Source organism: Sinorhizobium sp. BJ1 (assembly GCF_002531555.1).
In the GTDB taxonomy this organism is placed as follows: Bacteria; Pseudomonadota; Alphaproteobacteria; order Rhizobiales; family Rhizobiaceae; genus Sinorhizobium; species Sinorhizobium fredii_B.
This window is the reverse complement of the sequence record NZ_NWTH01000011.1, coordinates 1-55,818: the sequence shown is the minus strand read 5'-3', so window position 1 is coordinate 55,818 and position 55,818 is coordinate 1. Positions and strand designations below refer to the sequence as shown.

Below are 55,818 nucleotides of genomic sequence, written 5' to 3'. Positions count from 1 at the left end.
AGCCGATCACCGGATGAAACAGGAAGCAGATTGCGACATAGAAGGGGAGCCATGGCAGGTCGAACAGCGCCGCCGGCCCGGCACTCGAAAGGAACGAGCGAACCTGATCGAAGTCGCGCAGCGCCTGGAGCCCGTCGCCCTGCATCCGAAGCTTCAAGGGCGCCTTCACCACCGCCCGATAGATGCGGCCGCTCAGGCTTTCGTCGAGCGCTCCGGCGATCCGGACCAGCATGCGCCCCCGGATCAGCTCAAAAGCGCCCTGGAAGGCATAGAGCAGCAGGGCCAGCAGACAGAGCGCAATCAGCGAGGGAATGCTGCGGCTCGGCAGAACCCGGTCATAGACCTCGAGCATGAAGAACGAGCCGGTGAGATAGAGGATATTAACGAGCGCACTGGCGACGCCAACGCCGACAAAGGCGGATCGGCAATCCCGCAAGGCGGAGGCGGGATCGACGTTCCTGCCGTTCGATACTGCTAAAGGTTCAGGCACTGGCCAAGATCTCCAGGTACGGCATGTCCGGCCGCGGGGCGGCCTTGTTGATGATGTTCCGGCGCGGGCGCGCCGGAGAAGCAGGATGCTCATTCAAGCTCTTGTTCGGCAGCTTAAATCACACCGGCCTAATTTTTTCAAAGCGTGCACGGAACAGTTGTTCCCGGGGAAACAGGAGTTTAATCCAAAGGTTGCCGGTTGACCATCGCCGGGTGTCGCCGGGACGCGGGTTTAAGACCGTCGCGGCACCTCTGAGGCATAATTGTAAAGGGCATCGCCACTGCTTTTCTTCCCCGGAAACTAGGAACTACATTGATGTCGGCAGACGAATGGTGAGCGACAAGCTCTCTGCTAGGCCGCTTCCTCCGGGGTATCCTCAGCGAAGCGCTAAGTCTGCCGAGGCGTGAGAGTCTGGGGTCGCTTTCGCCGTCAGTTTAAACAACTTTGCGAGGCGCCTCTCCGATCGTGGTAGGAGGCGCCAAGGCGGCCGGATACCAAGCGATCTTCTCAGGCGCGGATTGGAGGATTTGGAGAATGGAAACCTCGAACGCTATTCTGATGGCGTGGGAGGAAACGAGGTTCGCCGCTCCGATCCGCATCACCAAGCCACCATACACGGCTCTCGCAGCCGCGTAACCATCGGTGAATATGAAGGTTGTTTCACTCCCCTGTTCAATTGTGTACTCGTAGTACCCTGCAAGCCGCAGGCGCATTTGCTCGACGAAGCAGTGCGGGTTTGACAGGAAAACGTGGCACGCGAAGACGTGCTCATGCATACATCCCTCCTTCGAATTAGCGTCTCGCCTTTTAAGTACGTCTGTGTGAGTGCCTATCGAACCGGTGCACCGCCAATCTCTCCACGAACATCATGGAGCACGCTCCCCAAAGCCCGGATTTCGTCCTCCGAGTGGCCGGCGGTCGGGCACAGTCGCAGCCCTGCCCTTCCCCTTGCAACCGTGGGAAAGAAAATGGCCGACGTGTAGAAACCGCGGTCCAGCAAAACTCTTGCCGCTGCGATTGCCTTGAGTTCGTCACCCACTTCCACGGTGCGGATCGGCAAGGGGGAGCCTCGCTGCTCCGTTGGGACGAGGCTGTCGAACAGGGCGACGCGCTCCCGGAGCGTCTGTTGTAGCTTTGCAAGTTCTTTCGTCCTATGCAATTTCTGCGATGCCAGCGCGGCACCAATGGCTGCGACGTTCAGCGAAGCTGAAAACGCGTGTGCCACCGCAAACCTTCGAAACAGCTCTTCTTGTCGAGCCGTGCCAAGCAGGAGCATACCGCCCGAGGCGCCGAAGCCCTTTCCGAGCGAGGCCGCGATTATGGTTCGCTCGCCCAAGCGGCCGGCGATTTGCGATCTGGCAAAGCCTTCACCATGCTGACCGAACAGTGACACCCCGTGTGCGTCATCAACATAGAGGAAAAGACCGTAGCGGTCCTGGAGGCGGAGCAGACGTTCGATATCGGCGCTTCCGCCCATCGAATAAACGCCATCACAAACAAAGGCGACGGAATCGTTGGTTTGGCAGAGAGTTTCAAGGGCTTCAAGGTCGTTGTGCGCGACTGTCTCAACCCTGGTTTCGGTGGCAATAGTTCCCTTGTGAAAGGCGAGTGTCGCGTGGGCGAGGCGGTCAAATACCATCACGGGTTTGATACCACCGGTCAGATACCCAGACGCGATCAGCGGTAATGCGCTCATATTCGCCGCCAGCACCGTGCTGTAGGTGATCACCCTTGCGCCAAACAACTCCGATAAGGCCGCTTCTAAATCCCCAAGGATTGAGAAATTGAGGCGCGTTCTTGCACACGACCAATGGAGCGCGCCGTATTGGCTCAGCGCTTCGATCGCGCCTGCGACGATGTGCGGATGATTGTCGAGACCAAGATAAGAGCACCGTACGAAGTCAACGACATGGCGGCCATTTTCCTGGCGCAGCGCCACAACGCGTCCCGCCAGTGGGCGTCCATAGATCGCCATCAATCCCTGGAAATGCGCCGCCTCGAAGTGACTTTGAGCATACTGAATGAGGCTGCTGGTGTTTCTGTAGGCGCTGTTGCCTGCAACGCTTTCCTGCCCTGGTAATTCGGCTTTCATTTCTTCCTCCCAATGGGTCATTAAATTCGAATGTATCGGGAGCATTAAATCTTTTAGTCTAAGATTCAACAAAGTATATGTGAAATATTGCAAAGCCTTAGTTTCAACATACAACTAATTTGTTAAATATTAATCCGCATCTTTACATTTCGAGCAATTGTAATTTGGCAATTCAACCTTTGAAATGGGCGCATCAGTCCCACCTTGCGTCCATGTCCAAGGCATAACCCGTGGCTCGCACCGTGCGTATCATGTTACGCCCAGTTAGCCGCTCAAGTGAGCGGCGCAATCGCCCGACGTGCACATCGACCGTGCGAGGCTGCACGAAGAGATCTGAAGGCCAAGCAGCTTCGATCAGTTCCAAGCGACTGAAGACACGGCCTGGCTTTTCAACTAGGCACCGCAATAGATTGAATTCGATGGGGCCAAGCTGGATCTCTTTATCACCATAGACGACCATGCGGCGTCCGGCTTCTATCCTGAGCCCGCCAAAGATGGTGGCTCCTCCCCCGATTGCCTCGGTCGGCCGTGTACCGTTAGCGTCACTCCGGGAGAGAGAACAAAGATATGCCAACAACCTTGGGGGTGAGACTGGGCGGAAGAAATTTTCGTCAATGCCCGCTTTGATCAGCGCCAGGTAGTACCGCTCATCCCCCGACGAAACGAGCGCGATCGTTGGAACACCCGCGGTCGCGTCGGAGGCCTTAATTGCAGCACACGTTTTCACCGCCAGTCCCGAGTCTTTTGCCGTATCCAGTATGATCGCCGTGACGTGCCTTGTGGCGGCACGTTTGATTACTTCATCCTCACCGACCAGCGCTGTCTCAAAGCCCTCACGTACGAGGATATGTGCCAGAAGCACGTAGAAGTCTGCATCGTCCGAGCAAATCAGTACCAAGGGTTTCGCGTGTTGAGCCTTCATGCCCCTGCTCGCCTCAGCCATTTGATGTCACAAATTAGACAAGTAATACGCTCCTTCTTGCGCCGGAAGCCTTAGAATTTTAGTGTTTTCGCTTATTGCATCGTGAAAAGTGTAAAATACGACTATTTGTCACGCATCTTTGTTGCAACATTACGCCGATTGTCGGCGGGCGTTAGGCACTCTTTTGGACTCAGTTCCGCCGGACTCGCTATTCAGGCCCCAATGACTTCAAAGGAAACGCCAGATCATCTGAAGACCAGCCGCGATCAAGTCCCGCACGAAAGCAGCGCGAGCTCTCACTATAGTGGAGGCCTTGCACGAGAAATTTGCCATGTCGCAGCGCCGCGTCAGCTCGCGTCGTCAACGGACAGTGAAACTCATCAGAGTCAACGACAGGAAAGCTTACAGTTTTCTTACTGGCACGAGGCCCGGGGTCGTTTGCTTCGGCTCCAATAGCTAAAATCGGCCCGCGGGGGTCGGTCGCGGGCGAACAAAAGCTACTTTTGTACTGGTTGCGCGACTTCGTCGAGCGAGTAGCCCATGGATCGCACTGTGCGAATGATGTTCGGCCCATATCGGTTCAGCGCACGCCTAATGTGTCCGATGTGAATGTCGACTGTGCGTGGCTCGACTTCGGCTTCGCGCGGCCAACCAGCCGCGATCAGATCTTCGCGACTGTGCACGATGTCGGGCGTCCTCATGAGATGCAGAAGCAATCTGAACTGCAGGGCGGAGAGACGCACGGCGTGACCGTTGCGGGTGACCCGGACCCTCGTGACGTTCATCTCTATATCCGCGCGGCTGAAGATCAGCTCGGGCGCAGCTCGAGGGCGAGGATCGTGTGGCAGTTTCGTATGAAGCCGCTTCAGCAAGGAGAGCAACGCGATTGGTTTGAGGGGACGGAATAAAACGGTATCGACTCCGGCGGCCTGAAGGTTACGGCTGAGATCGGCCTCCAGTGAATTTGCGAGCGCCGCAACTGTCACGTCGTCGCCGCCTGCCGTCCTAATTTGGCGGCAAAGCCCGGGGGCCTCCTCCCCTCGACTGCTGCAGTCGAGTAGGACGGCGACTGCGTTTTCAGTCTGGACCGCATCAAGAAGCTCCTTTGGATCGACGCAGATCCGGGCCGGAAATCCCTCGGTCTCAAGAATGTGTTTCAGGAGAAGGAAGAGCTCCGCGTTGTCCGTATGAATCAGTACTTCCGCATCCATCTCGCATCCTGTGTGGCCCGAAAACTCCCTTGTCAAAGCGGTGCATATTCTCCGCCGTTAACGTCTATAGTCGCGCCGTTTACGTAAGCCGCCTCATCTGACGCCAAAAAGCAGATAACCGCCCCAACTTCTGCCGGTTCGCCCAAGCGGCCGGCGGGAATGCGGGCAACAGCCGCGCGATTGATCGCACTGTCGCGCGGTCCGGCCAGCTCGGTGGCAATCCTGCCTGGTGCAACGACATTCACCGTAATTCCTTCGGCCGCGTATCGCGCAACCAGCGAGCGTGCGAGCCCCGCAAGCGCGGCTTTCGAGGCGACATAGGCGGTGCCAGCGATTTTGGGTAGCGCACGGCCGGCAATGGACCCGACAAGAACGATGCGGCCAAAGCCTTGCGCCACCATGCCAGGAATGGCCGCCTGGCAGCACAGCATTGTCCCGGTCAGGTTGACGGAAAGAACGGCGTTCCATTGATCGAGCGTGATCGCTTCGAATGGGGTTGGGCCGTCTGGCCCCTTCGGTGATATTCCCGCGTTGCAAACCAGAATTTCAGGCTTTCCCCAGTAGTTCTGCAATTCTTGAAAGAAGGCTTCGATCTGCGCCGGTTCGGCAAGCTCGACAGCGCGAGCGAACACGCGCTCGGAGCCGAAATCCCGCGAAAGCGCCTGGGCGGCGCTTTCAACGTTGATGCGTCTCTGACCGAAGATGGCGACCCGGCATCCGCGCTCGAGCAGGTCACAGGATGTTGCCAAGCCAATCCCGGACGTGCCGCCGGTGACGACGGCAATCCTTGCTGTGGCATGGCGGCTCATGCGGCTTCATCCATCTTGGCGAAGAGTGAGAGAGGAGGATGCGCCGCCGGGTCGGTCATCACTTCGATTAGAAGCGGCCCGTGCTCCAAGCCGCGCTGCAGATGATAGGCAAGCTCGCTCGGATCCTCGACACGAACCGCTGGGCAGCCACAGGCTTCCGCCAATTTCGCATGATCCACCTCGGCGAAGTGGCATGCCGAGGTGAAGCTGCCGAACTTCACCGTCTCCGCGTCGCGCTGGAAACCGAGAATGCCGTTGTTGAGCACGACGATGGTGACAGGAAGCTTCATCCGCACCATGGTCTCGAGCTCGGCCCAACTGTGGGCAAAGCCGCCGTCTCCGACAATGGCGACCACGGGCTTGTCCGGGCGGGAAACCTTGGCACCGATCGCGAGCGGCACCCCCCAGCCGAGCCCCGCCAGCCCGCGCGGGGTGATAAAACGCATTCCGCTCGCCGGCGCTCTCAATTGGCCCAGGACCCACATGGATGAGTAGCTCGCGTCGGCGACGACCGTCACATCTTCGGTTAGCAGATCCTGGAGCTCCGCCATAAGCCGCTCCGGGCGGATCGGGCGGGAGCGCGATGTCGCCACGTCGCGGCGATCATGTTCGAAGCGTCTCCAATATGCAGCGATGCACTCTTCGAGCCGCGCTCGATCCGCATGCCGGCGTGTGAGGTCGATGCGCGAGAGCGCCACGCGCAGCGCCGCAAGCGTCTCCCGCGCATCGCCGAGGAGCCGAAGAGATTCGTAGTTACGCCCGATCTCAGCCGGATCGACATCGATGTGCACGACCGTCGCGCCCGGAGGAATTTGGTGCCAATTGTCGGTGCCGTTCTGGTTGGTCCGCGTTCCGATGAGAAGGACCAGATCAGCGGCTTCGACCAAAGCGGACGAGTGTCGTCCGAGCGAGCGCGGGCCGACTAGCGAGCCTAGCACACCGGCGGACAACGGATGGTATTCGTCAACCGCTCCCTTCCCCATATTCGTGGTGAAGACCGGCAGGCATGCTTCCTGCTGTAGGCCCGCAAGTTCAGCCGCGGCGCCGCTGCAGTGAATGCCTCCGCCGGCAATAACAATTGGCGCTTTCGTCGCTGCGATGAGAGACGCGACGTCTGCGAGTGCGCCATCTGACGGGCGGAGGCGATCCAGGGGCCAATGCCCCAGGTTTTTTGAACGCGTGGCTGCTGGCGCTCCCGCCTCTGTACGGAGGAGATCCGCCGGCAGCAAAAGCGCGGCCGGCCCGGCTCGGCCGGACGTCGCGGCCGTGAAGGCGGCGTCCACATAATCGTCGATGCGTTCCGGGACCGTGACGCGCCGTACCCATTTGGTGCAGGATTGAAAGAGAGCGATTTGGTCAAATTCCTGAAAGGCATTCCGGTCCGTTTGGTCTCGCTCGATATCCTGCACCAGTGCCACTAGCGGCACACTGGCCTTCAGGGCCTCGGCAAGCGGCGGCACAAGCAAGGTTGCCGCGGGACCGTTCTGGGCTGCGACGACACCGACCTTGCCGGAAACACGGGCGTACCCGTCGGCCATCGCGCCGCCCATATTCTCCTGCCGGTAAGCGATCTGTCGAATGTCTATCGCCTCGGCGGCGAGAATGACGGCCGATGGAAGGCTTTGGCCGAAAATGAATTCCACGTCGTGGCGGCGAAGAATCTTTGCGATCCGCTGCGCAACGGTTTCGATGGGATTATGCTGCGTCATTGCGCGCGCTCCTTTCCGGATTGAGTGTCGGCATCAAGAAAATTGTCAAATGCTCTGAGGATGAGGTCGACGTCATTGTTGACCATAACCGTCGAGAGGCAGGCCGCGGCCCCATAGGGGAGCAGTACCCCGGTTTCCAGGAAGTGGCGGCTCATTCGTCGCATCAGCGAGGTCTCTTCGGCGCTTAGATAGGCATCGCGATACTCAGCGGGCGCGACCTGCTTCGGGTGGATCCGAAAGAGCGAGGCGGCGCCGGTCACCGAGAACGGGGCATCGCGCCTGGCAATGATTGCCCTCAAGCCGTCGCGCACTCTGCCCCCCATCGCGTGGAGGCGATCGAAGGCATCTGGTGTCATCGCTTCCATGGCTACACGGCCGGCGACCATGGAAACGGGATTTGCGGAAAAGGTGCCACCTTGTGGCAGCAGCGGCTTCGCATCGTCGGTGCCGAAAACGCGCATCACTTCTTCGCGGCCGCCTATGGCGCCAATCGGAAAGCCACCTCCGATGATCTTGCCGGCCGCAATCAGGTCGGGTTCCAGACCGTACCGTGCCGAAGCGCCGGCATAGCCTTGCCGAAGATTGAGCACCTCGTCGGCGATGACCAGGATCCCGTATTTGCTCGCTGTTTCCGACAACGTCTCTATGAAGGCGGGTTCCGGATGCATCAAGCCCGCCCGGCTGGGCATGGGGTCGATCAACACGCAGGCGAGACGGTCGCTTGCTGCGCTCAAGCCCTTTTCCAGTCCTTCGACATCGTTGAAGCGAAGAAGGTGCACGTCCTCGGCGACGCTTGCCGGTGTGCCACGATAGGCAGGAGCGACGACGGGCGACGGATCCCAGCCATCCTTGCCGGGCGAAACAGACTGCCCCGCCTCCGCCCAGTCATAGGCACCGTGATAGGCACCTTCGATTCGCGCGATAGCGGGCCTGCCGGTGAAGGCGCGCGCCGCCTTGATGGCAAACATCACGGCTTCCGTGCCGCTGTTGACGAAGCGAACCCGCTCCATTGCGGGAATGCGGGCCGTCAGCAGTGCCGCTAGGCCAATTTCATGTTCCGTCGGGTTGGCGAAACAGGTTCCCGAGCGCAGCAGGTCGACGACAGCCTCCGAGACTGGTTCGAAGCCATGTCCGTGAATGAGCGTGGTAAAGTTGTTGTTGAGATCGAGGAATCGGTTCCCATCAACGTCGACGAGATAGGCCCCCTCTCCGCGCTGAACATAGATCGGGAACGGATCCTTCTCCACCGTGGCGCGGGTGGTTCCATCTGGAAACACCGCCTTGGCGCGGTTGAATAGATGCTTGGACCTACTGCGCGCAGACCCCTGCTGCAGCCTGTTTGTTGCTTGAACGAGCATAGTTCCGGTTTCCTGGTGTGAGAAATCGACCGCTCGCTTTGCACGAGCTTCGCATTTTTGTTGCAACAAAAATGCGACCCGTCAAGTCCATGCAACAAAAACTTAGCTTGATGAACCGGCGCCCCTCTCCTGATTAGCGCGCTTCAGCCGCCGATATCCGTCGCGGATATCATTCTCCATCGCTGCCCTGAGGCTCGGCGCGTCGCGCTCTTCGAGAGCCTCCATGGCGATCTCGTGGTTGCGAACTCCATATTTCTCCTCGGCAAACTCTGGGTAGAGATTGTGCAAGGAGGGGCCGATCCTCAGCCAGAGACTTTCGATCATCGAGACGAGATGGGGAAGCCCCGAAAGACGATAAATCGCAAAGTGGAATTCCTTGTTGTGCCAGAGCGCCTCGGCATAACGTCTTTGGTCGAGGGCGGAGTTGATAAGCCTCTGTAAGGTCTTTAGTTCCTCCACGTCGGCAGGCGTGCCGTGCTGGGCGGCCTGCTCCGAAGCGAGCCCCTCGAGCGCCAGGCGCGTCAGCGTTATTTCTCGAAGCGCGGGCGCGTCGAGAACCGGAACGACGACCGTCTTCGGCCCGGCGTAAACAAGCGCCCCCTCGCTCGACAGGCGATTGATCGCATCGCGCGCGGGCGTTGTGCTGACGTCGAGATCCTGGGCGACGGCGCGAACCGTCAACTTGTGGCCAGGCCTATAGACCCCACGGATGATGCGCTCCTTCATTTGCCGATAGGCCGCATCTCCCAACCTTTCCATTGCGCGCTCGACCTGCGGCGCTTCGTTTGGAATTTCCGGCATTTCACTCCCGCGATCAGTTGACAGTATTGAGTTTTGATGCAACAAAAATGAAGTGTGAAGGTTTTGCAAAGCTTTTGTCGCATCAGCGGTATTAGCAGCTTTCCCTTGCGCCGTCACGCGGACCGCAAACTAGGGTCCCGTGTGAACCAAAGCCTCAGCAATAGCACCTCGTCCTGACTCCTCCTCAGAGTCGGAAGACGGATCTTCATTGCGGTCGGAATCGGCCGTGCCCAGGGGAGAGACGCCGAAAAGCGTCCAGCAGCTGAAAGGAAAGGCGGATTTGATCGGTCAATCTCTGTCCCTTGCGGGACTTCAAAAACGATACGGCGAGGCCAATGCGGTTCGCGAGCTATCGCTCGACATCGCTGCCGGGGAGTTTGTCTCTCTGTTGGGGCCGTCCGGCTCCGGCAAGACGACAGCCTTGACGATGATCGCCGGTTTCGAGGCGCCAAACGCCGGGCGGATAACCATCGGGGGGCGCGATGTCACCTACCTTGCGCCCAATCACCGCAATATTGGGATGGTATTCCAGAGGTATGCGCTTTTCCCGCATCTGACCATCCGGCAGAACATCGCGTTCCCGCTGAGGATGCGCGGTCGGATGCAAAAGGCCGCAATCGCGCGGCGCGTCGACGAGATGCTGGAGCTCGTGCAACTCTCCGGCTACGCAGATCGCTACCCCAACCAGGTTTCGGGTGGTCAGCAGCAACGCGTCGCCGTGGCGCGCGCTTTGGCGTTCGAGCCCCCCGTCCTCCTGATGGATGAACCGCTCGGCGCGCTCGACAAAAAATTGCGTGAGGCGATGCAATTTGAGATCAAGCGCCTGCAGGAGCGGCTTGGCGCGACCGTCGTCTATGTAACCCACGACCAGGACGAGGCGCTGACGATGTCGGATCGCGTCGCCATCATGGCCGATGGCCGCCTGGCGCAGTTCGGCACGCCGGCGGAGCTCTACCGGCAACCGAAAACCGAGTTCGTCGCGGACTTCATCGGCCGGATGAATTTTATCGATGGCGATTGCCTTGAAAGCTCAGCTGAACATGCGGTCGTGCGTTTATCCGAGGGGATCGTGCTCAACGTTCGCTCAGTCGCGAACGGCCGCGAGCGCAGGTGCACAGCCGGCGAACCTTTGCGCATGGCAATCCGTCCGGAACGGATGCGGCTTGTGAAGCGAGGCCATGGGGGCGCCGATGCGCTGCCAGGTGTCGTCGACGCCGCTGTATTCATCGGCTCCACCTACATCTATCTCGTCCGCCGTGCCGATCGCCTGGAGGCGAGCCTGCAGGTGCAGATCGCCGCCGACGGGTTCGTGCCATTCCAGAAGAACGACGAGGTGGACATCCTCCTCAATGAGGAGGCCTTGCACATCTTTCCTGTGACGGAGAGGCGCGCTGCATGACGAACTCCTCGCCACGCTCGTCCGCTCGGTCAACGTTGTCGTCGGCACGTTTTTATTCGCCGTCCGCATCATTGGGATTGGCCGCACCGCTCCTCGCTGCCCTGGTGGCAGGCTTTCTCTACCCGGTTGTGCGGCTCGTCGCATTGAGCTTCTCCGGAGGAACATTTGACCACTACCGGCGCATTTTCTCCGAACCGCTTCATCTCGGCGTTCTTTTAAGCACGATCGAGGTCGCTCTCGTGGTGACGATCGCGAGCCTCGTCGTCGGCTTTCCGGTTGCCTACCTCATGGCGCGGCTCAGCAAGGGCTTGGCCGTGGTTGTCGCAGCCTGCGTCTTCATTCCGTTATGGACTTCCGTCCTCATCCGCTCCTACGCATGGGTCGTCCTTCTCCAACGCAAGGGCATCGTCAACCAACTGCTCCTCGAAATAGGCGTCACCGACGGGCCGCTAAAGCTGATCTACACGCAGGGTGCAGTCATCCTCGCCATGACGCACGTGCTGATGCCATTCATGATCCTGCCGATCTATTCGGCACTGCGCGCCCTTCCCCCCGATTACATCCGCGCCGCCCGCAATTTGGGAGCCGGGCCTGTGCGGGCTTTCGTTGCCGTGACACTACCGCTTAGTCTCCCTGGCGTCTTCGCCGGCAGCGTGATGTGCTTCGTGCTCGCGCTCGGCTTCTACATCACACCGGCGCTGGTGGGCGGTCCTGGCTCAATGCTGATGGCGACGCTCATCGGCCAGCAGACGACAGTTCTACTCGATTGGCCGTTTGCGGCAGCGCTTTCGACCGTGCTTCTCGCCGTCACTCTCCTTTTTGTCCTGCTGTTCCGCAGGACGCTATCGCTCAGCAAGGGATTGAACAGTGTCCATTGATCAAGCACAGGTGCACGGCCGCCTTCCCGCAGCCCTTGATTTTTTCGCCTCTCCGACGATCCGCGCCTGCACAAGAGGGGCGGTCATTCTGGCCATTGGTGCGGGGATCGGATGCGTTCTCTTCTTTCTGCTGCTTCCGACGCTGATCGTCGTACCGATGTCGCTCAGTGAAACCGACTATATTGAGTTCCCGCCGCGGGGCCTGACGCTCAAATGGTATAGCGCCTACTTCAATGATCCGGACTGGATGGCTGCAACATGGTTCAGTCTCAAAATCGCCCTGGCGACAACCGCGACAGCAACGGTCGTAGGCACTATGGCGGCTCTTTCGATCGTACGAGGATGTCTTCCGTTCAGATCCGCATTGCAGGCGCTCGCGCTCGGACCGATGATCGTGCCACACATCATCCTCGGTGTGGCGCTCTATCTCGCCTTTGCGCCGTTGCAGCTCACCGGCAGCTTTTTCGGCTTCCTTGTCGCACACACCGTTCTTGCAGTTCCCTACGTGATCATCACCGTAACGGCGTCTCTGCAGCGTTTCGATCCGACGCTGGAACTGGCAGCGTTGAACTGCGGAGCTAACAGGCTGCAGGCGTTCTTTCTGGTCGTGCTGCCGAACATAGTGCCCGGTGTCGCAGCCGCGGCAGTGTTTGCCTTTCTCGCCTCATTCGATGAAGCAACCGTTGCGTTCTTCATATCGGACATCGGAGGCAAATCGATCGGACGCAAGATGTTCGAGGATATCGACTTCAACCTGACGCCTGTCATCGCCGCGGTCTCGACCGTGCTTGTCGCCACCTCCCTCCTGCTCATGGGCGCGGTTCATCTCCTCAATGCCCGTAAGCCCAACGCGTGAAAACGGCGATGTCCGTTTCCCACCAACTGATCTGCTAAAGGGAACCTCTCATGACCTCTCTGCTTTCGCGTTTCGCAAAAATCCTTAAGCCGACCATTGCCAGTCTACTCTCCTTGATAGTCTTGACACTCCCGACGCTCGCCGCCGAGCAGGTCATCATCGCTTCGACCGGCGGTGCCTATGACCGGGCCCTGAAGGAGGCATGGTTCGATCCGTTCACCAAGGCGACGGGCATAGAAGTCGTAACCGTCGTCGCGACCAACGCTGAAATGCGAGCAAAGGCTGCCGCAATGGTGAAAACCGGAAATGTCAATTGGGACCTCTATCTCGATGGCGAGATTCAAGCCGCGTCAAAGGCGCATCGAGAAGTCACGGAGGACCTGACCGAGTACTGCCGCCAGTTTGCCGGTCGAAAGGACCTTAGCGCCAATGCCTGCTTGGCTGGCGGAGCGCTCTTGCAGTCGACGGCAACGCTGTTGGCCTACAGGACCGGGAAGTCCGGCGATCCCGCTCCAGAGACCTGGGCCGACATGTGGGACACAGATAAATTCCCGGGAGAACGCGCCTTCCCGAATTTCGACGACCCCTGGCGCGTCATGGCCGCGGCGCTTCTCGCCGACGGCGTCACGCGAGATGAACTGTTCCCGCTCGACATCGATCGTGCGTTGGCCAAGCTCGATAAGATCAGGCCTTCGATCTCACTGTGGTGGAAAACCGGCGATCAAAGCATGCAGGGGTTTCGCAATGGTGAGTATTCGCTTGGGCAGATCTGGTTGACGCGCGCAAAGGCGATGCAGACCGAAGGACTGCCGATCGCCTGGTCCTACAAGGCCTCTTTCCTCGTCGGCGACCGGATAGCACTCCTCAAAGGGGCGCCGCACCGCGACAATGCGCTCAAGCTGATCGCATTCTGGCTGAATTCTCCGGCGGCCCAGGCCAAGGCGTGCGAGGTTCTTTCCTGCACGCCCCCAAGTCGTGACGCCATTGCGTTGATGTCCGAGGAAGCGCGCGTTACAATGCCGCAAGGCGACGACGTTCGGGATTACGTGATCGTGCCTGATGCGGAATGGATCAACGCCAATACTGCAATGCTGCTGCAACGTTGGAATGAGTGGATTCGCTGACAGCGCGAGGCACATCCATGACCACCGGCGCCGGCGCAGCGATCATCTACCGCAGCGCCTCGCCTAGGCATTATCCGGACTACCAGTTTAATGGAATCTACCGCTCGAAACCACGTGCACGACTGATCACGCGTTCGCGGCGATCGGAGACGATCTTCTGGCTGCTGTTGATCCGCACAATCTGCTGCAGCACCCTGAGCCTGTCCTGCAGCGCCTCGAAAGCCGGCCGCTGGGCCGGCGGCACTCTGTTGAGGAGATCCTTTTCCCCCCGAAGAATGGCATTGCGCCCGAAGCGCTCGTCGAGCGCGCTGCTGACGGCAGCAAACTCCCGGCGGATATCCGAATCGAGTGAACCGGCCACCGAGTCGAGCTTTCGGCTCTCCTTCTTCATCTCGGACGCTAGTCGCTGCAGGGTTTCCTCGGCTGATTTCGAGAGACCGGGAATAGCAACAGCCATGCGCCGACGCTCTTCCTTAACAGCCTGGCGCTCGGCATCGAAGGCGCTGACGTAAGCCGCGTTGAGCGAACGCAGATGGACGGCCGCTTCCGACACTGCCTGCAGTGCCTCCTTCCTTTCCCTACCGGAGGCAAGCATCCGGTCCATGAGACGATCCGAGCCGCGGAGCGCGCCATAAGCGGCCGGGTCGTCGGCTACGGCTGCGGCGATCCGCTCGCCGGCGAAGCCCTTGACGATTAGCTCCTCAATCTTGTCGACGGCACCGGCCGGATCGCGCCAGATACGCTTGGCGGTCTGTGCGAGCGCCGCGCGATGATGGCAATAGTGCGCGAGGGTGAGCGCTCGCGCTCGCGCCTCGTCGTCCACCGGCGTCTTGAACTCCGTCACAGCGGCAAGCGTTGGCAGCACGGCCATCGTCTCCTTCCCCAACTCGACACTCGCGCCGGCGACGATCTTCGACCGGTCCTTCCTCTCGGCACGATGCTGCTCCTCGGCGAAGCGCCGGACAGCCTCGAAGAGCCGCGTCAGTTTCCCAAGTCTTTCATCCTTGAGATCTACCGGCATGCGTTCGGCCACATTGCGCTCAGTGATCGCGCCGGCCTTGGCGGCGAAGGCGCTCCAGCCGAAGCGGGCGGTCAATGCGTCGCTGACGGCCTTGATCTCCTGCACGATCGAGCGGTCCTCTACGGCGAACGCAAAGGCGGTCTTGTAGGCTTCGTCTCCGCCCTGCTTGCGCACCGCTTCGATCTCCACGAGACGCGCCATGGCGCGCTTCGAGAGCGCCGGGATGGACAGGGACATATAGGCGCGGCGCGTGTGCTCGCGCTCGCGGAACCGCTCGACATTTCTCCGAAACTCGGTCGCGTGGGCGCGAGCCAAGGGCAGGAATTCCTTCAAAGCCGCCGTCGCGACGCTGCGCTCGTCGCGTGCCGCCCGGCCATTGACCATGAGGTCGGACCCTCGCAGGCGGCCAAGGCGGTTTGGTGCTTCGGCGAGATCTTCGGCGAGCTTGCGGGGTTCGATGGCGGGATCCGAGGCGAGCGCATTCAGGTGGACAAGCGCGGCGTCCGGATCGCGATAGATCTTTTCGAGCAGCGGCCGAAGAATTTGTTCCCGCTCCTTCCACTGGGGCGAGGAAAGCTGCGCCAGGCGTGCATCCTCATCGACGCTCCGGGCGAAGTCGGTGGTGGGCGGGATCAGATAGTGCCCGCCAATCGGGATTCCGGCCGAGACGGATTCGGTCCGTTCCTCGCTGTACGAAACGCGCCGTTCCCGCTCGATCGCGAAGCCGAGCGCTACGCTCGCCCGCTCCCACAGCTTCGCCACTTGCTCCCTCTTTTCGGCAATCCATGCCAGCCGCCGCGAAACGCCCTCCTCCATTCGGGCCGCGGCCAATGAGAGACTGTCGAGCCCGCGCCGCCGTGCGAAGTCGCTGGCATGCGCCTGATAGCCGTCCTCGCTTTCAAAATCGAGCGTCGTGGTCTTGGCGCTGGACCGGGACAGCCGCTCGACAAGCTGTTTGAACACATTCGGCCGATGGCTTTCCCGCTCGATCCGCTTCTGGCGAGCCTCAGCGGTTTCGACTTGGCTTGCGGTCCACACATTGCGGTCGACTTCCCGTTTTTCGAAGCGCTTCTCGCCCGTTTCCTCATCAATGACTGGCACCGTCACCCTGACCTTCTCGACACCATCGTTGCGCAACGTGACTGTATCGCGCTCCGAGACGCCGGCCTCATCGAGCGCCTTCGGCAGGCTCACACCCCAGAGACGATGCACGGCTCCGTCGTCGGTTCGGATGTCGGCATAGGGGCTTGCCTCCGTATCCTCATCATCGGGCCGGAATCTCGCTTGCCCGGCCTCCACGAGCTCGCCGGTCACGCCGGCGGCATGATCGACGCGCGGCTTGCCTCCCCATTCCGGCTTCGCATCGAAGTCTTCTTTCGCTGCATAGAGATCGGCGTGGTCGCGATGCCGCGTCATCGACACATAGGTCAGATGCTGATCCATCATGCCGGTGGCGAGCACTAAGGTCCGGTCGACGGTCGCACCTTGAGACTTGTGGATCGTCGCGGCATAGCCATGGTCGACATTGCAATAGGTGTCCTCGCTGATCACGACCTCGCGGCCATTGTCGAGACGGACCGACAGCAATGCATCGGCGCGTTTTTCGTCGGTGGAAACCACCGTGCCGAGCATGCCGTTTTTGACGTATTGCGGTCCGAGACGCCGCGCACGTGGCTCCACGAAGCGGGCATTCTCGAGGAAGATGATGCGGTCGCCGACGGCGAACTCGCGCGCGCCGCGAGCTGTCTGGAAAGTACGGCCGTCGCACAGGGCGCCCTCGTCCGTCATCACTTGGCGCAACGCGTCGTTCAACCGTTTGACGTCGCTATTGGTGTGGGCGAGCACGAGCAATTCATCGCCGCGAAGGCGAGGCGCATTTTCGTCGTCAGTTGATTTCTGAAGAAGTTCACGGCGCGCATCCGCCCAGTCGGAAACAATCCGGCCGATGATCTCGTGACGCGTCTCCGTCTCGACAATACGGCCATGCCGGGCATAGGCGTCGAGGGCCTTCTCGACCTCGCCGCGGGCGAAGAGCCGCGAAGCGTCGCGCGCCCACACATCGCGCTGCCGCCGCACGCCGGCAAGTTCCGCAAAGCCGACCCTTTCGGTGATCGCCCGGAAAGCCGCACCCGCCTGGATCGGCTGCAACTGCATCGCGTCGCCCACCAACACGGCTTTCCCGCCTGCGTCTACTATGGCCTTCAGGACACGCGCCATCTGCCGCGACGATACCATTCCGGCCTCGTCGATCACCAGTACGTCGCCGCGCTCCAGCAAATCACGGCCTGACGCCCAGGCGAGTTCCCAAGATGCGAGCGTGCGCGACTTGATGCCCGAACTGTCCTCCAGACCTTCCGCAGCCTTGCCTGCGAGTGCCGCACCGAAGACCCGGCGGTTCTCGATTTCCCAGGCGACGCGCGCGGCGGCGAGCAGCGTCGACTTGCCGGCGCCGGCAAGACCGACCACGACGGCAATCGCATTGACGCCGGTGACATGACGAATGGCATCTACCTGTTCCGCATCGAACTTGAAGGGCTTTTCCGGATCGGCCGTTTCGACGTTTCGGATTGCAGTCTCAACTGGTCTCGCGGAGACGCCAAAGCCCTCTCGCCCCGACAGGACCTGCGCCGACTGCGCCATATCGTATTCGATACGCAGGATCTCCCGCGTGGTGAACACTGCCGGCTCCGACGCCTTGCCGGTCTGCGCGTCAATCTCCTGTGGCCTGAGCGTCACCAGTTCGTCGGACGCCATCAGGCGCGCGCGGATATTAGCGAAATCTGTCGGATCGTCGACATAGCGATGCAGCGCCTTGGCGATATCCTTCTCGTCGAAGGTCGAGCGTTCGTTGCCGAGCTGTTTCAGGAGAAGCTCGGGATCGGTGAGAAGGCGGTCAGCCATCTCCTGTCGCCGCGCCAAGTCCGCCGGCGCAAAATACATTTCGAGGCCCTTGCTAGCGAGCGCCGCCTTCTCGGGCCCGAGATGCTTTTGCGCGATCCCGTCGAGACCTTGCTCGGCGTAGCAGCGGCCGTCGAGGCGGATCTCATGGCCGGCAAGCGCCAGGTGCCGGTTGGCCGTTTCCGCCCAAGCGATCTTCCACGCCTTCATGGTTACCTTGTCGCCCGCCCAGAGCTTGTAGACGATCTTGCCGTTCGGCCGGTCGGGCGTGACGACGCGCAGCGGTTTTCCGTCCTCGCCCATGACAGGAACCTTCTTCGGCCCGAACCCCTCCTCGGTCAGGGGACGCAGCGTGGTCATCAGATGGACGTGCGGATTGCCGTCCTTGTCGTGATAGACCCAATCGGCGACCATTCCTTTCGACGTGAAATTGTCGCGGACAAATTCGCGAAACAGAGCGATGTTCTCCGCGCGCGTCAGTTCCTCGGGCAAGGCAATGATCAGTTCCCGCGCAAGCTGCGCGTCCGCGCGCTTTTCAAAGGCATCGACTGCATTCCAGAGCGCCTCGCTTGCCTTGGCGACGGGTTGCCCGTCGATCGCCGTCTTCAGCCAGGCGGGGATCTGGTCGGGCAGCGCCAGTTCCTCATGCACCAGTTCCCGCCGTCCGCCGCGATAGCTGAAGGACGTCCCAGCCTGCTCGTCCATCATCCGGGCGCGGTGACGATAGGCGGCGGCCGAGACGATGCTGCGTCCCGCTCCCCTGCTGATCACCTGCGCTCTGACGAACATGATCGCCATGACCGTCTCCAGATCTTCCGAGCCCGTCGCGTCAGCGACGTATATTGCGCCCTCAAACCGATCGGCCTGCCAAGGCCGATGCCGCTTATCCGGAAGACGGTCGGCAATCATTCCGGCTGAGACATTTTCGGGTTGATGCAAACCAAGCTATTTTACTAATTCATTCTAGTTAGTATAGTCTGTGCCGTTCAGATTGTTTAATTAGGAAAGGACGACGGAATGGGTGCAAAATCATCGCTTTCGGATTTGGATGCCCAGATCGAGAAGCTCCGAGAACGCAGACGACTTTTGATAGTTAAATCCGCGGAACGTTTCGCCCGCGCCGCCACGAAGTCCGGTCTGGCGGAAATGGAGATCCCCGACGAAGAGGTCGATCGGATCCTTGAAGAGATCGCCGCGCGATTTCGCAAAGAGGAGAAAAAGGGGACTGCTGGCGCAACTGCTTCGCCGCGTCGACAGCCAAGTGGCGTGTCTGGAACGCCGGCGGAGGTTTCTCATGACGGCTGACCGCAAGCGCGAGGCTCGCGAGAAATTCCTGCTCGGCGGCATTGTCGTCAAGGCGGGACTGTCAAAGGCGGACCGGGCGTTTCTGCTCGGCGGGCTCATCGAACTGGCAAGCGTCGCGCCGGGCACTGCCGAGCATCGGCGGTTGCGCGATATCGGCGAGGAAGCATTCAAGGCTCCCTCGTTGGACGGCGGATCACCTCGCATTTCGGAGACTGCGGAATGGCAATAGGAACAAGACCGCATCCGAGCCTGTTGCTCATTCTCTTGCCCGTCGCCGTCACCGCCTTTGCGGTCTATGTCGTCGGCTGGCGCTGGCCGGGGCTCGCCGCCGGCATGTCGGGGAAGACGGCATATTGGTTCCTTCGGGCATCGCCCGTGCCGGCGCTTTTGTTCGGGCCGCTCGCCGGCCTTTTGGCCGTTTGGGCCTTGCCATTGCACCGGCGAAGACCGGTGGCGATGGCGAGCCTCGCCTGCTTTCTGACGGTCGCCGGCTTCTACGCGCTGCGTGAATTCGGCCGCCTGTCCCCGTCCGTGGAAAGCGGCGCATTATCATGGGACCGGGCGCTCTCCTATCTCGACATGGTCGCCGTCATCGGCGCGGTCGCTGGTTTCATGGCAGTAGCGGTCTCCGCCCGCATCTCCATCGTCGTGCCCGAACCGATGAAGCGTGCCAAGCGCGGCATCTTCGGGGACGCCGACTGGCTGCCGATGTCGGCGGCGGCAAGGGTGTTCCCGGATGATGGCGAGATCGTCGTCGGCGAGCGATACCGCGTCGACAAGGATATCGTCCACGAGCTGCCCTTCGATCCGAACGATAGCAGCACATGGGGACGGGGCGGCAAAGCCCCTTTACTCACCTACAAGCAGGACTTCGATTCCACCCATATGCTGTTCTTTGCCGGGTCGGGGGGATACAAGACGACCAGCAACGTCGTGCCGACGGCGCTGCGCTACAGCGGGCCGCTGATCTGCCTCGATCCCTCGACCGAGGTCACGCCAATGGTGGTCGAGCACCGAACCCGCGTCCTTGGCCGCGAGGTGATGGTGCTCGATCCGACAAATCCGATCATGGGCTTCAATGTGCTCGACGGGATCGAGAACTCGCGGCAAAAGGAGGAGGATATTGTCGGGGTCGCGCACATGCTGCTGTCGGACAGCGTGCGCTTCGAAAGCTCGACCGGATCCTATTTCCAGAACCAGGCGCACAATCTCCTGACGGGCTTGCTCGCGCATGTGATGCTGTCGCCCGAATATGCCGGACGGCGAAACTTGCGCAGTCTCCGGCAGATCGTTTCCGAGCCGGAACCCTCGGTGCTCGCGATGCTCCGCGACATTCAGGAGCATTCCGCGTCCGTCTTCATCCGCGAAACGCTTGGCGTTTTCACCAACATGACCGAGCAGACGTTCAGTGGCGTCTATTCGACCGCCTCGAAGGATACGCAGTGGCTGTCACTCGACAGTTACGCCGCCCTTGTTTGCGGCCGCGCCTTCGAGTCGAGCGATATCGTATCGGCCAAAAAGGACGTGTTCCTGAACATCCCGGCGTCAATCCTGCGCTCTTATCCGGGCATCGGCCGCGTCATCATCGGGTCGCTGATCAATGCCATGATACGGGCAGACGGCGCATTCGAGCGCCGCGCTCTCTTCATGCTGGATGAGGTCGACCTTCTCGGCTACATGCGCGGGCTCGAGGAGGCGCGCGACCGCGGCCGCAAGTACGGCATCACGATGATGCTGATGTACCAGTCGGTCGGGCAGCTGGAGCGACATTTCGGGAAAGACGGCGCGACATCGTGGATCGACGGCTGCGCTTTTGCCTCCTATGCCGCGATCAAGGCGCTCGACACGGCGCGCAACGTCTCGGCGCAGTGCGGCGAAATGACGGTGGAGGTGAAGGGAAGCTCCCGCAACATCGGCTGGAACACAAAGAACAGCGCCTCGCGCAAATCGGAAAGCGTCAACTTCCAGCGCCGGCCGCTGATCATGCCGCACGAGATCACCCAATCCATGCGCAAGGATGAACAGATCGTCATCGTGCAGGGCAATAGTCCGATACGCTGTGGGCGGGCGATCTACTTCCGGCGGAAGGAGATGGATCAGGCTGCCAAGGCCAACCGCTTCGTCAAGTGAAGTGCGTCAGGCTTGTTCTGCAAGATCGGTCATCTCAACCTTCTCGAACATGGTAATTCGGAGGGTCATGAAGATGCCTCAAAAGGGCGGCTCTGCATCCCCTGTGCCATCCAGCTCGGCCATTGCGGCGATCAGTTCGGCCCGAGCAAGTTCCAGCTCCGTCTCGATCTGGCGGCGCTCGGCTGGATCGGCGTTGCGCAGCTCGGCGCGCAATTCCTCGACATGGATTTCGAGTGCAATCGTCATCGTCTTCATCCTCCTTGATGAATGTGAAAGATGACGCAGGGGGGTCCGTGAGGATCGGGCCGGGTCAAGGATCGCGGAGCGACCGCCAGCGGCGGCGAGTGGTGGAGCCGATTTTCTGGCGACGTCCTATCAGGGCGGCGACTGAAAATTGGGGGACCGCCCGTCCTTGAGGCGGCGCGAGCCCTCATGGCAGACTTGGGTATCTGAGCAGACAGGCTTTCGTCTCGTGTGGCACGGGCAACAGGCGCGGCAGCGGGCTCAATGCCCGCTGCCGCGCCCTGCACAACGTATGCCGGCCCCGTTGTCGGGGGCCGGCATAGTGGCTCAGGCCGGGTTGTTCCAGAGGATGACCTTCTTGCTCGGATCGCCGCCAGGGGCCGGAGCAAGGTTGCCGAAGATCACGCCGATCTCCGGCGCCTCCAGCTTGACCGAGAGGTATTCCTCGCCGGTCTGGCGGGCGATGCGGTTCCAGGCGGCGCCTATCTCGAAGCCCGTCTTGCGATGGATGACCCGGTAGTCGGGGGCTTCTTCGCTCGACTTGCTTGCGTTCGGGACGATGGCGATCGGGGCGTTGACCCGGATGGTGGCGAAGATGCCTTCGAGGATGCCGTCGGTCTTCTGCGTCAGGGTTGCGATCGTGGTGGCCATGGTTCTGTCTCCTTCGGTTGCTCGGGACCATTCCCGATGGCGCACGAAGAGACGGCCGACCTGCTGCGGTCAGCTCGGCCGAAATTTTTGCAAAATCTATTTTCCGCCGAGAGAAAAAGAACCGAAATCGAATTTTGCAAAAATTTCGGCCGAGTCTTACCCCTTTAGGGGTTGGCCGCAAAAGCAGGCGGTCGTCTATACGAGCGACATAAAACGGGAATGGTTCGGGGCAACTGAAGGACGCGACAAACCATCATAGCCGCCCGGCCCGGCGCTGCGGGGTATCGGCCGCGCATCCCTTGAACGTTTTGCCTCCAAGCCAGTCAATTGCGTACCCTCGCCCGCTCCCAACGACAGCAGGCGGGTGAGCACGTCCCCTGTCGATATCATCCCTTTGTTAATTCGAGAGGTCGACACGGCGACGGCATGCCGCCTGCAGACCGTGCGGCAAAACCGCGTGAAGCTGATCGCGTGGGCATCAGATGAGTGATCTTCCCCCACTTCCGGCCCGGCCATCTGAGCGGTCGGTGTTCGCCAGGCACATCGCCACTGGCAAGCGCGCCATCCGAGCGATCGGAGCCGGCTTGGTCAGCGGAACCAAGCCCGTCGGAGATCACGAGACAACAGGATCCGAGCAAGTGACGAACGGAATGCCATAGAGCGCGACATTCTGATCCTGGAACGAAATGCGCTCCCTCCGCCACGGTCTGCGCCATTAGAAGATGATCGAAGGGATCGCGGTGATGAAGCGGAAGAGCCGTTAGAGCGATAATATGCGCATCTGTGATATCCAGCCGGTCGAATCCCTGACCCGGCAAGATCGCAAGAATCTCTTCTATATCGGCATCAAGTTTGCCGATCCGCAGCTTCACGGTGATTTGAGGACGTCGTCCTCGGGATCGCCGATAAGGCCTCGCGCATGATTCCCCAGCTTCTCGTCGTCGTTCAGCCACCACAACAAGGCATGCGTATCGAGCAGCAGCCTCACGTCCCATCTTCCATGGACTTCAGAACATCCTCCGGCAGGCTGTCGAAGTCATCGGCAACTTTGATCTTTCCGCGCAATGCACCTGGTTTCCGTGTGACGACGTCTGACGACGGCGGTCCAATTTCCGCAACAACCTTATGATGGGACGTCAGGACGAACCTCTGCCCGTCTTCGACCTGCTTGAGGAAGGACGTCAGGTTGCCGCGAAATTCCCGCACGCCGACGCGGCGGGGAGTTGATGTCTGCTGCCGGGATTGAGGCATGGCGAGGCTCCGTTTCAGTGGGAAATGTGTACACAATTTTTAAGAAATGCAAGCGTCTCGAGCCGTGTGGAGAGACGGCGACTCCGGCCGGCATGACGAGGGCATGTTGTCGTGAGGCGGAAGGGCGCGGCCTCTCTCGCGTGCATGTTAAGACGACCGCAGTGACGATATCGCCAGCCCGCAATATTTCGAGACGCTGCCCCCGCCGGCATCGACCTGGCGATCGTCAACGTACCGCCCGCGTCCGGTCGCGGCACGACCGCAGTCGCCTCGACAGACACCCGCCTGCTCCGATCAGTCGGTCCTGAGCAATCGGGGCCGGCATCGCTTGACGTCGGTGAGTTCGCGCGGGCAGGAGCTTCACGGCTCGGCATCATACCCCTCGCCGTTCGCCAGCCGGCCGATCGCTGCGGCGAAGAGTTCCTTGTGTTCTTCCGGCATCTCGGAGATACGATGGCCGCGTCGAGGATCTCCACCGGCTCGCATTCGCTCGTAATGCTCGTAGCTCATCAGCACGAACCGGGATTTCCCATGGCGGGTGAGCAAGACGGGTTCGCGGCCGGCGGCGGCGGTGACATCGCCAATGTGCTTGCTCAGGTCGCCTGTCGTAAACTGCCGCATTGCCCACTCCTCTGTTGGTTTTCCACATTATGCAGATTTTTCCAGATTTGCAGGAGCCCTGGGGCGCCGGGTAGAACTTCGCTGAGGTCGAAGGCGTTGCAGCGGTCCAGAAGCGTGGCGCCCTCGGCGATCAGGCAGCTCGGCGAGCCCGGATAACGCAAGGGATCGTCACGTCGTCAGGCGCGAAGACTGCGTGCAGGCTTCGCGGAGCCGGCTTGCCGGCGAAACAGTCCCCGGTCCGGCGGACCGCCGGATGCGCTCAAGTGACCTGTCCTTCTTGAACTGAGGGCGAAAAAGCCGTATATACGCATCTGTAGATACATTAGGGAGGCAACCATGCCCCATCTTGCACGGGTATTCCAGTCCGGAAACTCGCAGGCTGTCCGCCTGCCGAAAGAATTCCGCTTCAACGTCGAGCGCGTGGAGATCACGCAAGAGGGCGATGCTCTCATCCTCCGCCCGCATGTCGAGGCGGGCGAGCCGTGGTCGTCGCTGAAGGCGGCGCTGGCCCGTGGCATGAGTGAAGACTTCATGGAGAGCGGGCGCGAGCAGCCGGAACAACAGGATCGGCCGGAGCTTGACGCGGTGTTTCAGTGATCTCGCATCTTCTCGACACCAACGCCGTCATTGCCTTGATCGGCCGCAAATCGGATACATTGGTCAGCCGTGTACTCCACAGCCCTCAGGGCAGTATCGGCCTGCCGTCGGTCGTCGCTTATGAACTCTATTTTGGAGCGCAGAAAAGCGCGAAGGTCCAGCACAACCTGGAAACCCTGCGTTTGTTGATGGCGGATTTTCCGATCCTCGACTTTGACCAGAATGACGCCTTTGTCGCGGGCGAAATCCGGGCGGCCCTTGCCGCGAAGGGGACGCCCATCGGCCCCTATGACGTGCTGATCGCAGGGCAGGCGAAAGCCCGTGGATTGACCCTCGTCACCAACAATGTCGGCGAGTTCAACAAGGTTGAGAACCTGCAGGTGGAGGATTGGTCGCTGTGAGCCTCGGCTGGTCCGGGGCCGCGCAGGCGAAACCGCGACATCGTCGTCAAGGGTGAATGCTAACAGCGGAGCGATGTGGGCGACGGTGGCGTCGCATTGCTCTATGCCGTCGTCGGTTCGCTGTGCTTCGGCTTTGGCTGATACAGCCGACGCTTCACGTTCGGGCGCAGTGCGTTGCGCACGTCCTTGTCCACGACAGCGAGATCGAACCACTCTGGATCGAAATGCCCACCACACCACCGTTTGGTTTCACCGTGTTCGGGGTCTTCTCTGTCCGACATGATTTCCAGAAAGCGCTCATAGCCGAGCACGCCGCCGACATCTTCGGGTGGCCTGGCGCGCCCACCATCGATGCAAGCCCCGTGTTTGGGCGTGATATCGAGGGCCTTGAATTCCTCGATTACCACAGAATGGCGCCAGCTATCGCCGAAGTCATAAACGTAGCTAAAAACGGCTCCGTACTCGAAGTCGCGAAGGCGAACCTCACGAAAATCGAAGACACGAGGATCGTCGTCGAAGGCATCCTCGGTCAACAGCTCCACGTCGCCGTAGCGCAAGCCGCCGATCCGGAATTCATGAAGGTGATAGTTCCACCAGTTGAAGGCGGCCTGAATGGCAAGATGCAGTTGCTCAAGATTCCAGTGCGACGGCAAGATCAGTCGACGCCAGGCCCCCGGCTCGATCTCGTCGAGTGAAACGTGAATCTGTACTGCATTGATGGCTTTGAACATGCCGCATGTGAACAGCATGGATCGGCGAGGGTCAAGTCGGAGCCGGCGGGAGAACGCCATGCGACAAAACCCGCATGGCGTCGTCACATAGTCTGTCACGCTCCATCTCCTGCAGCCTGCCATACCGGGATGCCGAGTCGGCGAGCCTTGTCAGCGAGATTGCCGGTGATGCCGGAGCCGGGGAAGATGACGACGCCTGATGGCATGACCGAGAGCATGTCGTCGTTGCGGCGGAAAGGTGCCGCCTTGGCGTGCTTCGTCCAGTTCGGCTTGAAGGCGATCTGCGTCACCTTGCGAGCCTCGGCCCAGCAGGCGGCGATACGTTCGGCTCCCTTCGGCGAGCCGCCATGCAACAGCACCATATCGGGATATTTGGCGAGAGCCTGATCGAGTTTCGCCCAGATCCGTTCGTGATCGTTGTAGTCGATGCCGCCGCCGAAGGCGATCTTGGTGCCGGCCGGGATCAGCACCTCGGTCTCGGCGCGGCGGCGGGCGGACAGGAAATCTCTGGAGTCGATCATCGCCGCGGTCATATTGGCGTGGCTGACCTTGGAGCCGGTGCGCGGCCGCCATGCCGATCCGGTCTGGGCTTCGAAGAGATCGGCGGCATAGTCACGCATGAACTCGAAGGCATTGCGGCGCTCGAGAAGCGTGATCCCCTCCGCGATGTGACGCTCGAGCTCGACGCTTTTCACCTCCGAGCCGTCCTGCTCGCTCTGTCCGCTTCGCTGCGCATCCTCATTGCGCTGAAGCTCGCGCTGAATGCGTTCGCCGGCGCGGTGGAAGAGATTGACCGTCGACCAGAGCAGATCTTCGAGATCGGGTTCCAGCCGCGTCTCGCCGAGCATCTCGAACATGGCGTCGAACATCGCGGTCAGCGCCGACTGGACGACCGGCTCTTCGGGCAACGGCCGCGGGTCCGGTTCGTCCTGGAAGGGCCGATGCCCATAGATCTGCATCTCGTAGATGAAACGGTCGGTCGGGGAAGCGGCGTGGTGGGGCTCGAAGGTGTCGTCGATGGGAAGGGTAAGATTCATGATGATCTCCGTCGGTTTGGGCCGCGCCTCTCGCGGCCTGACGGCGATCCCTTTCCATGCGGCAGACGGGCCGGAACCGCGGCGTGCCTCACGCCGCGGCCCAGCGAAGCGCCGGGCGGCGGAAGAAGGGTTTCTTGGCCCGCGAGGAGCGCCGGCTTCAGCATCGGCCCGAAAAGTGGGAACCGGTTTTCGGAACAGCCGATGCGCCAAGGAAGTGCCGGCGTGGGGAAGAAACCCGACTGACCCGCTGAAGGCCCGACAGCCGTATGGTAAGGGTCGCCTCTCCGCAGGCCCGCGGGCGCGCGCCTACCCGAACGGCGACCAGCAGGGACCAACCTTCCCCGCCACTCCGCGCCCTCTCCCGCAGTCCCGTCCAGCCGATCAGGTGGGCAGGAAGGCCTGGACGTCTTCCGGCGCGAGCTGGGCTCTCAGATGCACAATGAGCCGGTCCGGTCCGAGCCGGCGCAGGTCCTCGTTGAAGTCGCCGAGTTCCGGGGCGAGCACCAGTGGCAGGACCCCGAGCGCCTGCGCGCGGCAGCTCAATCCCTCGATGCCATGCCGGCCGGCCGCATCGGCGTCGGCGGCGATGTAGAGGCGCGCGCATCCGGTTGGGAGCCGAAAGGTAGCAAGGTGGCTTGCCGTCAGCGCCGAGACCATCGGCATGCCGGGCATGACGTGCAAGAGCGACAACATGCTTTCGAGGCCCTCGCCGGCGGTCAGGACCGGTACGGAGCCACGGGCGGGAAAGCGGAAACGCACGGCATTGCCGAGCAGGCGGCCAAGTGCGCGGCGGGGAGTATCGACCTGCGCTTTTCCGACACCGTTCGGGTCGAGCCCAGACAGATCAAGAAAAGTGCGATGCACGCCGGTGATCGCGCCGGAGGGATCAGTCACCGCGGCGATCAGCGCCGGATAGGTGGTCGTCCTGCCGGTCAAGAGGTCCCGATAGTAGCAGGACGGATGGAACCGCAGTGCCGGATGCGCGGATGCCCGCAGGATGGCGCGTTGGCGCAGATAGCTGTCGGCAAGGGTGCCGGCGAGTGGCTGCGTCATGCGGAACAGGCGCCTTGCGCATTCTACCGCCGGTCTGTCGATCGGCGGATGGTCGCGGGCGTCGCCCCCGCGGGACGGCGCCGGTCCAGGTTGGAAAAGGCTCAGGAACTGCCGCGCTTCGTCTGCAACGTCGCGGAAGCCGACCAGACCACAGGTCTCCCGCAACAGGTCGAGCAGGTCGCCGTATTGGCCGGTCGCAGCATCGGTCCATCTGCCGGCGCGCGGGCCGGTAAGATGCACGTAGAGCGAACGGCCCTTGTTGTTAGCGACGTCACCGACGATCCAGTAATTGCCAACCCGGCGGCCGGCGGAGAGATAGTGGCGGCAGACCGCCTCGGCATCGCGCGCGAGACGATCCGCCAGTTCCGAGGCGGACAACATCGGCGATGGCCCCCGTCACGTCCGGCTCACGACGTCAATGAGGCGATGCCGTTCAATCCGCCGGCCGAGAATCGCCGACCCTTCCTCTGTCATCGGCACGAAGAAGCGCATCCTCCCGCTGATCATTTCGGAAAAGAAACCGATCGACTTCCACCAGTCGCGCATGCTGTCGGTGAAACCGGCCAGCTCAATTCGAGGGCGCTCATCACCCCGACACGGCGCAGCGTCATATCTCCGGCGACACCGATGACCGGCGACCCGTCGAGCCGCCGGCCGGCTCGCGCGGCCGGTGGAATGAAGAGGCATGGCGGCCTTGGTTGCGGCCGCAGAAGAGATCACGTGCATGGGAACCTCGTCGAGAGCGAGAAAAGAACCGGCCTCGCCGGGGGCGCCCTCCGAGCCCCCACCAGGCCGAATCCTCCCGGCCCCTCTCTCGCTCCATCGCAGCGCCGCGCCCGCCCGAACGCGGAAATGCGGGGCGAGGGACAGGCCTGGCCACCCGACGCTATCGGGTCATCAGGGAGGCGTTGCCGGCGCATCACCGGCTTTCCTCTCGCGACCACCAATCCCCCGTGATTCACTTATACTGCATCATAAGCGGTAGTCTGTCAGAAGAGTTTTGTGCTACACCAACCTGGAAATCAGCGGGAACGAACGCTTCGACGGGCAAAGGAGGAACAAGGTGCGACGATTTCTGATCGGCGACAGGTCATTCGATGAGGATTCTGTTGAATTCCAAGCCCTCCTCCCCCGCGCCTACGAGCACAAGCTCCGGCCGCATTGCCGGTGCAAGGAACCGGCGGTTGCGATGTACATCGCGCGGCTGGATGGACAGTATTTCGTCAAGCGCATGCCGCTTTCCGGGCGTGATCACGACCCGGCCTGCTCGTCCTATGAGCCTCCGTACGAGTTGTCCGGTCTCGGGCCTTTGGTTGGCAACGCAATTCAGATCGATGCCAACGGCCGGACAGCCTTGAAGCTGGATTTTTCGATGACGAAGAGAAGTCCGCGTGCGGCGTTGTCTCTGCCGACGGAGTCGTCGGAGCCCGCCATTCGCAACGAGACGAAGAAGCTCTCGTTGCGGGCCATGCTGCACTACCTGTGGGAAATGGGGGAACTGACCGAATGGCGCTCCTCCTGGGCCGGCAAGCGCGGTTGGGGCCGGGTGCGCACGAGCCTGATGAACGCAGCGTCGCAAACGACGGCGCGGGGCGCGCATCTTAGCGAAATGTTGTTCGTGCCTGAGGTTTTTCACCAGGAGGATAAGGAGGCAATTGCCGCGCGCCGGTCGGCCGCACTCGCTGGCGCGCAAGCCTCCGGGACAGGACCGCGCACGCTGATGATCGCCGTAGCGGAAGTGAAGGAGTGCACAGCCGCCCGCGAGGGACACCGGATCACCCTCCGCCATCTCCCCTTTCCCTTCATGATCGAGGAGGGGCCATGGAAGCGGCTCAACGCCAGATACGAAACGGAACTCGAGCTTTGGCGCTCGAACGAAGAATGCCACCTGATCCTGATCGCGACATTCGGGATTTCGGTATCCGGTGTCGCTGCGGTCGAAGAGGTCGCGATGATGGTGGTGAACGAGGACTGGATCCCGTTCGAAAGTGTCCATGAGCGGCATCTACTGGAGAGACTGGCAAGGCTGCGGCGCAAGAGCGTCAAAGGGCTGCGATTCAATCTCTCGCGCGATCATCCGATCGTATCGGTGACCTTGCCGGAGCAGCGGCCCTCCCCGGTGGCATTGTTCATCGTCCCGCCAGGCGCTAGTGAAGATTATGAGCGCGCTCTCGCGGAAATGATCGAATCAAGACCCGAGATGACCCCATGGGTCTGGCGCGTATCCGAGGGCGAAATGCCGAGATTGCCGTAAATCGGCGGTCGGCGGCAGGATGGCTCTCTTGCTTGCCCTCAGAACGCGTTTCTCCAACGCGCGAGAATGGACGAGCCACCCTCCCCCTTGCGCGCGGTCACCCGCCCGCCCCACGGTGATGGCAAAGCCCTGGCGGAATGTGAAGGCCCGGCGCGACGCCGGGCGACAAGGGGGATGGTAGCCTCGGCGCACGTGCGGTCAGTATGCCTGTTCGAGCAGCTTCTTCGCCTTGCCTTCCAGTTCGAGGCGTGCGTCCTGATGAGACTTCGTTCGGGCGAGCGCCGTCATCCCCTGCACGAAATCGAAGATCGATTCCGGCGGCCGGCCCTCTTCCTGCAGGACGGTGTCGATGATCCTGGCGGTTTCTCCCTTCGAGAAGCCGCGCTTGCGCAAAAAGCCATGGCGGTCCTCGTCGCTGCGGGCCACGATGCGCTCGCGCGCTGCCCTGACGCCCGCAACAAAGGGGGCCGGAGATGAATTGGCAAACTTGGCCAAAGCCGGAGCAGCCTCATGAGCGAAACGATGGCCGGCGAACTTCGAATGGCGAATGACGATCTCCTCGAAATCCTCGACGCCCCAAAGATTCCGGTTGCAGCAGACGGCACGGAGATAGAAGGAAGCGATGCCGAGTGTCTTCGAGCCTACCTCGCTGTTCCAGCAATAAAAGCCGCGGAAATAGAGATCGGGCTCGCCGTTCGACAGGCGGCCGGCCTCGATGGGATGGGTGTCGTCGACGAGGAACAGGAAGACGTCGCGATCGCTGGCATAGAGCGTGGTGGTCTCCTTGCTGACGTCGACGAAGGGATTGTGGGTCATCGTCGACCAGTCGAGCACTCCCGGCACCTTCCACATCCTATCACCCGTTCCATTGCCAGCGATGCTCATGACCGCTGATACCAGTTCATGGTCCCAGACCCTGCCGTATTCCGGGCCGGTGATCGCCCTGAGCTCGATCCGCCCATCATTGCCCTCCAGAGTCTTGACCAGTTCGGCGCTGTGATTGATGAGACCGTGCTGCAGATTGATGCCGGCCAGCGCCGCCGGCAGTTGGCGCATGTAGGTTGCGGGCGCCCCGACCAGACTGCAAAGCTGCCCGTAGCTCCAGTGCGTCGGCGCGATGGGGCGGCTCTCGCCGGGAACGATCAGTTCGAGCCGTTCGGCATTGGTGCGGCTAGCCTCGACGCGGATGGCGGAGCTTTCGACCGTGCGGGCACGGGCGCGGTCGGCCCGCGATCTCACCCTATCGTAGAGCTCACCGAGCGAGAGATAGCGTTCGTCGTCCGGGCGTGAAAACCATTCCGACGACACGCGACCGATACGCTCGCCGCGCGAGACATCGACCTTGAAACCGGACGACGCCGGTCGAATGCTGGAAATCGTGGTGTTCATGTGCAGTCTCCTGAACCGAAACCCCTGGCACGGGGGCCGGTGGAAAATGAAAAGGCCCGGTTGTGCGAGGCCGGGCCAGGCGATGGATTGTGAGAGCAGGTTACGGGGCAGCGGCGAAATCGTCTTCTGTGGTGTCGCGGGACTCCTCCTCGGCATCATCGCCTTCGGTCAGGAATGCCGGAGGTTCGACCGAGGCGTCCTCATTCTCGAGGACGGTGGCGGCATCATCGACAGCGAGCCGCAGCGGTTCGGGGAGCCATCCACTGCCTTCCAAGAGCCGTGCGGCTTCACGTGCCATGTCCTGCTTCTTCAAGTGATCGATGAGCTGGGCCGACTGCTCGCCCTTCGCCTCGCGGACCGCCTGCAGGATATGCGCCTTCGTCACGCGGCCGAGGTAGTTGTCGACAGTTGGCGCCCAGCCTGCCTCCACCATGTCGAAGCCGAGCGAGCGAGCGAGCTGGTCGGCATGGGCGATCGCCGCCCGCCGCCGGTTCCATGGCTGAACAACTGCATTGACGGACAGCGAAACGCAATGCGCAAACAGCGCGTGGCGGCTGACGTCATCGAGCGCAATCAGGAAATCCCAAAGCTCATTCGGGTTTTTCGGAAGGTTCTGACCCCAGGCCTCTTGCCGCTGCTCGACCTCCTTCGCCCAGACGGTGTCGCCGAGCCCCTGCGTCTGGCCGAACTTTACACTCTGCAGCGTCACGTCCAGGCATGAATCCGATCCATAAACATAGAAGATCTTCAGCACGAACAGATGCAGGGCGGCGATGAAGGCCGTAACCGGATCGTTTGCCAGCGCATTCCTGAGCGCCACCGTGCGCGTTGCTGTCAATTCCTCGACAAGACGGTCCGAGAGAGACGGGAGTTTGCCATCGTCGTCCTCTTCCCCAATCTGGCCATTGTGAGCAGGCTTGCCTTTCAGGGACATGTCGGCGTTGGACGACGATTCCGACACCACCTGGTCGACTTCACCATCGGAATCCGTCGCACCATCACCCTCAGTCTCGACCTGCGTCTCATCTTCAGAACGGACAAGACCGCGCTCGATCTTGAGTTCACCACCAGCGCCGAGCGAGATGAAGGCGCCGCCGCGGGCAACTTCTTCCTGGTCGAAGACATAGGGCCGGTCGTTCAGCCGGTCGAGCTCGTTTCCGAGTTCCTCAAGTCGCTGCTCGGTCTCCGCGCAATATTCGGTCGCTTCGGCATATTTGGCATCGAGCATTTCGAATTCCGCCTTCAGGCGGTCATAGCGCGCGAGTTCATCTTCCGTGAACTCCGCCCGCTCGCCGTAGAAGCGGCGAAGACCCGAGCTATGACCGTAGGGAAAATCGAAAGCAGCCTCGACCCATTTCCAGCCTTCGTTCGCCTTCAGGGCTTCGGCGTCGGCCGTCAGCTTATCGATCGCGAGCTGTTCGAGCAGCGCCGGATCCTGCAGCCATCCGCCATTGTCGTCATCGAAGAGGTCACGCATCACCACACCGCCGGCCGCCTCATAGGCTTCGATGCCGACATAGACGGCGCGGCGGTCAGTCGCCCGGATCGCGGTCTCGGTGAGCAGCCGGCGGATATAGTACGGCTCGCGTGAGTGTTGACGCGAAACCGTATCCCAGACCTGTTCCTGCCGGACATGGTCATTGGTGATCGAAAAGGCCATGACATGTTCGAGCTTCAGTTCGTCATTGGCATAGAGTTCGAGCAGACGAGGTGAGACGGCAGCCAACCGCAGGCGCTGCCGCACGACCGCGACCGAGATGAAGAAGCGAGCGGCGATCTCCTCCTCGCCGATGCCCTGCCCGCAGAGCGTCATGATAGCGCGAAATTGGTCCAGCGGGTGCAGGTCGAGGCGCCGAACGTTTTCGGCAAGCGAGTCCTCGACTTCCGGCGTCTCACCCTTGCTGATGATGCAGGGTACGCCGACGGTCTCCGCGAGCCGCTTCTGGCTGACCAACAGTTCCAGCGCACGGTAGCGGCGACCGCCGGCGGGAATGCGATAAACACCAGTCTCGTTGCCTTCAGCATCGACTTCCGCCCGCACGTTAAGGCTGGTCAGTAGCCCGCGGCGGGCGATGTCCTCGGCGAGATCCTCGATCGATACACCTGCCCTGGTCTTGCGGACGTTCTGCTGGCTTAAAACGAGTTTGTTGAAGGGAATATCGCGCCCGGCATTGAGCGTGACTTTCTGGGTGGCCTGTGCCATGTCGTTTCTCCGTAGCGGGCCGGCCCGAGCCTCTCTCCGACCATCTCAACCCGCCACAGAATCCCCTCCCCCCTCTCCCTTTCGCGATCCACCACTTGCCATCCCCTGGCGACCGACCGCCGCGGTCTCAGCCAACGGTTTGCGCCACGCGAAAACGCACAGCTACAAATGAGTAATTGCCGATCGCACAACTGATGGGCATAGTGCCTATAGCCGATGCAGTTTGATGGCTTCTTCTCCCAGTGCCATCGCGTCAGCTGTTCCCCTCTGGAGGTTAGACACCTTCACACCTCAACCGGCCTCGGATGTTCCGGCGGCCGGGTTTTTCCGTGTAGTTATGGTCGCTCAAAGCCACGGTCAGCGGTGAGCTCACTCGGTTGTTGAGTATCCGGAAAAGAACCGGAGAGAACGCGACGGGCTTGTTGACCGGACAACGAGTGACAGGATGCGAAGACTTCGCAATCCTCAAGCAATTGGCCGGACGAACCTGTGCCGTACCTCACAGTCTACGCAGACGTAGCTGACGATGGGCTGTAGTCGGTGACGACGGATCCACGTGATTTATCAAGCGCGAAAGTAGATTTCTGTTGCGCGAAACCGACCATCCATTCGCTGGCATTGAACAATGACGTCGATCGAGACCTTCAACAATCTGTCGATGTCTTCGGGCTCGAGATTACACCCGCCTTCGGATTCTTTCAAAAGAAGCGTCAACTGTTGAAAGGCGAGCTTGGCGGAATTGGCATGCACGGTGGTAATCGATCCGGGGTGACCGGAGTTGACGTTGCGGACGTAGTAGAATGCTGTGCCATCGCGCAGCTCCTGCAGCAGAATTCGGTCCGGTCGCATGCGCAGGCATGACTCCAGCAGTTCTTTTGGGCCGGCACCCGAAAGTCCCTGGGCGCCTTTCGAATAGAACAGCCGCACGTGGTTGGGCTGCGGAATAACCAGTTCGGGGGTGTCCTCGATCGAAATTAGCCGCTCATGCTGAGGAATATGCTTGATCAACGCTTTCGAGAGAGTCGTCTTGGCTGATCCCGTTGCGCCTGAGATGATGATGTTCTTGCGCGCGATGACGGCCTCGCGCAGAAAATCCTTGAACCGGCCGGCTCGGTAGAGCGCCACCAGATCCTGTTCCCCCTTCGAGATACTTTCGTTTTCTGCCCGTGTCTCGGAAAAGAACTTTCTCTGCTCCAGATCATCGAGCGTGAACGTCACCGATGACGGCTTTCGGACGGTGATGCTTATAGTGTTCCTGTTGGTCGCAGGAGGAATGACGATCTGGATCCGCTCATCGCCTGGCAGTGTCGCCGACAGGATTGGTCGCGTTTCATCAATGGACTGATTGGAAAAGCTGGCCACGGCACGAACAAGGCGCATCAGCTTTTCGAAGGTAAGCTCCGGCAGATCATGGGTCCGCCAACCACCGGCGCCCTCTGTCAGCACCTGCCCAGGCCGATTTACGATCACTTCGTAGAGGGACTTGTCCTTCAGGAACGGCGAAAACGGAACGAGCAGTTCGCGGACGACTGCAGCGTCAGGGTCGTCGGTCATGTCCTCACCCTATTTTGTCACGAGCGTCGACTGCGGGCTAAAGTCGCCCAGTACCGCCCGGTCGAGAATGCGGTTCTTTGGCCCAATCACGCGAAGCCTGTAGACCCCGGAGAAGTCGAGATCGCGCGCGACGAAGATCGAAACAAGCTCGCCCTGATGCTTCATGAGCGTCGGAGGGATATTGATCGATTGCTCGACGGCGATCGCCGCGGCCTGCTGGCCGGCGCTTGTGGTACCCTGCGCGTCGACGTCGCTGTCCTGCAGACGGCTGTTGGCGTAGCTTGCAGCATCACCGACGACAGAAAGGAGAAGCGCACTTGCGAAGCGCTCCCACCAGTGGGTATCGACATATCCGTCCATGCCAGCCCGGCCGAGTGCATCGGTCGCGGGCGAAGCCAGCGTCACGATGACGCCGTTCGGGGTCTTCGCGCGGTTCCAAAGCACAAAGAGGCGTTTCTGCCCCCGCTGGAGGCCGCCGCGATACTCGCCAACGACCTGGGTGCCTTTCTCCATCAGCACGACCCGGCCATTGTCCGAGAGAACATCCCGGTTGATCACGCAGCTCGTGAACCCCGGCTGGTCCGACGCCATGGCCGTTTCCAGCACGCACGGAATCGAGGCGCCCATGGCGACGATGAAACCGCGGTTCCCTAGCGTGCCGGCGCGCGAGCCCTCGAGTCGGGTCGGCCGCAGCATTGTGTTGAACTGCTCCTCATTGCTACTGGCCGTGTTTTGACCCATCGTATTGCCGTCGAGCGCCAGGAAATTGCCGCCCGGAGAGACCGCGGGCTCTTCCCGATTTCCACGCGCTGTCGCGTTTTTCTGTCCACCGCTATAGGCCATGACGGGTGCGCGGCGGGCGGAGTCAAGCAACGGATCTTCCTCCTTCAACTGCTCGGCCACAACCGGCGTCGGCAGCTTCACTTCCGGCTCTGGCGGTACCGGCTCGATCGTTTCCTTGACCGGTTCGAAATTCGTCGTCTGCCGAATGACCACCCGCTCCGGCCTTGTGGTATCAGAAGGCGTCTTCTCGCCGCTCACCGACCAGAACGCGAAGGCGACAAAGACGACGACGGCCAGCGCCACAGCGCCCCGCTTCAAAACGGGATTGTTGTCGATCCGCCTGCCCGGAACCGATTCGGCGCGCTCGCCCGGTATCCGGCCCTCGTCTTCCTGGACCATGACAGCCTCCTACTTCGCCGCGCCGATGTCGGCCCGAACGACCCGCTCGACCGACGGCGAGGTCGTGTTGGTGTCAGGGTTGATGCCGATCCGGTCATAAGCCTCGTTGAAGACGCAAAGCACGTCCGCACCGCTCCGCAGGATGAACTTCCGGCTGATCGCGTGGACGAGGACCAGGTTGCCGTCGACGGACTTGGGTACCAGGCTCTCGCTACCGTCCGAATTCTCGATGTAGATGGCCGGCATTTCCTGGTTTCCGACGAAGGCAAAGGTCGTGACCTTGCCATTGTCGTAGATCGATTGCGGCTCCAGCGCCTGCGCGCCTTGTGCAGAGTAACGCCAGCTCCGCGGTCCATAGGCCTCATGAATCGCCAACACGTTGTCGGCCTCCTTCGCCTGCGCAGCGATTGCTCGCGCGGCTGCGACCTGGCGCCGCCGTTCGGCTTCGTCGGCGGGATAGCGGTACTTGACGTAATAGTAAGTGCCTTGACCCACCTCCACCTTTCCATCCCGCACCGTCAGCTCCATCTGGTAGCTTCGGGTCGATCCGTCGCGCCGGGTGGTTACGACAGAGATATTGGTGACCGGCTGGTTCTCGCGCGGTTTCAGGAACAGGATACTGCCTGCCGGCGCGACCTCCCATGCGAGACTGTTGCCGAGCGCGACATGGGCGATCTCCTCGTCCGCCGCGAACTCCACCTGCACCGAGGAGCGCAGAGAGCCGATAATCCGGGTAACGTTGTAGGGTTGGTAGTCGACAAAGCGCACACGGCTGTCCTGCGCTGCGCCGCGCGGAATCTCGAGGGCGAGGGCCGAAAACGCCGAGCCGGCAAGAAGAAGAGCGAAGATGACTGCGGTACGCATCAGTTGATCGCCTCCGGATCGGCCCGATATTCACTGACGGCAAAACCGAGCGGGTTGACAAGCCGGTCGGTCGATGACATCGGCGCGTTCACGTAAGCGAAGGTGAGCATTGCGACCCAATGGGTCGTTCGGATTTCTTCCCCGCGCGTGATCGTGCGCATGTAGCGGACGGATACGACGTTCGGGTTGATCAGCGAGATCGAGGCGATGCTGATGCGCGCCGTGGCACTCCGCCCATAGGTGTTTTGCGGCGATTCCGGGTTGCTGCCGCGATAGAAGGTCGAGAATCGCGCTTGCTCCGGCTGCGTCGACAGCAAGGCGACGGTGCGGAAATTCTCCTCCGCCTCGCTCCAGACATAGCCTTCGCGAGCGCGCACATATTTTGCCGCGAAGTATTTGGTGACGGCCTCATCGTAAGTTCCCGCCGTCGACGTCAATGCCGAGACGACGTCGACTATGCCGGTCGAATTGTCGACCCGCACGACAAACGGCTCGACCGTCTTCAGCGGCGTCAGACCGGCGACCGCGAAGATCGAGGCGCCGGCAAGGACGCCGGCCACGATGGCGATCGACCAGGCGATGCGCGCCGAGCGCTCGACCTGGATCATACGGTCCTGATCGAAGCGTCGCGCCTTCTCGAAGTATGACTTGAGTTCGTCGCTCGAGACCATCGCGTTATCCCTCACAACGACGATAGGATGCAGCGGCGTCGAAATGTGCAAAGGCTGGCGGCTCCTTTTTCTCTTCGGCATAGGTCGCAACCACGCTCGACGAGGTTACCGGCCGCGCATCCGAATGTTTCTGCTTGAGGTTGCTGTTGTCCTCCCACTGCCACATGGAGCGATTGAGTGGCCGGCGCGAATAGCCGTCGCATTTAGGGACCGGATAGGTCATTGATGAACAGCTGCTTAAGATCGCTGCCATGCACAGCAGCGGAAATGTTCTGATCATTCCGAGAAGACCTTTTTCTAGTTGGTGCGGGCATCATCAACTGTCGCCGTTAGAGGTGAAGGTCCGTCCGGCGGCTCGGAACCCGCGGCCGGCGGCACGGGCGGTATGTGATGCCGCCGAGGCGAGCGTGCCTTCATGGGCGTCACGCGCAGCGCCGTAACCGTAGGTCAACGAAGCACCGCCAGCGGCGAGCGCCGAAGCGATGTTGGGAAGCTGATAGAAGACATAGAGAGCAGCGAGGCAGATGGCGCACAGCGCAATCGGCCGCATCAGCACATCGCTATACCCCTCGATCTCCGTGAAGGTCGTGTCGATGCAGGTGATCAGCAGCGAGCCGACCGCGACGACGAGGACCTGCAAGATCACGAAGTTCGCAAGCTGCCCGATCCAGGCCTCGGTGAAGCGCCGCGTCGGCTGGAACATGGCGAGCGCCACGAAGATCGGCCCGATCGCCAGCACGATGGCGAGCGCCAGACGGGCGTAGAGCGAGACGATGTAGCCGATCGATGCGACGACGAAACTTGCGAAGATGACCATCATGCCGCCGACGCCGGTGGCGATATCGCCCGGCCAGGAGGCGCGTGACCAGATATCGGTGGCCGCGTCCTGCCCCTTGTCGAGCAGACTGTCGAACGTCGAGGCGCTCGGTGTCGATCCGGTGTTCAGCGCCTGCGAGATCTCGCGCGGCAAGGTCTCGACGAAGATGTTGGTGACGTAGGTCTGGTATTCGCTGGCGTTCTTCACCAGCATCACGATGATGGCGAGCCTGATTGCCCGGTAAGCGAAGTCGAGGATCGGCTCCTGGACCGAGCCACGAAGAACGAGATAGCCAAAGAGCACGATATAGAGGGTGATCGCCGCCGTCAGTGGGCCTGAGACCCACTCGGCGATATTCGACGTTCCGGTGGAGACGAAGTCTTCCAACGGCGTCTTGAATTGCTCGTCGACGAAGGCGAACACCTCATACATGGGCGTCAGCCTCCGAGCGACTGCCGCATGCGCTGGAACCGCCGCTTAATATCGGCACTTTCCGCGTTCCTGCAGTTTGGGGTGTCGCGAAGCTCGCCCGGATTGTTGCGGCACTTGGTGACGATGTCGGCAAGTAGCGCTTCGTCCGCGACCAACTCGTCGACAGTGTAGGTCCGTTCGGCCTGATCCGAGCAGGCCGTCAGGCCAAGGATCGCGAGGAAAAGGGAAAATTTCCTCATTGCAGTGCTGCCTTCATCGCGTCCATGCGCTGGCGCCAGTCCTCGGCCTTGCGCTGCTCGTCGACCTGCGCCTGCGCCTGCTGCACCATCCGCAAGCCTTCCATGCGCAGCATGTCGGTCTGAAGAAAAGCCGTTTCCGCCAGAAGCCGCGCCTGAAGGTCGGCGATATCCTTGGCATCGCTTGCCGTCGATATCTTCTCGCGTAACTGGTCGATGCCGTCGATGCGCTTTGTCGCCTTGTCATAGATCTGCTGGCCGAGGCTCATCTGGCCGGCATTCCTGTTCTGGATGCGGGAAAGCTCCTGGGCATAAAAGTCGTCGGCGCTGGTCCGATACGTCGAATTGCCCTCAAGGAATTCCGAAGCCGCATCACCGAGGACGCCCGTGCCCTTGCCCTTGAACAGGCCTTCGATGGCGTCGAAGTCTGCCGGCAGCACCCTGCGGATGGCAGGATCGTTGAGGACGCTGGCGACATCCGCCATGTCGGTGAGCTTGTTAAGCGAGCCATAGAGCTGCTGCGCCTGTTCGATCTGCTGATTGAGGGCGTCGAGCTGCGACTTGAGCTCGGCGATGGTTTCGATGTGCTTGGCGATCGCCGTCTGGTCGATCACCGGAATCCCCTGCCCTGCCGCTGTGCCGGCGGAAAGCATGAGCGCCGCGGCGATCGCCGCGCCATGAAATCTAAATGAGGTCATCAGCTCGCACTCCTTCTTTGCTGGAAAACGGGAAGCCAGTCCTCTCGCCGGTTGCCGACTTCGGCGCGGACCGCGTCGGCAAGCTCGACATTGGCGGTACGGCCGGAAAGGATGGCGAGTTCGTCGCCGAAACCGCTGAGGTTCAGTTCGGCGACGACGCTGTTGTGTCCCTGCTTCAAGACGAACCGCCGACTCTCAACGGAGAGCTCGCGTGCGATCAATTCGTATTCGCGCTCCGTGAGCTTGAAGCCGTCGACATAGTCGGCGCGGTTGCCGCGCGCGTTCGGCAGGAAGATCTGCGTCGGGCATTGTTCGATGATGGTGTGGGCGATCGGCGAGACGATCGCGTCGCGCGGGCTCTGCGTGGCAAACAGCATGAGGCCGTTTTGCTTTCGGATCGTCTTGAGCTTATTCTGGGCAAGATCGCGGAAGCCTTCGTCCTGGAGCGCTTTCCAGAACTCGTCGATCACAATGATGATCCTGCGACCATCGATCAGTTGCTCGACGCGATAGAAGAGATAGGCCATCAGGGGGGCACGGATTTCCTCGTTATCGAGGAAATCGGTCATGTCGTAGCCGACAAACGTGCCACCATCGCCAAATTCACCGAAGCCGATGTCCTCGATTACATTATCGAAGACCCAGCCGAGCGGCCCTCCCGTCTCCCAGCGACGCAGCCGAGCAGCGATCCCTTCCGGGTTCGTGTTGTCCAAAAAAGTCCTGAGCGCGCCGATCGTCCGGCGCTCCACCGGCAGATCGGCGAGGCCTTCGATGGCGGAGGCAATCTCGCGAAGCTCGGTCACGGTCAGTTCCCGCGTGGCCGAACCAGCAAGCTTGCCGACCCAGCGCGTCAGGAACACCTTGTTCTCCGGCGTCAATTCGAGGGCCTTCAAAGGGACGCAGCCGGTCGGAATACCGTTCTTCAGCGGGAGATAGGTGCCGCCGGCGGCGCGTATGTAGAGATCGGCTCCCCTGTCCTTGTCGAAGAACACCACATGTGGATCGTGCTTTTCGAGCTGCGACAGCATGAAGTTGAGCAGCACCGTCTTGCCGGCGCCCGACGGGCCGCAGACGAACGTGTTTCCGAGATCGCCGCAATGGAAATTGAAGTAATATGGCGAGCCGGACGCGGTCTTGAGCAGCGCGACGGCGGGGCCCCATTCATTGCCGTCTTTCTGGCCGATCGGATAGGAGTGGAAGGGCGACAGCGCCGCGAAGTTTCGCGACGAGATCGCTCCGGACCGGGCACGATAGCGGAAATTGCCGGGCAACTGCGCCCACCAGGCCGCCTCGAGACCAAGATCCTCGCGGGCAACGACGGCGCCTCCGCTCGCCAGGCTGGCGCGGGCCTTGGCAAGATTGTCGGTCAGTGCCTTCACCGAGGGAGCAAAGACGCAGAGCGTCAGGTGATGCTCGCCAAGGACGAACCGGTTGGATTCGAGGTCATCCATCGCCCCATCGAGTTCCTCGATCTGTGAGGCCGCCTTGTCGCCGCTGCTGACCATCTGGTTTTGCTTGCGGCCCATGATCACGCGTGCGTCGGCTTTCGAGACGAAGGAGAAGGATTGCGCCAGGATCAGTTCGAAAGGACTGGTAAGCACGCCATCGAGCATGCCGGTCCTGGTGCGAGCCGGATATTCCTTGAAACTCAACATGCCGGCATAGCGGCTAGTCGCCTCGTGCCGGATTTCGATCGTTTCACGGCCGACAATGACGCGATCGGAGTAGATCGCCGAGGCTATGCGCCCTTCTGTCAGCGGGAGCGGTTCCCGCCGGCCGCCGACGATCTGATGCAGCAATTCACTCGGCTCCGAGAAAAGCAAAGCATCATGCTCGTAGAGGGACAGCACGCGCGGCTCGAAGCGTTTCAACGCGGCAGTGACGTCGACGACCTTGTCGCGGAGATGCTTGAGGGCTTCCTCGTCGAGTTCGACGCCCGCCCGACGGGATCGTCGCAGGCGCGACAAGAGCTTTGCCGCCTTGTCTACCGGATCGCGAGCCGGTGACCAGAGGATTGTCAGATAGAGTTCGTTGCGAAACAGGTCCTCGCCCACCATGCGCGTGCGGTATTTGTCGTTCAACTCGGCCGAGAAGGCAGTCGCGAAGGTGCCCTCGGGATAGTCGCTGTCCCGGCGGCGAATAAGATGGGTCCACAAGGCGAGTCGCTCGTCGGCGATGTTGCGGTAGAGCGTGTTGAGGTCGCGATGAAGGGCATTCAGGTCGAGAACATCCGCGGTCTCGAACGCGACGCCTTCGAGCGCGATCGTCACCATCAACGCCCGTGACTCGAGCGCGATTGTCGACTCGTCGACATGGCGGATATAGGGGATGAAGGTCTCCGGAGCGAGCTCGCGGGACCTGAGGGTTGCAAGACTAGGCAAATCCAAGATCCCTCTCGTCAAAGCGCCGGGCAAGCTTCAGGGGCGAAAGGGTCGCCCCGCCCCAATAGAAGCTGTTGCGGGAGCGGCCGCGTGTCTCCACCCAGGCAAGCAAGATGCGGAACATATTTTGGTCGTGCTTGACCAGCGTGCGGAAAACGAGATGAAAGACGACGCCGACAGCCAAGTAGGCGATCGAGCCGGCGACGATGTAGAGAATGATGGTGAGCATGATGTTCACGCCCATGGCTTCCATTGTTACGCCGGCGATCATCGCCGGCCGGGTGCAGGCGATGAACAGCGTGTCTTCCTCGAGCGTCGGCCGCGCGGTCGCCATGCTGTCAGCTCCCGACAATGGTGTTCACGAGTTCGGTGGCGCCGAAGATGCCGCCGATGCCGATGATCCAGAACCCTGCTCGTCTCAGATCCATGTAGCCGAACATCCAGGCGATACAGATCACGATCACTGCAATGACGGCGAGCAGCTTGGCGATATTGCCGGTCAGCATGTCGACGATATTCTGCAGGACGGTTTCGATGCCGGCGGCCTGCGCGAAAGCCGGCTCGACCATGGTGGCTACGATGGCGACGGCCATCAGGGTGGAGGCGGCGATCGGCCGGATACGGGAACTGAAGGTCATTCACTCTGCTCCATTTTATTGTTCTGAAACACGAGGACGGAGGACCGCCGCCGCGAATTGAAGACATCCCAGGCCGGCGCGGACGCCGTCTGATCGTTCGGGGTAGCATCGCTTTCAGCTTCGACGGGGACATCGCCAGCCGTCCCCTCGCTCGGCCCCCTGCCCGCCCCACCATCGCCGATCGTGAGCATTGCGAGGGTTTGGCCGAGCTTTTCGATTTCTTTGCGAACTTGCTCGTCATATTCGACGATAGCGCCGACGGACGGATCGTCCCGCCCGTAGTAGGATCGCAGCATGTCCCGCTCTGCGCGGCTCGGATCGGCGCCGGCCCTCAGTGCGAGCCGGTAGTATCCGTCGAGCAGTGTGGCGGTGGCCTGGAGGTTAAGGCATGGATCGAAAGCGTCAGAAATCGAGAAGCTCATCTTTCGAAGCTCTTCCAAGCCAATGCCGCCGAGGCCGAGCTGGATGTCCTGCCGTTCGGCCGCCAGTGCCGTGGCGACCTCGATCGCCTCAGCCTTGGTCCTGGGCTGTTCAGAGAGCGGCGGCCCGCTGTTGATCCGGATCGCGAAAGGTTCGAAACGACTTTCGAGGCTGACGACGCCAGCAAGAGTTTCGGCCGCGACCATAGGTGCACAGGTCTGCGCGAGATCCACAAAGGCAACGGGCATGCTCAGTACCACACCCTTTGGCGTCCGATCCCCTCGATCGTCACGTCGACATGGTGAGGCTTCGAGCGGACCTTGGGCCGTCTGGTCACATAACGCCGGCATTGTCGCTCGCCGCCCAGGTGGTCCCACCGGGACGAAATGGCACTGCCGGCGCTATCGTAATGGCATTCACTGTTCGAGACAGTTTGGGGTGCGGTAGAGACACAGCTTGCCTCGTGGCCGCGATCACTGCTTCGCGTCGTCAGCCTGAAACCATCATCGCAGGCGTAGGGTTCATATCGCGGCTGCGAGGCCCTGAAGCCGACGCCGCTGCAGGTTGGAAACGCGTGTCCCCTGGCAAGCTCCCGCCAAAGTCTTTTCATCGGAGGCTGGCATGGCGCATACTGTGTCGGGCCGCCCGGGTTTGAAAGGCACAGGATAACCTGGCATCCCCAATCATCTGCCCGCGCAATACTGTCTGAAACGAGGTATGCTGACGAAGCGCCAATCGTCGAAAGGAAGCTGCTGATCAGTAAGTTCTTCATGGAGAGACCCCCGCAAGCGCTGCACTAAATCCCAGCGCTGTTGATTACCGCAACCGATATACCACCTTATATAACGCAGTTAAACAAATGACAAGAGCTCTCAATTCGCAGTGGCACAGCCTCGCCTTCTCGGCTTTCATTTTTCACGAAATCGTCGACAATCCGATTGAGGACGAGACGCCCCAGTCGCGACTGAAGCAGATCGGCATGATGAGCGTGCTCTATATCATGCACCAGGGACACCAGCAGCTAACCCTTTCAAGTGTCGTCGAAATCACGGGCCTTACCCGCACCGGCGTGACGGAAACGATCGACCCGTTGGTGCGGCGTGGATTGTTGACGGAGAAGTTCGTGAAGAATTCGATGGGCCGCGGCAAGGCGCGGCAATTCGACATCGCGCCGCAGATCCTGGAGAAGCTGCGAAGCTTTCAGCAAGACGCTGACAGCGAACCCATTGCACCCTGAGACCGGTCAAAGTCAATGTTATAAGTGACTTTGTTACCTGAGAGCGGCATGGGCCCTGTTTTTCACGAAGCGCCAGATGGATCCGAAGGAATCGTTGGCGTCAAAAAGCGCAACCAAGGCCCCAGAATAAGCCTCATGTGCCAGACTTGGCACGCTGAACGAGAGGCACCGCACCTTCGATCTGACGGCCAACAGCCCGGCCGTAAGCCCGCCAGGAAGGTTCTTTCAATGAGGGATAGGCAGGCTAGCTAAACCTCATACTATTGGCATAATGTGAGTTATAGGAAGGATGGCTATAACTCATGCGCTGGAACTGGCAACGAAACCGCGCTTGCCTATACGATCGAGCGGGGCCGCAAGAGCTATTACGACATGCTGGAGAAAAGCAACAGGAACAATGCGATCACGGGCTGGCTGATCTATTTCGGGCAAACTATTCTTGAGGCTCAGCAGACGACTCTCAACGCATGGAATTCCATATATCGAAAACGCGGCTGTACGACTCGTTGCGTGGCCAGCTAAATCCACGACAAGAGAAAGTTATCGCGCGGATGTTCCGCGAGGGCATCGACGGGTTCAAGGGCGGTCTCAGCGCAGAGAACTACATCAGTATTACGCAGGCCTCCCGCGCAACGGCAACGAGAGACTTGCAGGACCTTGTTGCTAAGGGGGCGTTCCTTCGAACCGGTGAACTGAGGCACACGCGGTATCATCTAAAACTCCCGAAGTGAGCTGATCAGGCGTGGAAGAGGTCGCGCGAACGGGATTACGGGTGGCGGCATTCAGCGACAGGTGAAGTTGCAGGGAGGAAGAAACTCCTGGACGTTGATCCTAGCCACAGAAGGATCACTCGCGATCGGTTTTCTGAGCAGGTGCGGCCGCCTGAAGGTCAGCCGGAATGCTCCTTCCACGACTGCAGGATTTCCATCGACGCCGGTAAAGCGAGAAAACACGCCGTCATTCAAAGTTCTCCAGCGATCTTTGTGCGTCACAAGACGCACGGCGCTGTACAAACCCTCCTTAATGAAGACTAAATCATCAACATCAACAATGTCGCGCCGACAATCAGCAGCGCGGAAACGGTTGATGCCCAGATCACAAGCATATCGTGATCGTAGTGGTTCTTCTCTCGGTCAGAGCGATGCATTTGTGCCTTCTCCGGCTCATCTTCCCGCAGCCTTTGGGTCACTCCCTGCTAAGTACCGATTTTACTCCCAAATAAACAATTCCACTATAAGCCGTCGCAGCTATGCGGGGGCGCCCGAAGGGCTTATGCGGCTAGCCTGACCGCTCAACGTGACCGTCACATAGCCGCCGACATCACGATCAAAGCAGTCGCGGCGACGGCCCCCGGATAGCAAGACGACGATAACTGCCTCGGCGCAGAGATGTTAAGTTTGCCCGACAGAACCAGCCGCCGTCGCTGTGTGCAGTGCGTCAGCAGGCCGTGCCCACGAGGGGCGTCTTGAGGCTCGCCCCCGGCAGGTCGTGATGCCGATCAGCGCGTTGACAGGACCACTGCGGTCAAGCGAAAAGACGTTGGAGGAGAATATTGGGCAATGATCTGAGCGCCGCTGTGTTTCACGCTCCGCTGATGGACATCGACGACGAGCTGCGAGGCATGCTTCTTGTCGACCGGGAGAGGACAACAAGGGCGATTGCGATCCACCTTTTGCTGCGTATGCGGCCCCAGGTCCTGTTTCGGAGGAACTCGGAAGATGTAGCTCTCGAGGAAGTCGTCGATGGGATCGTTGATGCCATCCTGACTGTTCCGGAGAGGGTACTTGGCGATTTCGCCCAGGGAGGCTGCGCCACGTGCGGCCGCAACGGGCTTCATTGCCAGGGTAGTGTCAAAAGCTCTGACTGACTGTTTTGAGCCTGTTCATGCTGATCGCCCGGGTGGGGCCTGATCCCGTCTGGTCGTCGCAAGACACATGGCCAGCGCATTCACCGGGTGAGGCGCACGAGCCCGCGCCGCAACCTCGCGCAAAAAAACGACCTTCCCCTTTTGCGGGAAATCAATTAGCGTTCAACTCAGCCGACATGAGCGGAGCCTGTGCTTCCGGACGATGCGATCAAGATTATCGCTATGAGAGCGTCCGGCCACATCGTCTTGCGCCGGACTCTTGAAGGAGAGTCGTCATGTCGAAACAATTAAAGCATAGCCCTCGCCCGTCGAACGAGACGGGCGCGAAAGATGATGTCGCGGTGGCGGCGGCTGTGAAACTTGCGATGGAGGTCTTTGGCTGCGACGCGAAAACCGCCGCGGCGCATCGCGCGATCGAAGCCTGGGTGGAAAAGCGCGAGGGCGAGTTCACGTTCTGGCTGCATGTCTTCAGTACTCTCAATCCGGACTCCATTCGACCGGCGCGTCAGTTTCGCAGAAGCGCGTAAGTCAAGGCGGTGCCGGACCGATTGGCTTCCGAGTGCCTACCAAAAAAAAGCGTACCAGGCGCAGGCGCTTTAGCGCCGAAGCCCGTTCGCGCGCAGCTTGACCGGTAACAGGGCAACCGCAGGAGGTTTTAGCGTTAGCGCCGCCCGACGGGCGGAAACCGGGACCGACTGCCCCCGGGCAAGCTGCTCCGCTTGAAGGAACTCGCTCGTGCGGCACGTATTCTGAACGAATGGGCTGACCACCGCTACGCCGCGCGCTCGCGAGCGGCTTCGCTACCGCCCAGCTACACATGGGGTAATCGCGGTGCGACTGCCCCGGCAGCAGCAAGCAAAGATCACGCGCGGGTGCTGAAATTGGAGGGCGATGCCGTCCGCCTCATGCTATAAAGGCCGATGACCAAAAGCGAACAGCAGTACGAGTTCTCAGAATTCTCCGGCGAATTCATCGATGACGATGTAATCGTCATTTTGCGTATTTACCGTCCTGCCGACACCAATCTCGATTGGGTGCTTGAGGTATTCGACCAGGAAGGGAACACGACCATCTGGGATAACACCTTCGACACGGATCGAGATGCGTTCCAAGAATTCCTGGCCACTGTTCAGCGCGACGGTATACGAAGCTTCGTAGATGCACCGGTGCAAAGGCTACATTGACGCTTGACCAGATTACCCCGCGCCAATGGCTTTCAGTTCCTGCCCTGTGAGACCCTTCAATCTGTGAGGTTGTAATGAGTTGGGGGCAGGCATGGCGACAACAGTTCGCGCTGAGAAGGTGGGTACACAGATGTCCGACGGCGACATCGAGTCGGCGCTTGGCGTCGCCTGCGAATTGCTTGAGATGACGCACGAAGGGATAATCCGCCTCATCATTCGCGAATGGCTGGAGGAATACGGCTTACTGCCCATCTATGATCTGGACGAGGGTAGCGAGAGGAAGGGGAGTGCGTGAACGGCTTTACTGACGAAGAGAGAGCGGCCGACCGGAAGCGCCGCGACGATGCGATTAAACTGAGAAACGCCAGAGACGCAGCTTGGCGTCGTTCGGGGGCAGCCAGACAGATACGAGATGTATCCACTGTGGCAGACCGATGAGCTCGTGGGAGGCCACCAATCCCGAAATTCCTTTGTGCGACATCTGCCTCTGAATACCCGTTTCCGTAAGAGCGCATTGTTAGTGAGCCTTTGCGCCTTCCTTTCGGGATGCGAGCTAGGGGAGTGCCATCCGCCTCTGCCTCCGCTGCTCCGCAATTTGGAAGCGTCGGGAGGCTGGTGGACCAACGGGTGCCCCCCTCCCGAAAATTTTCTTCGTAGCCGCATGCCAGAAGGCGTTTCACCGGAGCTCACAAGGCGATTGCGGATGCGGTTCCCGGCCCCCGGTGATGCTGCGGCTTTGGAACGTCACCTGCAGGGAGAAGGGTTCCAGATTTCCTCACCTTGCGGTGATCATGCTCCGAGAGTGCGTCTGGGTCAGTTTCACCAAGAGGGTTGTCCGTACCCGATGAATGCGAACATAGCTTGGGAGCGAGCAGAGGACGGAACAGTGACCTGGGCAAAAGGTCACGTCTTTTACAAATACCCGTAGGCTCTCGTCACGCCGCCGATCGCTCCTGCTGGTCTGGCACTCTCGCCGCACGCATAAACCGCACGGAAGCCGAGCTACTTCAGTTCGTATATCGTCAAATCATCCGCCCTCTCCCTGATCCCCTTGAACGACGGATGCCGCAGCTTGCCGTCTTCCGTCCAGGCGCGATACGCTATTTCCGCGACGAGGAAAGGCTCCGTGAAGACCGCGCCCTTCCGCTTCAGGTTCACCGCCGGCGAATCCGTCTCGATCTCCCCTAGCAACTCCCGAAGCTTCACCGACTCTTCACGCGTCCAGCCGGTTCCGCAGCCTCCGACATAGACGAGTTCGCCGCCTCTGCGCGCCGCTAACAGCAGACGCCCGATTGCGCCGGTAACGGTCGATTGCTCGAAGCCGATGATGACGAAACTGTCGCGGCGGGTGCAGGTGATCTTGCGCCACGCATCGTTTCGGCCTGAGCGATATGGCCCCTCGCCGTGCTTCGCGATAATACCTTCGAGCCCGAGCTCGCAGACGACCCGGAGAAACTCGTCGCCGTCTGCCTCAACCTCTTCAGACAAGCGAATGGCGCCCTCACGGCCTGCAACAAGTGGCTCCAACATGCGTCGGCGCTCCCGCTGCGGCAGTCGGCGCAGGTCGCGGCCATTGAGATAGAGGAGATCAAAAGCAAAGAGGATGATTTCGCCGGGCTCATGCGCGGAGGGACGGCGGCCGAGGGCGCGCTGCAACATGCCGAAATCGGATCGGCCCTGCTCGTCGAGAACGACCGCCTCGCCATCAAGTATGGCAGTCTTGAGCCGGAGCTGCCGCGTCTCGGCGATGATCGACGGAAAGCGGTGCGTCCAGTCGTACCCACCCCGCGTTATGATGCGGATTCTGTCAGGTTCGATATGAAGCGCCAACCGATAGCCATCCCATTTCACCTCGAAGGCCCATTCCGGACCTTTTGGCGGCTTGTCGACGAGCATCGCAATGCACGGGTCGACGCGCGCCGGCATAGGGTCTGGCGGAGGCGTGCCATGCGGCTTTTTTGATGAAGATATGGCCATCGCAAGATTAAAGCGGGCGGCGCCGCAAAAAAGCCTCAGCGATACGATTTCCGCCAACCTGCGGCCCACGCCTCAAATTCCGAACAGAACCAGCGTTCCCCATATGCCGGACTTATCCGGGTTTGCGAGTAATACTCTTGCCCGGGCACGTGGAAAATTCTCTCTCCCGTGACGCTGACATTACCCTTGATGTGGCAGGATTCGCCACCTGAGCCCTTCCACAAACCAAGAAGGTCGCTGAAGGTGATGCCGCCGGCTGCGCCGACCGCGAGCGCCGCGCCCAATAATCCCGGCGCTGCAAAAAGCGCAGAACGCTGTTGCTGCTTTCGGGCGCCTTGTCGATAAATCATGCCACCCCCCATTTCGCCTGACGATGGTAGAAGAAGGCACAAATTAGCAAAAGCTGCACAAAGGGAGTATCAACGGCTGCGGGCCGCATTGACTCTTAGCACCACCGGAACATAATAGGAACGTTCATCGGCGTTGCGGCCGCCAATCTGAAAACCCGTGGGGCAAAAGTCTCCGTGCGTGCGCGGAGAAGGAGTCGTTATGTCTGCCGAGAAGCATACTTCCGACATCGAGGAATTCGACACCTGGATGGATGCGGTCGCGTCAGCACTTGCCTGGCATGGCGGCGACGCAGAAGCTACCATCCGGACGCTCCTCGCCGACTGCAAGCATCTGCGAGAACAACTGGCACTGGCTCAGATTGCGATGGCTCTGGGCTTCACTCGCGGCTGGTCGCCCTGCCCGGAGCGCCAGGATGAGGTGACGACGTGAGCGACGAGCAAGGCGCGGCCAAGCACGATACAACGCTGTACGTGCACTATTGCGAGCATCCCGACTGCAAAAGATGGGGTGCCTTTGGGTTCGCCGTCGGGAAATCGGAGCCGAACTGGTTCTGTCTCGAACACCGGCCAGATTGGAAGCCACGCAATGCCTAGAGCTGGTGCCTGGTGGCTGTCCGAGCTTGTCGGACGCAAGATCCGGATCGAATGTGAATGCGGGGTAAAAAGATGCTACGACGCGAGGGCCATGCTCAAGCGGACCGGGGACCGCACCATGCCCGCTCTGTTGACGGAATTGGCGATTGCGAACGGATGCGTGAAAACGGGCAACAAGTTCTATGACCGTTGTCGGCTGGTCTATCGAGAGACACTGCCCGACCAGGATGACAAGCTCTCCCGATGGAACCGGCCGACGGTGCGGCGCCGGCCGGCTCTCCCGACGAGATCACCTTCGCGAACCTTCCGGAATGGTATGACCTGTTCTGCAGTTGCCGCAGATGCGGCCGCGAGAACCGGATCGATCGGCGCGCGCTGGCGCGGCGGTTCGGGGCAAAGCGGCCGATACTCTCCCTCGCGCGATACCTGCACTGCACGGACTGCGGGAATAAGGATCGGAATGTCGTCAAGATTGGTCGAATCAGCCGATGAAGCCGCCGTCCTTAACGGCAGCATTCCAATGTGCCAACTGGCTCAGTGATTTTATCAGATTGGACCAGCTCAATGATGCTTCGCTACTTTCTGGCTGCCGCCCAGATCTCGCTTCTTGCAATTTCGCCGGCCCTGGGCGGCGCCGGTCCGATCATCGGGCGCGCAACCGTGATCGATGGAGACACGATCGAAATCAGAGGAGAGCGAATTCGCTTGCACGGCGTCGATGCGCCGGAGAGCTGGCAAAGATGCGGGGATGGCGACGGCGGCGCCTATCGATGTGGCAAAGATGCTGCCTTCGCACTGAACAGATTCCTGACGGCTTCTCGTCCTACCCGCTGCGACGTGCTCGAGCGCGACCGATACGGACGCTTCGTCGGAATCTGCTTTCGCGCTGACGGCCGCGAGATCAATCACTGGCTCGTCGAAAGCGGGAATGCGGTGGATTGGGAAGCGTACAGCAAGGGAGCCTATGCCGATGCTCAGGAGTTCGCACGGTCACGGGGCGCTGGCATCTGGCGTGGACAATTCCAGTTGCCTTGCCAGGCACGCGCGGAACGGGCAAAGCGAGGGCCGTCATGCTGAACGCGGCCTGCAAACTCGCATTACGGGAAAAACGAAAACGTCGGCTCGGTTTCGGGCGCTCTCGTCTCCAGCGTGCAGCCAGTATGAGGGCGCGTATAATGATCACCTCCTCGCCGGCTTCGACGCGTGCCAACAACTTCACCGAGGAGGTCTACAACAAACGACGGCTCCATTCAGCGCTCGCCTACTTGAGCCCCCAACAGTTCGAGGATCAACACATCCGGCAGACTGGCAAATCAGCAGCCTGATCCATGTCCACCCCAAGGGGCGCACTCCGCCTGAACATTTGCCCGCCTGCTAATAGCCGGCAGAGACAACCTGACGAAGTCCGAGACCCTCACGAATTCCGCCGTCTAGGCATTCCTTGCCCCTTGCGACGCGCGATATCATTCCCGTCTTCCACCAAGGCCGCACCAATTTGAAGGCTTGGCAAACTTTGCCAATCTCCTTGGCAGCTTTGGCGTCGAGTGTTAAGGTTTGGCCTGTGAACGGAGGCGACCCATGGCGACGATGAACATCTCTCTCCCTGATCCAATGAAGACCTGGATCGAGACACGACTGAAGCAAGGCGAATTCAGCAACACAAGTGACTATGTGCGCCACTTGATTCGCCGTGATCAGCAGCGGGAGGCCGCGATCGCGACAATTCAGCAGGCGATAGACGAGGGGCTCTCCAGTGGGGAGCCTGAACCATTTGATGCCGCAAGCTTCAATGCACGCATGCGGGAGCAGCATGGCGCGAAGTAGTCCATGGGAACTCCGACTGACACCGCGTGCACGCGCTGATCTTGAGGACATTTGGCAGTATACTGCGGAAACCTGGTCTGTGGAGCAAGCGGATCTCTACGTCGAAGGCTTATCAGGCACATTTGAGGCCGTTCTTGCGATGCCGGAAATGGCGCGGGAGCGAAGCGAATTTGCCGTACCCGTTCGCATTCACCCCAGCGGCCAGCATGTCATCATCTACCGGATCGAGCCCGACTACCTCCTGATCATCCGCGTCCTCGGCGCGCGGCAAGATTGGCGCGCGGCCTTGGAGATCCTCGACAATGGTCTTCTCTGAGCAAAGCCGGTAGTCACGTTCGAAATTAAAGGAAGAAGACAGCCCGGGGCTGATTTATCCTTCCGTGAGGGCAACGGGTGGCACCTGCCTTGTCGCCTTCCATCCCACTCTTATTCAGAATCTGAGGCAGGGCGCAATATGGCGGCTTGAATGGCAGGGAACTCCGCAACCCGAAATCTCGAGGCTTTAAACCAGCTAGAACAAGGTCTGGTTATTGGGTCACTCACGCCAACATTCACGGTGCGGTTGTCGTGCCCGGGCGCTTTTTGGTCGAGACGAACGTCAAGCGCGTCCAGCACGTCGATGGCGGTTACGTGGCGGAAATTCTGGTGAAGGAAGGCGACCCCCTCGAGCAACGCACCTCCTCATCCGGCTCTACGGCACGCTGCTGAGCGCCGATCTCGCAATCAGGACCGTACAGCTGTATCCCTCCGGTGGCGGCCGCCTTGCCGAGGTAGGCTGAAGACTGCAAGTCCTACTGCAAGCACTGGGGATAGTCCGATGACGAAGCATCAGATTGAGGTCATAACGTCGGTCGAGCGGCGTCGGCGCTGGTCTCGGGAGGAGAAGACATCGAGCGCGAGATCAACGGTCTTGCCGCCGCTGAGCGCCTGGAGCGGCGTCGCCGCGAAACATCCGCTTGGCACCGAACTCCACGAATGGCTGCGGGCCGAACGAGCAACGCTGTCGCGCAGTTCACCGGTCGGCGAGTCGATCGATTACATGCTGAAGCGCTGGGACGGGTTTACGGCCTTCCTTAGTGACGGCCGCGTCTGCCTGACGAATAACGCCGCCGAACGGGCGCCGCGCGGCTTCGTTCTCGGCAGGAAGGCATGGCTCTTCGCCGGTTCCGATCGAGGTGCTTATCGCGCCGCCTTCATGGCGAGCGTTTCGAGCAAGGCATCCCATACACCTTGCTCGGCCCAACGCCGAAATCGCACATAGACCGACTTCCATTTCCCATATCGCTCATGCATATCGCGCCAGGGGCAGCCGACGCGCAGGACGTGGAGCATCCCGTTAAGAAATCGGCGATTATCAAGTGATGGGCGCGATTTGCGCCCGCGTTCTCTTGGTAAGAATGGCGCGATGATCCGCCATGCCGCATCACTCAAATCGCCTCGTGCCAAAGCCGCCTCCGCAAAAGCAGCTATGAATCAAAGATTGGCCAAAAAGGGAATCGGGAGGGTTCTGTGAGGTCGCGCGGGGATGCGCTGGCGAACTGACGCCGGGGGCGACCTCATTGAAGCCGGATTGAACTGGCCCGCTGACGCTGGCACGCCGCTATGGATTTAGTGCTGCGGCGTTTGATCGTGGCGCGCCGGTATTGATGGCGCGCGCCGCGGCGGCAAGGGCAATGCCGCGGTGCGGCGGCGTCCGGCGCTGGTGTTGTGGGGAACACCGGGGTGTTGAGCGCGGCTTTGGCAGAGCCGGAACCGGAGCGGGATGACACAGGGGACAGGGGCCCCTGTCGCACCGACCTGCGCCGGCGCGGCAAGGCTGTCGGGACCAATGGGCGCGGCGGCGTGGACTCATGACGTATCGGGCCGTGGTCGCGCCCGCGGCAGCCTGACGGTGATGCGCAGGATGCCGCCGCAGCAGGGACAGACGGTCGGATCGAAGGGGCCTCGCTGACAACTTTCCGCCCGGCTGCGTTCCGGCGGGGCATCGGCCAGCAATCGCCTGATGACGGCGAGGCGGGCGCGGCGGATGCCGTTGGCGAGGAAACCGTAATGGCGGATGCGGTGGAAACCGTCGGGCAGGCAGTGGAGCAGGAAGCGGCGGATGAACTCGTGCGGTGCCAGTGTCATCGAGCGTGGGGCATTGCCGTGGCGGTAGTCGCGCCAGCGGAAGGTCACGCCGGTGGCGTCAGCGCTGACGAGGCGGCTGTTGGCGATGGCGACGCGATGGGTGTAGCGGCCGAGATAGGCGAGCACCCGTTCGGGCGATCCGAACGGCGGCTTGGCATAGACGACCCAGCGCTTCTTGCGCAGCGGACGCAGCGCCCGGGCCAAGGCATTGCCGTCGCCAAGCGGCGCGAGGGCGCCGAAGAAACGCAGGCCTCCGGCCGTCTGCGCCGCCTGCAAACGCTCGAGGAACAGGCGGCGGAACAGCCGGGAGAGCACCCGAACCGGCAGGAAGAAACGTCGGCGGCGACAGGCGACCCAGCGGCGGCGATCGGCGGCCAGCACGCCGCCGGGGACGAGGCAGTGGAGGTGCGGGTGATGGGTCAGCGTCTGCCCCCAGGTGTGGAGGATGGCGAGGAAGCCGAGTTCGCCGCCGAGATGACGGGGATCGGCGGCAATGGTCTTGAGCGTCTCGGCGGCCGCCTCGAACAGGATCGTATAGAGCTGCCGCTTGTTCTGATAGGCGATCGCGGCGATCTCGGCCGGCACGGTGAACACGACATGGAAGTACGGCACCGGCAACAGATCGGCCTGGCGGTCGGCGAGCCAGCGATCGCGCGCGGCACCCTGGCATTTGGGGCAGTGGCGGTTGCGACAGGAGTTGTAGGCGACGCGGCTCAAGGCGCAGTCGTCGCAGGTCTCGACATGGCCGCCGAGCGCCGCCGTCCGGCACAGCGCGATCGCCGCCATGACGCGGCGTTCCCCCCGGCCGAGATGACCGTCATGGGTACGACGATAAGCGGGGCCATGGCGGCGGAAGATGTCCGCCACCTCCAGCGCCGGTCGCATGGCGCGATCTCAGGCCGGCGGCACGACCTCGAGGCGCAGCCGATCGAGCGGGCTCACGGTCCGGGCGATCGTGGTTGTCGCCACCTGCGTGTAGCGTGCCGTCGTCGACAGGTGGGTGTGTCCGAGCAGCACCTGGATGATGCGGATATCGACGCCGCTCTCGAGCAGATGGGTGGCAAAGCTGTGCCGCAGCGTGTGCACGCTGACCCGCTTGGTCAATCCCGCCGCCTTGGTCGCCGAACGGCAGGCGGCATAAAGCACCTGCACATCGATCGGCTTGTCGCCCCGTCCGGGAAACAGCCAGTTCCTTGGGCGCGCCAGCCGCCAATAGGTGCGCAGGATGGCAAGCAGCTGCGGCGACAGCATCACCGTGCGATCCTTGGCGCCCTTGCCGTGACGGACCTGGATCACCATGCGTTGGCTGTCGATGTCGGCCACCTTCAGGC

General features: G+C 61.1%; 57 protein-coding genes and 4 pseudogenes (1 of these 61 only partly in view). 23 read left to right on the top strand and 38 right to left on the bottom strand.

Annotation, left to right across the window (positions count from 1 at the left end; translation table 11 throughout):
• From CO676_RS16970 to CO676_RS16930, 9 genes are all read right to left on the bottom strand, one after another.
• Positions 1–490, bottom strand: partial view of a type I secretion system permease/ATPase gene (locus CO676_RS16970; protein WP_097521933.1) — the start only. The gene continues 1,271 nt to the left of window position 1, outside the view; only the first 490 of its 1,761 coding nucleotides appear in the window; its start codon is at positions 488–490; the stop codon falls past the left edge of the window.
• 434 nt (positions 491–924) lie between these two features.
• A complete protein-coding gene (locus CO676_RS16965) occupies positions 925–1,266 on the bottom strand; it encodes a hypothetical protein (protein ID WP_097521932.1) in 342 nt (113 codons plus the stop codon).
• A gap of 53 nt (positions 1,267–1,319) precedes the next feature.
• On the bottom strand, positions 1,320–2,582 hold the full coding sequence (locus tag CO676_RS16960; RefSeq protein WP_097521931.1) for an aminotransferase class I/II-fold pyridoxal phosphate-dependent enzyme: 1,263 nt from the start codon (positions 2,580–2,582) through the stop codon (positions 1,320–1,322).
• Positions 2,583–2,775: 193 nt separating this feature from the next.
• On the bottom strand, positions 2,776–3,504 hold the full coding sequence (locus CO676_RS16955) for a response regulator transcription factor (protein WP_097522053.1): 729 nt from the start codon (positions 3,502–3,504) through the stop codon (positions 2,776–2,778).
• A gap of 497 nt (positions 3,505–4,001) precedes the next feature.
• Complete coding sequence (locus CO676_RS16950; protein WP_097522052.1) at positions 4,002–4,715, bottom strand: response regulator transcription factor; 714 nt, start codon at positions 4,713–4,715, stop codon at positions 4,002–4,004.
• 32 nt (positions 4,716–4,747) lie between these two features.
• The gene (locus CO676_RS16945) at positions 4,748–5,524 is read right to left on the bottom strand and encodes an SDR family oxidoreductase (protein WP_097521930.1); all 777 of its coding nucleotides are present in this window, start codon (positions 5,522–5,524) and stop codon (positions 4,748–4,750) included.
• On the bottom strand, positions 5,521–7,233 hold the full coding sequence (locus CO676_RS16940) for an acetolactate synthase catalytic subunit (RefSeq protein ID WP_097521929.1): 1,713 nt from the start codon (positions 7,231–7,233) through the stop codon (positions 5,521–5,523). Before CO676_RS16940 ends, CO676_RS16945 begins: the two co-directional genes overlap by 4 nt.
• The gene (locus tag CO676_RS16935) at positions 7,230–8,591 is read right to left on the bottom strand and encodes an aspartate aminotransferase family protein (protein ID WP_097521928.1); all 1,362 of its coding nucleotides are present in this window, start codon (positions 8,589–8,591) and stop codon (positions 7,230–7,232) included. The genes CO676_RS16940 and CO676_RS16935 overlap by 4 nt, the downstream gene beginning before the upstream one ends.
• 102 nt (positions 8,592–8,693) lie before the next feature.
• Positions 8,694–9,392, bottom strand: coding sequence for a GntR family transcriptional regulator (locus CO676_RS16930; RefSeq protein WP_097521927.1), 699 nt, complete (start codon positions 9,390–9,392; stop codon positions 8,694–8,696).
• A 280-nt stretch (positions 9,393–9,672) separates the two neighbouring features.
• Between CO676_RS16930 and CO676_RS16925 the strand changes: the two genes are divergently transcribed.
• The 4 genes from CO676_RS16925 to CO676_RS16910 are packed head-to-tail and all read left to right on the top strand — an operon-like array spanning position 9,673 to position 13,649.
• The gene (locus CO676_RS16925; RefSeq protein WP_097522051.1) at positions 9,673–10,791 is read left to right on the top strand and encodes an ABC transporter ATP-binding protein; all 1,119 of its coding nucleotides are present in this window, start codon (positions 9,673–9,675) and stop codon (positions 10,789–10,791) included.
• The gene (locus tag CO676_RS16920) at positions 10,788–11,669 is read left to right on the top strand and encodes an ABC transporter permease (RefSeq protein WP_097521926.1); all 882 of its coding nucleotides are present in this window, start codon (positions 10,788–10,790) and stop codon (positions 11,667–11,669) included. Before CO676_RS16925 ends, CO676_RS16920 begins: the two co-directional genes overlap by 4 nt.
• Entirely contained in the window at positions 11,659–12,525 is an 867-nt protein-coding gene (locus tag CO676_RS16915) for an ABC transporter permease (RefSeq protein ID WP_097521925.1), read from the top strand. Before CO676_RS16920 ends, CO676_RS16915 begins: the two co-directional genes overlap by 11 nt.
• Positions 12,526–12,575: 50 nt before the next feature.
• On the top strand, positions 12,576–13,649 hold the full coding sequence (locus tag CO676_RS16910) for an ABC transporter substrate-binding protein (RefSeq protein WP_097521924.1): 1,074 nt from the start codon (positions 12,576–12,578) through the stop codon (positions 13,647–13,649).
• Positions 13,650–13,746: 97 nt separating this feature from the next.
• Here CO676_RS16910 and traA read toward each other — a convergent pair whose 3' ends face one another.
• Positions 13,747–18,366, bottom strand: a complete 4,620-nt coding sequence (gene traA / locus CO676_RS16905) for a Ti-type conjugative transfer relaxase TraA (RefSeq protein WP_097522050.1) — start codon at positions 18,364–18,366, stop codon at positions 13,747–13,749.
• Between the two features lie 219 nt (positions 18,367–18,585).
• Between traA and CO676_RS16900 the strand changes: the two genes are divergently transcribed.
• The 3 genes from CO676_RS16900 to traG are packed head-to-tail and all read left to right on the top strand — an operon-like array spanning position 18,586 to position 21,003.
• Positions 18,586–18,873, top strand: a complete 288-nt coding sequence (locus CO676_RS16900; protein ID WP_097521923.1) for a TraC family protein — start codon at positions 18,586–18,588, stop codon at positions 18,871–18,873.
• Positions 18,863–19,102 (top strand): conjugal transfer protein TraD, encoded by a 240-nt coding sequence (locus tag CO676_RS16895; RefSeq protein ID WP_097521922.1) that lies wholly within the window; start codon positions 18,863–18,865, stop codon positions 19,100–19,102. The genes CO676_RS16900 and CO676_RS16895 overlap by 11 nt, the downstream gene beginning before the upstream one ends.
• Positions 19,093–21,003 (top strand): Ti-type conjugative transfer system protein TraG, encoded by a 1,911-nt coding sequence (traG, locus tag CO676_RS16890; protein ID WP_097521921.1) that lies wholly within the window; start codon positions 19,093–19,095, stop codon positions 21,001–21,003. Before CO676_RS16895 ends, traG begins: the two co-directional genes overlap by 10 nt.
• A gap of 78 nt (positions 21,004–21,081) precedes the next feature.
• Here the strand turns inward: traG and CO676_RS35250 are convergent, their stop codons facing one another.
• The 5 genes and pseudogenes from CO676_RS35250 to CO676_RS16865 all read right to left on the bottom strand — a co-directional run bounded on the left by CO676_RS35250 (position 21,082) and on the right by CO676_RS16865 (position 23,769).
• Positions 21,082–21,249 carry a hypothetical protein gene (locus CO676_RS35250; RefSeq protein ID WP_179875510.1) on the bottom strand — a complete coding sequence of 56 codons (168 nt, stop codon included), beginning with the start codon at positions 21,247–21,249 and terminating at the stop codon, positions 21,082–21,084.
• Positions 21,250–21,573: 324 nt separating this feature from the next.
• A complete protein-coding gene (locus tag CO676_RS16885; protein ID WP_097521920.1) occupies positions 21,574–21,897 on the bottom strand; it encodes a DUF736 family protein in 324 nt (107 codons plus the stop codon).
• Positions 21,898–22,510: 613 nt separating this feature from the next.
• Positions 22,511–22,885 (bottom strand): annotated as a pseudogene (locus CO676_RS36090) (type II toxin-antitoxin system VapC family toxin).
• Positions 22,882–23,148 (bottom strand): hypothetical protein, encoded by a 267-nt coding sequence (locus tag CO676_RS16870; RefSeq protein ID WP_014763672.1) that lies wholly within the window; start codon positions 23,146–23,148, stop codon positions 22,882–22,884. The pseudogene CO676_RS36090 and the gene CO676_RS16870 overlap by 4 nt, the downstream one beginning before the upstream one ends.
• Before the next feature lie 360 nt (positions 23,149–23,508).
• Positions 23,509–23,769, bottom strand: coding sequence for a type II toxin-antitoxin system Phd/YefM family antitoxin (locus tag CO676_RS16865; protein ID WP_097521919.1), 261 nt, complete (start codon positions 23,767–23,769; stop codon positions 23,509–23,511).
• 336 nt (positions 23,770–24,105) lie between these two features.
• On the opposite strand from CO676_RS16865, the gene CO676_RS16860 reads away from it, so the two are divergent.
• Together CO676_RS16860 and CO676_RS16855 are read left to right on the top strand one after the other, a co-directional pair.
• Entirely contained in the window at positions 24,106–24,366 is a 261-nt protein-coding gene (locus tag CO676_RS16860) for an AbrB/MazE/SpoVT family DNA-binding domain-containing protein (RefSeq protein WP_014763670.1), read from the top strand.
• The gene (locus CO676_RS16855) at positions 24,363–24,767 is read left to right on the top strand and encodes a type II toxin-antitoxin system VapC family toxin (RefSeq protein ID WP_097521918.1); all 405 of its coding nucleotides are present in this window, start codon (positions 24,363–24,365) and stop codon (positions 24,765–24,767) included. The genes CO676_RS16860 and CO676_RS16855 overlap by 4 nt, the downstream gene beginning before the upstream one ends.
• A gap of 101 nt (positions 24,768–24,868) precedes the next feature.
• Here CO676_RS16855 and CO676_RS16850 read toward each other — a convergent pair whose 3' ends face one another.
• From CO676_RS16850 to CO676_RS16840, 3 genes are all read right to left on the bottom strand, one after another.
• Entirely contained in the window at positions 24,869–25,498 is a 630-nt protein-coding gene (locus CO676_RS16850; protein ID WP_179875524.1) for a plasmid pRiA4b ORF-3 family protein, read from the bottom strand.
• Positions 25,499–25,593: 95 nt separating this feature from the next.
• Entirely contained in the window at positions 25,594–26,535 is a 942-nt protein-coding gene (locus tag CO676_RS16845; protein WP_097521916.1) for a DUF2493 domain-containing protein, read from the bottom strand.
• A gap of 381 nt (positions 26,536–26,916) precedes the next feature.
• Complete coding sequence (locus CO676_RS16840) at positions 26,917–27,969, bottom strand: toprim domain-containing protein (protein ID WP_097521915.1); 1,053 nt, start codon at positions 27,967–27,969, stop codon at positions 26,917–26,919.
• Between the two features lie 682 nt (positions 27,970–28,651).
• On the opposite strand from CO676_RS16840, the gene CO676_RS16830 reads away from it, so the two are divergent.
• On the top strand, positions 28,652–29,842 hold the full coding sequence (locus CO676_RS16830) for a DUF1173 domain-containing protein (RefSeq protein ID WP_097522048.1): 1,191 nt from the start codon (positions 28,652–28,654) through the stop codon (positions 29,840–29,842).
• Positions 29,843–30,040: 198 nt separating this feature from the next.
• Here the strand turns inward: CO676_RS16830 and CO676_RS16825 are convergent, their stop codons facing one another.
• The 15 genes from CO676_RS16825 to CO676_RS36085 form a co-directional block, all read right to left on the bottom strand.
• Entirely contained in the window at positions 30,041–31,231 is a 1,191-nt protein-coding gene (locus CO676_RS16825) for a DUF932 domain-containing protein (protein ID WP_097521914.1), read from the bottom strand.
• Between the two features lie 100 nt (positions 31,232–31,331).
• Entirely contained in the window at positions 31,332–33,434 is a 2,103-nt protein-coding gene (locus tag CO676_RS16820) for a ParB/RepB/Spo0J family partition protein (RefSeq protein WP_097521913.1), read from the bottom strand.
• 564 nt (positions 33,435–33,998) lie between these two features.
• Entirely contained in the window at positions 33,999–34,988 is a 990-nt protein-coding gene (virB11, locus tag CO676_RS16815) for a P-type DNA transfer ATPase VirB11 (RefSeq protein WP_097521912.1), read from the bottom strand.
• Positions 34,989–34,997: 9 nt separating this feature from the next.
• Positions 34,998–36,170 carry a type IV secretion system protein VirB10 gene (virB10, locus tag CO676_RS16810; protein ID WP_097521911.1) on the bottom strand — a complete coding sequence of 391 codons (1,173 nt, stop codon included), beginning with the start codon at positions 36,168–36,170 and terminating at the stop codon, positions 34,998–35,000.
• A gap of 9 nt (positions 36,171–36,179) precedes the next feature.
• Positions 36,180–37,034, bottom strand: coding sequence for a P-type conjugative transfer protein VirB9 (gene virB9 / locus CO676_RS16805; RefSeq protein WP_097521910.1), 855 nt, complete (start codon positions 37,032–37,034; stop codon positions 36,180–36,182).
• Positions 37,034–37,705: a virB8 family protein gene (locus CO676_RS16800; RefSeq protein WP_097521909.1), complete on the bottom strand. Its 672-nt coding sequence runs from the start codon at positions 37,703–37,705 to the stop codon at positions 37,034–37,036. Before CO676_RS16800 ends, virB9 begins: the two co-directional genes overlap by 1 nt.
• 4 nt (positions 37,706–37,709) lie before the next feature.
• Complete coding sequence (locus CO676_RS16795) at positions 37,710–37,985, bottom strand: hypothetical protein (RefSeq protein ID WP_097521908.1); 276 nt, start codon at positions 37,983–37,985, stop codon at positions 37,710–37,712.
• A 36-nt stretch (positions 37,986–38,021) separates the two neighbouring features.
• The gene (locus CO676_RS16790; protein WP_097521907.1) at positions 38,022–38,954 is read right to left on the bottom strand and encodes a type IV secretion system protein; all 933 of its coding nucleotides are present in this window, start codon (positions 38,952–38,954) and stop codon (positions 38,022–38,024) included.
• Positions 38,955–38,959: 5 nt separating this feature from the next.
• Positions 38,960–39,193 carry an EexN family lipoprotein gene (locus tag CO676_RS16785; protein ID WP_097521906.1) on the bottom strand — a complete coding sequence of 78 codons (234 nt, stop codon included), beginning with the start codon at positions 39,191–39,193 and terminating at the stop codon, positions 38,960–38,962.
• Positions 39,190–39,888 (bottom strand): P-type DNA transfer protein VirB5, encoded by a 699-nt coding sequence (gene virB5, locus CO676_RS16780; protein ID WP_097521905.1) that lies wholly within the window; start codon positions 39,886–39,888, stop codon positions 39,190–39,192. Before virB5 ends, CO676_RS16785 begins: the two co-directional genes overlap by 4 nt.
• Positions 39,888–42,269 (bottom strand): VirB4 family type IV secretion system protein, encoded by a 2,382-nt coding sequence (locus CO676_RS16775; protein ID WP_097522047.1) that lies wholly within the window; start codon positions 42,267–42,269, stop codon positions 39,888–39,890. Before CO676_RS16775 ends, virB5 begins: the two co-directional genes overlap by 1 nt.
• Positions 42,262–42,603 carry a type IV secretion system protein VirB3 gene (locus CO676_RS16770; RefSeq protein WP_097521904.1) on the bottom strand — a complete coding sequence of 114 codons (342 nt, stop codon included), beginning with the start codon at positions 42,601–42,603 and terminating at the stop codon, positions 42,262–42,264. The genes CO676_RS16775 and CO676_RS16770 overlap by 8 nt, the downstream gene beginning before the upstream one ends.
• Positions 42,604–42,607: 4 nt before the next feature.
• Positions 42,608–42,907 carry a TrbC/VirB2 family protein gene (locus CO676_RS16765; RefSeq protein WP_014763651.1) on the bottom strand — a complete coding sequence of 100 codons (300 nt, stop codon included), beginning with the start codon at positions 42,905–42,907 and terminating at the stop codon, positions 42,608–42,610.
• Positions 42,904–43,575: a lytic transglycosylase domain-containing protein gene (locus CO676_RS16760; protein ID WP_097521903.1), complete on the bottom strand. Its 672-nt coding sequence runs from the start codon at positions 43,573–43,575 to the stop codon at positions 42,904–42,906. The genes CO676_RS16765 and CO676_RS16760 overlap by 4 nt, the downstream gene beginning before the upstream one ends.
• Positions 43,576–43,577: 2 nt before the next feature.
• The gene (locus tag CO676_RS36085) at positions 43,578–44,099 is read right to left on the bottom strand and encodes a hypothetical protein (protein WP_097521902.1); all 522 of its coding nucleotides are present in this window, start codon (positions 44,097–44,099) and stop codon (positions 43,578–43,580) included.
• A gap of 87 nt (positions 44,100–44,186) precedes the next feature.
• On the opposite strand from CO676_RS36085, the gene CO676_RS16750 reads away from it, so the two are divergent.
• From CO676_RS16750 to CO676_RS16725, 6 genes and pseudogenes are all read left to right on the top strand, one after another.
• Positions 44,187–44,564 carry a MarR family transcriptional regulator gene (locus CO676_RS16750; protein ID WP_097521901.1) on the top strand — a complete coding sequence of 126 codons (378 nt, stop codon included), beginning with the start codon at positions 44,187–44,189 and terminating at the stop codon, positions 44,562–44,564.
• A gap of 327 nt (positions 44,565–44,891) precedes the next feature.
• A pseudogene (locus tag CO676_RS36080) lies at positions 44,892–45,295 on the top strand (DUF4172 domain-containing protein); the annotation flags it as partial.
• Positions 45,296–46,116: 821 nt separating this feature from the next.
• Positions 46,117–46,431 carry a hypothetical protein gene (locus CO676_RS16740; RefSeq protein ID WP_245424335.1) on the top strand — a complete coding sequence of 105 codons (315 nt, stop codon included), beginning with the start codon at positions 46,117–46,119 and terminating at the stop codon, positions 46,429–46,431.
• A gap of 275 nt (positions 46,432–46,706) precedes the next feature.
• On the top strand, positions 46,707–46,958 hold the full coding sequence (locus CO676_RS16735) for a hypothetical protein (protein ID WP_097521900.1): 252 nt from the start codon (positions 46,707–46,709) through the stop codon (positions 46,956–46,958).
• Positions 46,959–47,351: 393 nt separating this feature from the next.
• Positions 47,352–47,615: a hypothetical protein gene (locus CO676_RS16730; protein ID WP_097521899.1), complete on the top strand. Its 264-nt coding sequence runs from the start codon at positions 47,352–47,354 to the stop codon at positions 47,613–47,615.
• A gap of 91 nt (positions 47,616–47,706) precedes the next feature.
• Positions 47,707–47,910: a hypothetical protein gene (locus CO676_RS16725; protein ID WP_144340141.1), complete on the top strand. Its 204-nt coding sequence runs from the start codon at positions 47,707–47,709 to the stop codon at positions 47,908–47,910.
• Positions 47,911–48,617: 707 nt separating this feature from the next.
• Here the strand turns inward: CO676_RS16725 and ligD are convergent.
• Entirely contained in the window at positions 48,618–49,592 is a 975-nt protein-coding gene (gene ligD, locus CO676_RS16720; RefSeq protein ID WP_097522045.1) for a non-homologous end-joining DNA ligase, read from the bottom strand.
• Between the two features lie 35 nt (positions 49,593–49,627).
• Complete coding sequence (locus CO676_RS16715; RefSeq protein WP_097522046.1) at positions 49,628–49,942, bottom strand: succinoglycan biosynthesis protein exoi; 315 nt, start codon at positions 49,940–49,942, stop codon at positions 49,628–49,630.
• Between the two features lie 199 nt (positions 49,943–50,141).
• Between CO676_RS16715 and CO676_RS16710 the strand changes: the two genes are divergently transcribed.
• The 7 genes and pseudogenes from CO676_RS16710 to CO676_RS16675 all read left to right on the top strand — a co-directional run.
• Complete coding sequence (locus tag CO676_RS16710; protein ID WP_014763635.1) at positions 50,142–50,372, top strand: hypothetical protein; 231 nt, start codon at positions 50,142–50,144, stop codon at positions 50,370–50,372.
• A 728-nt stretch (positions 50,373–51,100) separates the two neighbouring features.
• Positions 51,101–51,613, top strand: coding sequence for a thermonuclease family protein (locus CO676_RS16695; RefSeq protein ID WP_014763634.1), 513 nt, complete (start codon positions 51,101–51,103; stop codon positions 51,611–51,613).
• Between the two features lie 501 nt (positions 51,614–52,114).
• A complete protein-coding gene (locus tag CO676_RS16690) occupies positions 52,115–52,360 on the top strand; it encodes a type II toxin-antitoxin system ParD family antitoxin (RefSeq protein ID WP_014763632.1) in 246 nt (81 codons plus the stop codon).
• Complete coding sequence (locus CO676_RS16685; protein ID WP_332908276.1) at positions 52,311–52,676, top strand: type II toxin-antitoxin system RelE/ParE family toxin; 366 nt, start codon at positions 52,311–52,313, stop codon at positions 52,674–52,676. The genes CO676_RS16690 and CO676_RS16685 overlap by 50 nt, the downstream gene beginning before the upstream one ends.
• Before the next feature lie 37 nt (positions 52,677–52,713).
• Positions 52,714–52,866, top strand: a pseudogene (locus CO676_RS16680) (RES family NAD+ phosphorylase); the annotation flags it as partial.
• 61 nt (positions 52,867–52,927) lie between these two features.
• Positions 52,928–53,068: a hypothetical protein gene (locus CO676_RS35245; protein WP_153297029.1), complete on the top strand. Its 141-nt coding sequence runs from the start codon at positions 52,928–52,930 to the stop codon at positions 53,066–53,068.
• Between the two features lie 177 nt (positions 53,069–53,245).
• A pseudogene (locus CO676_RS16675) lies at positions 53,246–53,567 on the top strand (transposase); the annotation flags it as partial.
• Here CO676_RS16675 and CO676_RS16670 read toward each other — a convergent pair.
• The 3 genes from CO676_RS16670 to CO676_RS16660 all read right to left on the bottom strand — a co-directional run.
• Complete coding sequence (locus CO676_RS16670) at positions 53,540–53,791, bottom strand: transposase (RefSeq protein ID WP_245424344.1); 252 nt, start codon at positions 53,789–53,791, stop codon at positions 53,540–53,542. The pseudogene CO676_RS16675 and the gene CO676_RS16670 overlap by 28 nt on opposite strands.
• 417 nt (positions 53,792–54,208) lie before the next feature.
• Positions 54,209–55,372: an IS91 family transposase gene (locus CO676_RS16665; RefSeq protein ID WP_097521896.1), complete on the bottom strand. Its 1,164-nt coding sequence runs from the start codon at positions 55,370–55,372 to the stop codon at positions 54,209–54,211.
• Between the two features lie 9 nt (positions 55,373–55,381).
• On the bottom strand, positions 55,382–55,818 hold a 437-nt coding region (locus CO676_RS16660), incomplete at its 5' end, for a tyrosine-type recombinase/integrase (protein WP_179875511.1).

Bases quoted from the DNA above. Each gene is read 5' to 3' on its own strand.
- CO676_RS16965 (WP_097521932.1), bottom strand. From the start codon at position 1,266: ATGCATGAGCACGTCTTCGCGTGCCACGTTTTCCTGTCAAACCCGCAC.
- CO676_RS16960 (WP_097521931.1), bottom strand. From the start codon at position 2,582: ATGAAAGCCGAATTACCAGGGCAGGAAAGCGTTGCAGGCAACAGCGCC.
- CO676_RS16955 (WP_097522053.1), bottom strand. From the start codon at position 3,504: ATGAAGGCTCAACACGCGAAACCCTTGGTACTGATTTGCTCGGACGAT.
- CO676_RS16950 (WP_097522052.1), bottom strand. From the start codon at position 4,715: ATGGATGCGGAAGTACTGATTCATACGGACAACGCGGAGCTCTTCCTT.
- CO676_RS16945 (WP_097521930.1), bottom strand. From the start codon at position 5,524: ATGAGCCGCCATGCCACAGCAAGGATTGCCGTCGTCACCGGCGGCACG.
- CO676_RS16940 (WP_097521929.1), bottom strand. From the start codon at position 7,233: ATGACGCAGCATAATCCCATCGAAACCGTTGCGCAGCGGATCGCAAAG.
- CO676_RS16935 (WP_097521928.1), bottom strand. From the start codon at position 8,591: ATGCTCGTTCAAGCAACAAACAGGCTGCAGCAGGGGTCTGCGCGCAGT.
- CO676_RS16930 (WP_097521927.1), bottom strand. From the start codon at position 9,392: ATGCCGGAAATTCCAAACGAAGCGCCGCAGGTCGAGCGCGCAATGGAA.
- CO676_RS16920 (WP_097521926.1), top strand. From the start codon at position 10,788: ATGACGAACTCCTCGCCACGCTCGTCCGCTCGGTCAACGTTGTCGTCG.
- CO676_RS16910 (WP_097521924.1), top strand. From the start codon at position 12,576: ATGACCTCTCTGCTTTCGCGTTTCGCAAAAATCCTTAAGCCGACCATT.
- traA (WP_097522050.1), bottom strand. From the start codon at position 18,366: ATGGCGATCATGTTCGTCAGAGCGCAGGTGATCAGCAGGGGAGCGGGA.
- CO676_RS16900 (WP_097521923.1), top strand. From the start codon at position 18,586: ATGGGTGCAAAATCATCGCTTTCGGATTTGGATGCCCAGATCGAGAAG.
- CO676_RS16895 (WP_097521922.1), top strand. From the start codon at position 18,863: ATGACGGCTGACCGCAAGCGCGAGGCTCGCGAGAAATTCCTGCTCGGC.
- traG (WP_097521921.1), top strand. From the start codon at position 19,093: ATGGCAATAGGAACAAGACCGCATCCGAGCCTGTTGCTCATTCTCTTG.
- CO676_RS35250 (WP_179875510.1), bottom strand. From the start codon at position 21,249: ATGACGATTGCACTCGAAATCCATGTCGAGGAATTGCGCGCCGAGCTG.
- CO676_RS16885 (WP_097521920.1), bottom strand. From the start codon at position 21,897: ATGGCCACCACGATCGCAACCCTGACGCAGAAGACCGACGGCATCCTC.
- CO676_RS16870 (WP_014763672.1), bottom strand. From the start codon at position 23,148: ATGCCTCAATCCCGGCAGCAGACATCAACTCCCCGCCGCGTCGGCGTG.
- CO676_RS16865 (WP_097521919.1), bottom strand. From the start codon at position 23,769: ATGCGGCAGTTTACGACAGGCGACCTGAGCAAGCACATTGGCGATGTC.
- CO676_RS16860 (WP_014763670.1), top strand. From the start codon at position 24,106: ATGCCCCATCTTGCACGGGTATTCCAGTCCGGAAACTCGCAGGCTGTC.
- CO676_RS16850 (WP_179875524.1), bottom strand. From the start codon at position 25,498: ATGTTCAAAGCCATCAATGCAGTACAGATTCACGTTTCACTCGACGAG.
- CO676_RS16845 (WP_097521916.1), bottom strand. From the start codon at position 26,535: ATGAATCTTACCCTTCCCATCGACGACACCTTCGAGCCCCACCACGCC.
- CO676_RS16840 (WP_097521915.1), bottom strand. From the start codon at position 27,969: ATGTTGTCCGCCTCGGAACTGGCGGATCGTCTCGCGCGCGATGCCGAG.
- CO676_RS16825 (WP_097521914.1), bottom strand. From the start codon at position 31,231: ATGAACACCACGATTTCCAGCATTCGACCGGCGTCGTCCGGTTTCAAG.
- CO676_RS16820 (WP_097521913.1), bottom strand. From the start codon at position 33,434: ATGGCACAGGCCACCCAGAAAGTCACGCTCAATGCCGGGCGCGATATT.
- virB11 (WP_097521912.1), bottom strand. From the start codon at position 34,988: ATGACCGACGACCCTGACGCTGCAGTCGTCCGCGAACTGCTCGTTCCG.
- virB10 (WP_097521911.1), bottom strand. From the start codon at position 36,170: ATGGTCCAGGAAGACGAGGGCCGGATACCGGGCGAGCGCGCCGAATCG.
- virB9 (WP_097521910.1), bottom strand. From the start codon at position 37,034: ATGCGTACCGCAGTCATCTTCGCTCTTCTTCTTGCCGGCTCGGCGTTT.
- CO676_RS16800 (WP_097521909.1), bottom strand. From the start codon at position 37,705: ATGGTCTCGAGCGACGAACTCAAGTCATACTTCGAGAAGGCGCGACGC.
- CO676_RS16795 (WP_097521908.1), bottom strand. From the start codon at position 37,985: ATGATCAGAACATTTCCGCTGCTGTGCATGGCAGCGATCTTAAGCAGC.
- CO676_RS16790 (WP_097521907.1), bottom strand. From the start codon at position 38,954: ATGTATGAGGTGTTCGCCTTCGTCGACGAGCAATTCAAGACGCCGTTG.
- CO676_RS16785 (WP_097521906.1), bottom strand. From the start codon at position 39,193: ATGAGGAAATTTTCCCTTTTCCTCGCGATCCTTGGCCTGACGGCCTGC.
- virB5 (WP_097521905.1), bottom strand. From the start codon at position 39,888: ATGACCTCATTTAGATTTCATGGCGCGGCGATCGCCGCGGCGCTCATG.
- CO676_RS16770 (WP_097521904.1), bottom strand. From the start codon at position 42,603: ATGGCGACCGCGCGGCCGACGCTCGAGGAAGACACGCTGTTCATCGCC.
- CO676_RS16765 (WP_014763651.1), bottom strand. From the start codon at position 42,907: ATGACCTTCAGTTCCCGTATCCGGCCGATCGCCGCCTCCACCCTGATG.
- CO676_RS16760 (WP_097521903.1), bottom strand. From the start codon at position 43,575: ATGCCCGTTGCCTTTGTGGATCTCGCGCAGACCTGTGCACCTATGGTC.
- CO676_RS36085 (WP_097521902.1), bottom strand. From the start codon at position 44,099: ATGAAGAACTTACTGATCAGCAGCTTCCTTTCGACGATTGGCGCTTCG.
- CO676_RS16750 (WP_097521901.1), top strand. From the start codon at position 44,187: ATGACAAGAGCTCTCAATTCGCAGTGGCACAGCCTCGCCTTCTCGGCT.
- CO676_RS16735 (WP_097521900.1), top strand. From the start codon at position 46,707: ATGTCGAAACAATTAAAGCATAGCCCTCGCCCGTCGAACGAGACGGGC.
- CO676_RS16730 (WP_097521899.1), top strand. From the start codon at position 47,352: ATGACCAAAAGCGAACAGCAGTACGAGTTCTCAGAATTCTCCGGCGAA.
- CO676_RS16725 (WP_144340141.1), top strand. From the start codon at position 47,707: ATGGCGACAACAGTTCGCGCTGAGAAGGTGGGTACACAGATGTCCGAC.
- ligD (WP_097522045.1), bottom strand. From the start codon at position 49,592: ATGGCCATATCTTCATCAAAAAAGCCGCATGGCACGCCTCCGCCAGAC.
- CO676_RS16715 (WP_097522046.1), bottom strand. From the start codon at position 49,942: ATGATTTATCGACAAGGCGCCCGAAAGCAGCAACAGCGTTCTGCGCTT.
- CO676_RS16710 (WP_014763635.1), top strand. From the start codon at position 50,142: ATGTCTGCCGAGAAGCATACTTCCGACATCGAGGAATTCGACACCTGG.
- CO676_RS16695 (WP_014763634.1), top strand. From the start codon at position 51,101: ATGATGCTTCGCTACTTTCTGGCTGCCGCCCAGATCTCGCTTCTTGCA.
- CO676_RS16690 (WP_014763632.1), top strand. From the start codon at position 52,115: ATGGCGACGATGAACATCTCTCTCCCTGATCCAATGAAGACCTGGATC.
- CO676_RS16685 (WP_332908276.1), top strand. From the start codon at position 52,311: ATGCCGCAAGCTTCAATGCACGCATGCGGGAGCAGCATGGCGCGAAGT.
- CO676_RS16665 (WP_097521896.1), bottom strand. From the start codon at position 55,372: ATGCGACCGGCGCTGGAGGTGGCGGACATCTTCCGCCGCCATGGCCCC.